We start from the raw sequence: 57671 nt of genomic DNA, 5'->3' as shown, positions 1-57671 counted from the left end.
ACACCATCGGCGCGGACGCGATCAAATCGCGGGCCTTGTCCAGCCCGTTGGCCTCGAAGTACGGCCGGACCATCGACCGGGAGTCGGCTTATGAACTGCTCGCCGCGAAAGTCGCCGCCGCGGCGCCGGAACCGGAGCCCGCTTCCGTGCCCGGCCGTGCCGCGACCCGCACGGAGGAGGAGTCCGCAGCCGAGCGGATCATGAAGAATCCGGCCGTGCGCAGCTTCCTGCGTTCGGCCGCCGGCGCGGCCGGTCGTCAGATCACCCGCAGTCTGTTCGGCACCAGGCGCCGCTGAACGGTCGAGGTCGGATGCGGGTCAGCGGCGATGTCGCGGGCGGCCCCGCGTACCGGTTTCTTGGAAGTGCCCATACCGGACGGCGATGAACGGAGGCCGACCGACTTGTCGGCTCAGCTGCCGAGCTTCTTGTAGAACGCGCCCGCGATGGGTGCGGTGACCGCGCGCGGGCCGTACTGGCCTGCCACGCTCATCCCCTTGCTGATCAGGCCGGGAACCACGCGCATCTTGTTGCGGGCGAGCGCGTCGATGGACACCTTGGCGGTGGCATCCGAGGAGACCCACATGAAGTCGGGCACCATCCGGTCGACGATGGAGGCTTCCGCCGGGTCCGGTGTCTCGGTGCGCACCGGTCCGGGCGCCAGCAGCGTGACGTGCACGCCGGAGCCCTTCAGCTCGCCGCGCAGCGACTCGGAGAAGGTGTTGGCGAACGCCTTGCTCGCGGCGTAGGTGGCGTTGTTCGGGATCGGCATGTTGCCCGCGGCCGAACCGCTGATCAGGATGCCGCCGCCCCCGCGGGCGAGCATGCCGGGCAGCACGGCCAGGGTCAGGTCGTGCACCGCGACGGCATTGAGCTCCATCTGCGCGCGCTCGTAGGCCGGATCGAGTTCGGCGACCGCGCCGAAGGTCGCGATGCCCGCGTTGTTGCACAGGATGGCGATGTCGCGGGCGGCCAGTTCCTCCACCAGCGCGCCACGTTGGTCGCGGTCGGCCAGGTCGACGGGGCGTACCTCGGCGGTGATGCCGTGGGCCAGGGTCAGCCGCTGCGCGAGCTCGGTGAGCAGTTCTTCGCGGCGGGCGACCAGGATCAGCGAGTAGCCGCGCGCGGCGAGTTCGGCGGCGAGCGCGGTGCCGATGCCGGAGGAGGCGCCGGTGACGACCGCGCGGTTCTCGGAGGTGGGGGAGGGCAGGCTCACCCGGTGCAGCCTAGGCGATGCGGTGGGCGGCCACGCCGACGGTGGCCGCCCGGCCCGGTCAGAGTCGCGCGGCCAGCCGGGTGCCCTGGTCGATGGCTCGTTTGGCGTCCAGTTCCGCGGCGATTTCGGCGCCGCCGATGAGATGCAGGCTGACACCGGCGGCGCGCAGCGGTGCCTCCAGATCGCGCACGGATTCCTGGCCCGCGCAGACGACGACGTTGTCGACCGGGATCACCTGCGGCCGTTGCCGTTTCTCCCCGAAGCTGATGTGCAGGCCGTGGTCGTCGATGCGTTCGTAGTTCACGCCGCCGATCTGCTCGACGCCCTTGGCTTTCAGTGCGGCGCGGTGGACCCATCCCGTGGTCTTGCCCAGATCCTTGCCGAACGGGGTCGTCTTACGTTGCAGCAGGACGACTTCGCGTGCCGCGGGAGCGGGCTTGGGCGCAGTGAGCTGTCCCCGGACCTGCTCGTCGTCGGAGGTGACGCCCCACTCCTCCTTCCACTCGTCGAGCTTGAGCGTGGGATGGCCCTCGACGGTGAGGAATTCGCTCACGTCGTACCCGATGCCGCCCGCGCCGATCACGGCGACGCGTTTGCCGACCGGCTTCTCCGCACGGACCAGTTCGGCGTACGACAACACCATGGGGTGGTCGATACCCGGGATGTCGGGGATGCGCGGCTGCACACCGGTGGCGAGCACCACCTCGTCATAACCTCCCGCGATGAGTTCGTCGGCGCCGACCCGCTTGTTCAGATGCACGGTGACGCCGGTGAGCTCGAGCATCCGGTTGTAGTAGCGGATCGATTCGGTGAACTCCTCCTTGCCGGGGATGCGGCGGGCGATGTCGAACTGGCCGCCGATCTTGTCGTCGGCCTCGAACAGCTCGACGCGGTGGCCGCGTTCGGCGAGGTTCACCGCGGCCGAGAGCCCGGCCGGTCCCGCGCCTACCACGGCGACGCGCTTGGTGCGGCGGGTCGGCAGCAGTTTCAGCTCGGTCTCATGGCCTGCGCGCGGGTTGAGCAGGCAGGACACGGTCTTGCGTACGAAAGCGTGGTCCAGGCAGGCTTGGTTGCACGCGATGCAGGTGTTGATCTCGTCGACGCGACTTTGCGCGGCCTTGTTCACCCATTCCGGGTCGGCGAGGAAGGGCCGGGCCAGCGAGACGAGCTGCGCGTCACCCCGGGTGAGGATCTCCTCGGCCACCTCGGGCATGTTGATCCGGTTGGACGCGCACACCGGAATGTTCACCTGCGCGGTGATCTTCGCGGTGAACTCGACGAAGGCAGCGCGGGGCACCGAGGTCACGATGGTGGGCACCCGCGCTTCGTGCCAGCCGATATCGGTGTTCAGGATGTTCACCCCGGCGGCTTCGAGTTCCTTTGCCAGCGCGACGATCTCGTCGAAGGTCTGGCCTTTCTCCACCAGCTCGGCCATGGATAGCCGGAACACGATGATGAAGTCCGGTCCGACCGCCGCGCGGGTGCGGCGCACGATCTCCACCGCGATCCGGCGCCGGTTCTCCGGCGAACCGCCCCACGCGTCGGTGCGCTTGTTGGTGCGCGGTGCGAGGAATTGGTTGATGAAATAGCCTTCACCGCCCATGATCTCGCAGCCGTCGTACCCGGCGAACTGGGCCAGCTTCGCGCAGCGAGCATAGTCATCGATGGTGCGCTCGATGCCCTTGACCGACAGTGCGCGCGGCCGGAACGGGTTGATCGGCGCCTTGATCGACGACGCCGACACACTGCCCGGCATGTAGGAGTAGCGGCCCGCGTGCAGGATCTGGATGGCGATCTTGCCGCCGTGTTCGTGCACGGCTCTGGTGATGGCCCGATGCCGGTACGCCTCGGTCTTGTTGGTCAGCTTGGCGCCGAAGGGCAGCAGCCAGCCCGCGCGGTTGGGGGCGTAGCCGCCGGTGATGATCAGGCCCGCGCCGCCGCGTGCGCGTTCGGCGAAGTAGGCGGCCAGCTTGTTGGTATCCCAGGCCCGGTCCTCCAGCCCGGTATGCATCGAACCCATCACCACGCGGTTGCGCAACGCGGTGAAGCCGAGGTCGAGCGGCTCGGACAAATGGGGGAAGGAACTCATCGGTGAGGTCGCCTTTCTCCGTCAATCCGCGCGCGGGGCTGACGCGCGCGGGTGCAGTGCTTGCAGAACTTCGTCGCACCATTCGACGAACCCCGACTCCACGCGGATGCCCGCGCGCAGGACGAGGTACTGGTGCAGGGCCGTCCCGGTGAGCTGTTCCGGGGCGGGGAAGTCGCGTTTCTCGATGTGGCGGTACAGCTCGAGCCGCTGGGCGTGCTGGTCACGATGGCGAGCCACCTCGGCGCGCAACGCGGTGACGTCGCCGTAGGCGGCGGCGCGGATCTTCACCGCGAGTTCGTTGCGCGGGGTGCCGGAGTCGCTCGGTGCGGCGATCCAGCGCGCGAGTTCGGCGCGCCCCGCCTCGCTGACCGAGTACACCTTCTTGTCCGGCCTGCCCTCCTGCGTCACCGACTCGCCGTCGACCCAGCCGGACTCCTCCATGCGCTTGAGGACGCGATAGATCTGCTGATGGGTCGCGCTCCAGAAGTAGCCGATGGACTTGTCGAAGCGGCGCGCGAGCTCGTATCCCGAGCCGGCGCGCTCGGTCAGCGATACCAGCAGCGCATGCTCGAGTGCCATGCGGTGAGGATAGTCGTGACACTCGGTACTATGCAACTAGGTGCATAGGGAACGTGTGTTCCAGGATCGCGGCGAGCCGGTCGCGAGGGGGCGGGCCGCTGATCATCTCCGCTCGGGTCGATGCGGTTTCGGCCGGACTCACGCGGTCGCGCGCATTAAGCTGCGCGGCATGACCGAGGTGAACGCTCAGGCGACGGTCGGACAGGCTGCCGGGCGCGGGCAAGTGGTGGCGTGGGGGCTGTGGGATTGGGGGTCTTCGGCATTCAACGCCGTGATCCTCACATTCGTGTTCTCGGTGTATCTCACCGACACGGTGGGCGACGACCTGCCCGGCGGTGTTTCCGCCAGTGCGTGGCTCGGGTGGTCGCTGGGAATCGCGGGCCTGATCGTGGCGTTGACGGCGCCGATCAGCGGACAGCGCTTCGACGCCTCGGCGAAACGCAAACGCTCCCTCGCCGCGCTGACCGCGCTCACCATCGCCGCGATGACCTTGATGTTCTTCGTACACGACGACTATCGCGACCTGTGGCTCGGACTGGTGCTGCTGGCGTTCGCGTCGACCTGCTTCGAGCTGTCGAACGTGCCGTACAACGCGATGCTGCGGCAGGTGTCCACGCCACAGACCGTCGGCCGCGTCTCCGGATTCGGCTGGGCGATGGGTTATTTCGGTGGCATCTTCTTGCTGTTGATCTGCTATTTCGGCTTCATCGCCGGTGACGGCGACAATCGCGGTTTGCTCGGTGTGCCCACCGACGACGGGCTCAACATCCGGCTGGTCGCCGTGCTCGCCGCCGTCTGGTTCGCCGCGTTCGCGCTGCCGGTCCTGTTCGCGGTGCCCGAAATGCCGCGGACAGACGCCGATCCCGGCGCGGCGGGCGCCGGATTCCTCGGCTCCTACCGGGTGCTGTGGCGTGATCTGCGTGAGCTGTGGCGCACCGACCGGCGCACGGTGGGTTTCCTGGTCGCCAGCGCGGTGTTCCGTGACGGTCTGGCCGGGGTGTTCACCTTCGGCGCGGTGCTCGCCGTACGGGTCTACGGCATCGCCGACTCGGACGTGCTGCTGTTCGGCATCGCCGCCAACGTCGTCGCGGCGCTGGGCGCCATCGTCGCGGGACGCTTCGACGACCGGGTCGGGCCGAAGGTCGTCATCGTGGTGTCGCTGGCCGCCATGCTGGTGTGGGGGCTGGCGCTGCTGGTGGTGTCCGGCCCGTTGATGTTCTGGATTTTCGGATTGCTGCTCACCGTTTTCGTCGGTCCCGCGCAGGCGTCGGCGCGCTCGTTCCTGGCCAGGCTCGCGCCGCCGGGCCGCGAGGGCCAGCTCTTCGGCTTGTACACGACAACGGGGCGCGCGGTGTCCTTCCTCGCGCCGACGCTGTTCGGCTTGTTCGTCTGGCTGTTCGGCTCCGACCGCGCGGGTATCGCGGGACTGCTGATCGTGCTCGCGGCGGGCCTGGCGGTGCTGCTGCCGGTGCGGTCGCCGGATCCGGTCGCGCCGGACCGTGGCGCCGCCGAAGAGCCCCGGTCAGCCGCGTGAGATCCGCGGCGAGCGGCCGAGCGCCGGATCAGCGCCGGTTCGGCGGCCGCCAGCTGCCCATGCCGAGTGCGATCAACCGCATCTGCTGCACGGTGCGGTCGATGATCGCCTGCTCCTGGCGCAGCGCCGCCGACCCGCCGTGGCGCTCCCTGGTCAGGAAACCGAACAGATCGCGCTTGGGGCCGACCTGCGCGAACACGAATCGCACCGTGTCCGACAGGCTCGCCTCGGCGTTGCGGCGGACTTCGCGCAACGCCAGCCGCAGTGCGGTGACGCCGTCATCGACCAGCGTGGCGCCGAGGTCCTCCAGCGACGCGAAATGCCGGTAGAAGGCTGTCGGCACGATCCCTGCCGAGCGGGCGATCTCCCGCAGGCTGAGCGCGGCGAATCCGCGCTCCGCGGCCAACGCGAGGGTGCCGTCCAGCAGTGCCTGCCTGGTCCGCTCCTTGCGCTCGCCTCGGGTCGCCGCCTGCTCGCTCATTCCGGTGAGCATACATCCGTTCACCATTCGACCTATCCATAGATGTAGTTCGAGTCACACGTTTCGCCGGTTGACACCTAACCCCGGGTATCCGTCACACTAGTTTAGTGTACAGACGTGCACTGAAAATTGATTGCACGTCGTCAGCCCGACAAGAGGCACGGAGAACAATGGTGGATCTCATCAACCTGGTGCAGACCCTGACCTCGCCACACCCGCTGGACCGGTATCTGGAGCTGGTCCGTCCCACTCTCACCGTGCGGGACATGCGGGCCGAAATCACCCATGTGCGCCGCTCGGCGCCGGGTTCGGTGACGCTCACGCTGCGCCCGACCCGGCAGTGGAAAGGCCACGTCGCAGGACAGTACGTCCAGATCGGCGTGGTGATCGATGGCGTGCGGCACACGCGGTGCTATTCGCCGGTCAATCCGGAAGGCGGTCGGGATCGCCACATCCAACTGACCGTGAAGGCGCATCCGGGCGGCTTGGTGTCGCAGTTCCTCTACCACCACGCCGCCCCCGGCATGGTGGTCGACCTGACGCCCGCCGAGGGCGTGTTCCGCCTGCCCGAGCCGCGTCCGAAGCGCATGCTGCTGATCAGCGGCGGCAGCGGCATCACGCCGGTGCTGTCCATGCTGCGCACGCTCGCCGAGGAGAACCATCCGGGCGAGGTCGTGTTCCTGCACTACGCGAAGTCGCCCGGGGTGCTGCCGCACCGAGCCGAACTGGACGCGATCACGCAGCGGCACCCGAACTTCCGCATCGAGCTGCGGTATCCGCATCGGGCGCAGGACGTGGCGCCACGGGTCGACCCCGGCGCGCCGTGGGTGGACCTGGCCCGTCCGAAGACCGGCGGATATTTCGACTACGACGAACTGGAGCGCGTCGCGCCTTGGTTCGCCGACGCGCAGACCTATGTCTGCGGCCCGCAGTCGCTGATGGACGCGGTGCGGACGATCTATCAGGCCGAGCAGCTGGAAGACCGGCTGCACACCGAGGAGTTCACGCTGTCGGTCGCACCGGCCGACACCGCGGACGCTCATGGCACGGTGAGCTTCTCGGCCAGCGGGTTGAGCGCGCAGAACAACGGCGCCAGCCTGCTCGAGCAGGCCGAATCCGCCGGACTGAGTCCCGAGTACGGCTGCCGCATGGGGATCTGCTTCTCCTGCACGGCGGTACGCCGCTCCGGCTGCACGCGCAATCTGCGCACCGGCGAAACCGACAGTGACCCCGACCAGCCGATCCAGCTGTGCATCAGCGCGCCGGTCGGCGACGTCGAGGTCGACATCTGATTACGAAGGGGAGCCAATCATGACCATACTGACCGAAACCGAGAACGGACCGCTGGTCCTGAGCCCGGACCAGATCGAGGAACTCGGCCGGGAACTCGATGAACTGCGCGCCGCGATCGTCGCCGACCTGGGCGAGCGCGACCGGGAATACCTGTACTCGATCATCAAGGCGCAGCGCGGGTTCGAGATCGCCGGGCGCGGCCTGATGTATCTCGGCTTCCTTCCGCCGGTCTGGCTGGCCGCGGTGGCGGCGCTGAGTGTGTCGAAAATCCTGGACAACATGGAGATCGGCCACAACGTCATGCACGGCCAGTACGACTGGATGCGCGAGCCCGGGCTGAACTCCCGGGTGTTCGAGTGGGACACGGTCTGCCCGGCCGACCAGTGGAAGCACTCGCACAACTACTTGCACCACACCTACACCAACATCCACAACAAGGACCGCGACATCGGCTACTCGATCCTTCGTATGGACGAGGCCCAGGAGTGGAACGTGCTGCGGCTCGGGCAGCCGGTGTACGCCTTCGTGCTCATGATGCTGTTCGAGTGGGGCGTGATGGGCCACGACCTCGAGGTCGAGAACATCCTGGCGGGCAAGAAGAAGTGGCCCGAGGTCAAGAAGCTGCTCTTGGGCCAGTGGCGCAAGGCGGGCAGGCAGGTGCTCAAGGACTACCTCGTGTTCCCCGCTCTGACCGGTCCGCTGTTCTTCCACACGCTGGCGGGCAACGCCACCGCCAACCTGGTGCGCAACGTGTGGGCCTTCGCCATCATCTTCTGCGGTCACTTCCCGACCGGCGTACAGACGTTCACCGAGGAGGAGACCGCGGACGAGACCCGCGGCGAGTGGTACATCCGGCAGATGCTCGGCTCGGCGAACATCACCGGAAGCAAGCTGTTCCACATCATGTCCGGCAATTTGTCGCACCAGATCGAACACCACCTGTTTCCGGACCTGCCCGCGAGCCGTTATCCGGAGATGGCGCCGACCGTGCGCGCATTGTGTGAAAAGTACGGTTTGCCGTACAACGCCGGCCCGCTCGGTAAGCAGATCGGCTCGGTGTGGAAGAAGATCTTCAAACTGGCACTGCCGCCTCGCTGGGTCGAGAGCGAGCCGTCTCCCGGTGTTATCGTGATGCGACAGCCGAAGGCGAGCGAAGCGGGCGTGTGAATGATCGGGAAATTCGAAAGCAACAAGGATCTCATTCAGGAATTGACGTCCTCCGGCGCCCGGCATGTCGGCAATATCGCCAACATCATCACGGGCACCGTCGCCGAGGTCACCCGGGAGATCGGTGAGTGGATCACCGACGCGATCGAGATGAACGAGGCGGCGGCCGCGGCTCGTCGGGACGCGGAGCAGCGGGATCCCGATCGCGACCTCGGTGACCAGACCGAGGCCACGGTCACGAAGCCGCCGGTCGGCGAGCCGGAGGGGTTCCTCGACGCCGAGGTCGTCGAGCCGGGGGTCGAAGAGCCGCGCTGATCACCACACCGGCAGCCTGCGCCGGTGTTCGATGACGTCGGTGATCAGATCCTGATAGCCGTCGATCAGTTCGGCCAGCCGGGTCCATCGCAGGTGGGCTTCCCCGCCCACCTGCGCGGCACCCGGCGCAGGCGTGACCTCGTCACCCAAATAGTGCCGAGCCGCAACCCATTTCGCCGCGATCCGATCGATGACCGCGCCGAGTGTCTCGGTGTGCAGGGATGCGCCCTGGCGGTGCGGCACGTTCGCGGCGACCCACGCGTCGATACGTCCGATCCATTCGGCGCGGCAGCCGTCGATGTCGTCCACCTGTTGGCTGCACGCCGCGACGAGGGTGTTGGACGCCCCCGGGACGTGTGCTCGTTCGAGCGCCCGCTGCCGTCGCTCGTGGCAGTCGACGAGTTCGCGCGCCGCGTGCAGCACGCTGTGCCGGTGCTGGTTCTCACCGGGTTCGCGAATCGCGCGAAGCACCGCCGCGGACGACGGCAGCTCTTCGGTGCCGAAACTGCGCTGAGCGTATTCGGTGTGCATGGCATACCTCTGCGACACGATGAATCCTGGGTACGCCAGGGCCGAGGGGGATTTCGGGAGGGGCGCCCCTCGGCTCCGGCGCAGTCCCGCACCCGGCTGCCATCCCACGTTCCACCGGCACGGCAGAGAAACCGGGAAATCCGCGACGATGCGAGAGAAGACGGTCCGAGAAAATCGGGACACTTTCAGGAAAGCGCGGTAGCCGAACCCGCGCAATACTCTGGTGTACGAATCCGGCAGCTGCCGGGAAATCGTTATGTTCCGTTACGGATCGGTCACCCGGACCCGCCCCCGTGGTGGTACGTCTTCGAATTCACCGAGCGCATGCGCGGCAACCGATTCGATGCGACCGCTGCGCGTCGCAGCCCGATCCGCTAGCCTCGGTGTTCGTGCCCGCCTACGTGTCATCGCCCGAGTTGACATTCGGCTTCATGTTCGCGCTGGAAGACCCCGAGCGAATCGCGGAGGTCGTGCGCAATCTGATCGTCCGCAAGACCGTCTCGGTCTTCCGTCTCGCCCGGCTGTCCGACGACGACGGCCCGCCGGAGCGCTACGTGGTCAACTGGGCGGTCATCCCGCAGATCTCGATCACCACCGCAGCGCCGGATCAAGAGGAATTGCGAGCCACCCGCACCATGCTGGTCAACGCCTTCCTCAGTGAAGAAGGCGAGGTCAGCCTGTATTCGGCGCAGTCGAGCGGGCCCGCCTGACCGGGCCGTCCGTCGTAGCTGGAGCGCGGCGAGGAGTGCCACCGATCCGGTACGCGCATCCTCGCTCTGCCATCGTCCGCCCCGGTGAACGGTTGTGCTGAACATCGTGCACCGCAGTGTAATTCGATATACGGATTGTTTGTGACAGCGCGTGTGAAGGCTGTCGGTACGCCGACCGTCATTGCGTCGCCTGGCGGAGTCGCACCACGCGGATCCCGGAGTGAACAGCGCATCCGCGCGGAAGAACATCGAAACATCATGGGCGAAGCCAACATCCGGACACAGCAGTGATCTGAGCGAGCCATCGGCCGGTACGCACCCCCATGACCACGCCGCCGCGCACCCCGATTCGTTGGCATGTCGGTATCGGATGGTGCCGTTCGAGAACGGTTGAATGCGAGAGAATCAGCTCACCTGTACTGGTTGTGACTTCAATCACAGCAACCGGAGGAGCGTTGATCATGGAACCAGAGAAGCCCGTCGTACCGACCGCGCCGATTCGCGTTCGAGGCGATCTGGACCCCGCGTTGTCGCGGTGGATGTGGCTGGTCAAGTGGCTACTGGCCATTCCGCACTACATCGTGTTGTTCTTCCTGCACATCGCGTACGCGGTGCTCACGATCGTCGCCTTCTTCGCGATCCTCGTCACCGGCAAGTACCCGCGGCGCCTGTTCGACTTCAATGTCGGCGTCATGCGCTGGGGATGGCGGGTGGTCTTCTACGCGCTCTCGGTGCTCGGCACCGACAAGTATCCGCCGTTCAGTCTGCGGCCGAACGCCGAATACCCGGCGGACCTGGAGATCGACTACCCGGAGTCGCTGCACCGCGGTCTGGTGCTGGTGAAGTGGTGGCTGCTGGCCATTCCGCACTATTTGATCGTCGCCGCGGCAGTGAGCGGGGGTATCGCGCTCGGGATGAGTGATGGCGACGACTGGAGCGGTGGCTCGATCTCGTTGCTGAGCGTCCTGCTGCTCGTCGCGCTGATCGCGCTGCTGTTCACGGCGCGGTACCCCCAGGGCGTCTACGACTTCGTCATGGGCATCAACCGCTGGGTCATTCGCGTCCAGGCGTACGCCAGCCTGATGCGGGACGAGTACCCGCCTTTCCGTCTCGACCAGGGAGCTCGCGAGTCCGAGTGAAGCCGATGCCGCTGTGCCACCCGATCCGCCCGCTGACTCGGCGGGCGGATTCGTTGCGACACCGCCGCCGGCCCGCACAGGCGGGTCATGGAGCCACCGGCTGGAATGCCCTGACCTCCTCGTGACCGGCACGAACGACACCGGCTGCCGATTCCGGCACTTCGTTCCACGCCCCCGGCAGGTCGCGCAGCGGCTCGGAGACCACGAAGCGGGCTTCCATGCTGAGCTCCCAGAGGACTTCGACCTCCGGATGCAGCAGCCGCAGTGTTCCGATATCTGTGGAGTAGAACAAGGACCGCGACTGCCGCTCGCTGGAGTACCGGAAGAACCACATCGACGTACCGTCGGTGGTCGTGACGGTCATCTGCACCGGATCGGCGACGCCGTGCTCCCGGCCGACCTCCTCGACGAACCCGACCGCCCGGGCGACCGCGCCGAACGGGTCGTCGAAGAGGCCGAAGGTGAGCGCGAGGAAGAACAGGACCTCCGAGTCGGTGGAGCCCTCGATATCGGGATACAGGACCGGGTCGATCGCCGTGACGAGATCGCGCTTGATCTCGTGGAAGCCGCGCAGCGCTCCGTTGTGCATCCACAACCACCGCTCGTGCCGGAACGGGTGGCAGTTGCTGCGCTGGACCGCGGTCCCGGTCGACGCGCGCACGTGCGCGAAGAACAGCGGCGTGCGCACCTGCGCGGCGATCTCGCGCAGGTTCCGGTCGTTCCATGCCGGTTCGATGTTCTTGAACACCGCCGGTCGTGTGCCTTCGCCGTACCAGCCGATCCCGAAGCCGTCGCCGTTCGTGGTCGTCGCGCCGAGCCGCGAGTGCAAACTCTGGTCGATCAACGAGTGCTTCGGCCGGAACAAGAGGTCCTCGGCCCGGATCGGCTCACCCGAATAAGCCATCCACCTGCACATCCATCGATTGAAGCAGATCGAGCGGGGATGGCGGGCGGATCTGCTCAGACCGTTCGCCCGGCACCCGGGCAGCCCGTTCGGCACGGGCGCGGCGGCGGGTCCACCCATCCCGCAACCAGCTCGCAAGTCGAGCGGTAGGGCGGTGGGAGCGCGGCTTCTTTCCTCGTACGCAGAGGGAGATTTCGAAGTGTTTGAGCTTCGCGCTCGGGGGGTAATAGCACTGGAGACCCGCATAGTTGCGGGTCTCCAGTGTGCTGCGCCCCCGGCAGGAATCGAACCTGCGACCTAGGGATTAGAAGGCCCTTGCTCTATCCAACTGAGCTACGGAGGCAGCGGGTTCCACGATGGCCGACATTGGCCGCGCTGTCCAGCGGGCCAATTATAGCGACCGTCCAGGTGGCCATATTCTTAGCGTTAGCAACGTTTCAGCCATCCCGAGACAGTAGGTGACGTGCCCGTGGTGATCCGCGGCCAACAATATCGGTACAAACCCGACCGGGCCACGCAATACTCGCCGAACTACGCTCAGTCGTATGTCCTCCGCCGCCACCTCGTCCGCCGCGCCTGAAGCCGCGGCCTCCCGGTCCGGGGCGACGTTCGCGACGGTCACCGCGCTGGCCGGCGCCCTCGCGGCCGTGGTCGCGGCGCTGGTGGTGGGGTTGTCGGCGGCGCAGGCGCTGAGCCTGCTCGGCATTCCCGACCCGGGCGTGGCGACCACCTACGGCTTGCCCGCGATCCGGGCGCTCGCGGACCTGTCGGCGGCGCTGACGGTCGGTTCCCTGCTCTTCGCGGCCTTCCTCGTACCACCGCAGCCGAACGGATTGCTGGACGTCGGGGGCTACCGCGCGGTGCGGCGAGCGTCGAACTTCGCATTGGTCTGGGCATGCTGCGCCGCGCTCCTGGTGCCCCTGACGGTTTCGGATACCACGGGTCAGCCGGTGGGTGAGGTTCTGCGGCCGGAGGGTCTCTGGCGAGCGATCGACCAGATCGAGCTGGCCGGAGCCTGGCGCACGACCGTGGTCTTCGCCCTGATCGTGGCGGTGGGCTGCCGACTGGCCTTGCGCTGGGGCTGGACCCCGGTACTGCTGGGCGCCGCGATCGCCGCCATGATGCCGTTGGCGTTGACCGGGCATTCCTCCTCGGGCGGGTCGCACGACGTGGCGACCAACAGCCTGATCCTGCATTTGATCTCGTCCGCCGTTTGGGTGGGCGGCCTGTTCGCGGTGCTGGCGCACGCCTTGCGGGGCGGCGCGTACACCGACGTGGCGACGCGGCGCTTCTCCCTGACCGCCACGGTCGCGTTCGGCGTGATCGCGGTCAGCGGTGTGATCAACGCGTTCGTCCGCGTGCCCCCGGGCGAGTTGTTCACCAGCACCTACGGCAGGCTGGTGCTGGCCAAGGCGGCCGCGTTGGCGCTGCTCGGTGTGTTCGGCTACTTGCAGCGCCGCGCCGCGTTGCCCGCGCTCGCGGCCGATCCCCGCGATCGCGCCGCGCTGGTCCGGTACGCGGGCGTGGAGGTGTTGATCTTCGCCGCGACCATCGGCCTCGCGGTCGGACTCGGACGCACGCCGCCGCCACCCCCGGATTCCGTCCCGACCCCCGTGGAAGTGGAACTGGGCTACGACCTGGCTGGGCCGCCGAGCGTCGCTCGTTTGCTGTTCGACTGGCGCTTCGATCTGATCTTCGGAACGCTGTCGCTCGTGCTGGCGCTGCTGTACCTGCTCGGCGTGCGGCGGCTACGAGCGCGGGGCGACGCGTGGCCGGCCGGGCGGACGCTCGCCTGGCTGTCCGGTTGCGTGGTGCTGCTGGTCGCGACCTGCTCCGGAGTCGGCCGGTACTCGCCTGCCATGTTCAGCGTGCACATGGGGGCGCATATGGCGCTGTCGATGCTCGCGCCGATCCTGTTCGCGCTGGGTGGTGCGGTGACGCTGGCGCTGCGCGCGCTGCCGCCCGCGGGGCGCGGTGGAGCGCCGGGACCGCGGGAATGGCTCCTGGCCGCGGTACACAACCCGGTGTCGCGTTTCCTGACCCATCCGATCGTGGCCTCGGCGATCTTCGTCGCCGGGTTCTACGCGCTGTATCTGGGCGGCATCTTCGACGCCTACGCCGACTCGCACGCGGCGCACCTGCTGATGAACCTGCACTTCCTGCTCAGCGGCTACCTGTTCTACTGGGTGGTGATCGGCATCGATCCCAAGCCGAGGCAAGTGGAGCCGCTGACCAAACTCGCCATGGTGTTCGGCTCGCTGCCGTTCCACGCGTTCTTCGGCATCGCGCTGATGAGCATGACCACGGTGCTCGGTGGCTGGTTCTACCGCGGCCTCGGTCTGGGCTGGAACGGCGATCTGCTCGGCGACCAGCGCACCGGCGGCAGTCTCGCCTGGGCGAGCGGTGAGGTTCCCCTGGTGGTGGTGATGCTGGCTTTGCTGATCCAATGGTCGCGCAGCGACCAGCGGCTCGCGCAACGAACCGATCGAGCCGCCGTACGCGACAACGACGCCGCACTCGCCGCACACAACGCCATGTTCGCCGAACTGGCCAAGCGAGATGGAGAAGTGCGTAAGTGAGTGAACGCGCCACCGCGGTCTCCCCACACAGACCGGTCGGGCGGGTGGAGCGGTCGCACGTGCGATCCGCACGCAAGCGGCTGGCCGGGCAGATCCGCAAGACGCCGGTCTTCCATACCTCCGTCGCGAGCCCGTCCGGCCCGGTGCCGGTGACGATGAAGCTGGAGCACCTCCAGCACGGCGGGACGTTCAAGGTGCGCGGCAGTCTGAACGCGCTGCTGGAGTCGGGCGACGGCGTCGATCAGGTGGTGATCGCATCCGGCGGCAACGCGGGCATCGCGGCCGCGCTGGCCGCCGCACGGCTGGGCAAGTCCTGCACGGTCGTCGTCCCGGAGACCGCGCCGCACACCAAGGTCGCCGCGATGTGGTCACACGGCGCCGAAGTGCTCTGGTGCGGCACCACCTACGCCGAGGCCATGCGGCACGCGGCCGAACTGGCCGCCGAACGCGGCGCGTTGCTGTTGCACGGCTACGACCTGCCCGCGGTGGTCGCGGGCGTGGGGGTGGTCGGGCTGGAACTCGAAGAGCAGGTACGTGGGCGGCCGCCGGTGCTGGCGGCGGTGGGCGGCGGCGGACTGATCGCCGGGATCGCGGCCGCGGTCGGGCGCCGTCAGCAGGTCATCGGGGTGGAGCCCGAGGGCGCAGCGATCCTGCGGGCGGCTTCGGAGGCGGACGGTCCCGTCGACATCGCCGGGACCGGTATCACCGTCGATTCGCTGGGTCCCACGCGGATCGGTGACATAGCCTTCGACCTCGCCCGCCGACACGGGGTGCGGTCGTTGCTGGTCAGCGATGACGCAATCAGCGCGGCGCGTGAGTATCTGTGGCGCGAATTCCGCATTCTGGTCGAACTGGGCGGCGCCGTCGCCCTGGCCGCCCTGCACAGCGGCGCCTATGTCCCCGCGCCGGACGAGCGACCGGTGGTCGTCGTCTGCGGCGCCAACACCGACGTGGCGGTGTTCTGATCACACTGGCGTGAAAGCGACGATTTTCACACTCCGGGGAGTTGTGCACATTTCCGGACGGGTCTGCTCGGCGCCCCGGAATTGGACGCACCCTGGAGGAGCCCTCCTGGAGGGGGAGGCACTCCGGGCAGGCCCGGAGCCGAGTGTGAAGGGGCGTAACCATGTACGAAGCCAACGCGACCGTGATCGGGACGATCGCCACCCATCCGGTCAAGCGGGACCTGACCAATGGCGAGCAGGTGGTCACCTTCCGTCTGGCGAGCAATTCTCGCCGGCTGGATCACGCGTCCGGGCAATGGGTGGACAACGGCACGTTGTATCTCACCGTCAGCTGCTGGCGTCGATTGGTGGCGGGAGTCGACGCGTCCCTGCGGCGCGGCGATCCGATCATCGCCTACGGTCAGCTGCGCTCGCACGAGTACCGCAGCAAGGACGGCGTGGAACGACGGGATCTGGAGATGCGCGCCTCCGTGGTCGGCCCGGACCTGTCCCGCTGTGCGGCGCAACTGACGCGGCTATCCGATATGCCCCCGTCGCGGAATACTTCCGGGGGGTCGAGCGCTGAAGGTCGGGTGCCGGTCGGCGACGCGCCGGGGGAGAATGTGGCAGCCGCCGGTTCGGCACCGCCTCGCGGCAGCGCACCCGAGCCTGTCGACGCGTGATCGCGCGACCGGTTTCGTTCTGGCGGCAGGGTAGCTCTGCTTCGTCCCTTCATCTCCCGCACCGATAGGCTTCTGACTTATGGCTGAGTTCATCTACCAAATGAAGAAGGTTCGCAAGGCGCACGGCGACAAAGTCGTGCTCGACGATGTCACCTTGGACTTCCTTCCCGGCGCCAAGATCGGCGTCGTCGGCCCGAACGGCGCTGGTAAATCCAGCGTGCTGAAGATCATGGCCGGACTGGACCAGCCGAACAACGGTGACGCGTTCCTCGCCGCCGGCGCTACCGTCGGCATCCTGCAGCAGGAACCTCCGCTCAACGAGGAGAAGACCGTCCGCGGCAACGTCGAGGAGGGCATGGGCGAGATCAAGGTGAAGCTGGATCGCTTCAACGAGATCGCCGAACTCATGGCCACCGACTACTCCGACGAGCTCATGGAGGAGATGGGCAAGCTCCAGGAAGATCTGGACCACGCCGACGCCTGGGACCTGGACTCCCAGCTCGAACAGGCGATGGACGCGCTGCGCTGCCCGCCGCCGGACGAGCCGGTCACCAACCTCTCCGGTGGTGAGCGCCGCCGGGTCGCGCTGTGCAAGCTGCTGCTGAGCAAGCCCGACCTGCTGCTGCTCGACGAGCCGACCAACCACCTCGACGCCGAGAGCGTGAACTGGCTCGAGCAGCACCTGGCGCAGTACCAGGGCGCCGTGCTCGCGGTCACCCACGACCGGTACTTCCTGGACAACGTCGCGCAGTGGATCCTCGAGCTGGACCGTGGCCGTGCCTACCCGTACGAGGGCAACTACTCCACCTACCTGGAGAAGAAGGCCGCGCGGCTCGAGGTGCAGGGCAAGAAGGACCAGAAGCTGCAGAAGCGGCTCAAGGAAGAACTCGCCTGGGTGCGTTCCGGCGCCAAGGCCAGGCAGGCCAAGAACAAGGCCCGCCTCGGCCGGTACGAGGAGATGGCGGCCGAAGCCGAGAAGATGCGGAAGCTGGATTTCGAGGAGATCCAGATTCCCGCGGGCCCGCGCCTGGGCAACGTGGTGGTGGAGGTGGAGCACCTGGACAAGGGCTTCGGTGACCGCCAGCTGATCAAGGATCTGTCGTTCACCTTGCCGCGCAACGGCATCGTCGGCGTGATCGGGCCCAATGGCGTCGGGAAGACCACGCTGTTCAAGACCATCGTCGGGCTCGAGCAGCCGGACAGCGGTGAGGTGAAGGTCGGCGAGACGGTCAAATTGAGCTACGTCGACCAGAACCGCGCGGGCATCGACCCGAAGAAGACGGTCTGGCAGGTGGTCTCCGACGGTCTGGACTACATCGAGGTCGGCCAGCAGGAAATGCCGTCGCGCGCCTACGTGAGCGCCTTCGGTTTCAAGGGCCCGGACCAGCAGAAGCCCGCGGGCGTCCTGTCCGGTGGCGAGCGCAACCGGCTGAACCTCGCGATGACTCTCAAGCAGGGCGGCAACTTGATCCTGCTGGATGAGCCGACCAACGACCTCGATGTGGAGACCCTGGGCTCGCTGGAGAACGCGCTGGAGAAGTTCCCCGGCTGCGCCGTGGTCATCTCCCACGACCGCTGGTTCCTCGACCGCACCTGTACCCACATCCTGGCGTGGGAGGGCGACTCGGACAACGAGGCCAAATGGTTCTGGTTCGAGGGCAACTTCGAGGCGTACGAGGCCAACAAGGTCCAGCGGCTCGGCCCGGAAGCGGCCCGCCCGCACCGGGTTACGCACCGCAAGCTGACCCGCGGCTGAGCCCGGCCCTCGGCGGGTGGGTGCGGGCACAGGCCGCACCCACCCGGCCCAGGACGCCTCGCCGCAGACCGGACTTCGCATTCGTCCGGGGTCAGGCGGGTGTCATGCGTCCGCCGGATCGCAGTTGGCAGCCTCATCGGGCTCGGAGCCGGCCACTGCCTGGCGTTTGCTGACGCATCGTGTGGGCGATGACGCCAGAAATCGACGGGGAAAACGGGGGGGGGGGAGCGCCTCGGTGGGGCAGCTCGATGAGTCTTTATCGGCAACGCGGAACAGGAGTGACACCTACCCGCGCGTAGCTCGCTAGGGTGGGAGTCGTGAATGCGCAGGCGCAGTTCGAGCAACCGGTGGCTTCGACCGCCGACGCGGTGGCCGAGCTGACCCGAGGTACCGGTGCGGCGCCGCTGCCGCCGCGGACACGACCTGTAGCGCTCACCTGAACGTTCGCGGGTCCGATTCCTGTGCTGTGCCCGAGGTCGTCCGTACGACCTCGGCACACGGGCGGCGAACTACGCGGTCGCGGTGAACACTCCGATCCAGGAAGGGAATTCACCCACGCGTCCTCGGCGCACAGTTACCCTCGGACCAGCGTCACTTTGTTACGGAACCGATATCCGAGGGAGTTGGCGAAAAATGACCGTCTCGTCCGAATTGTCCAGCGCGGCGTGGGCCGCGGGTTTGCCGCAGTCATTGCGCGGCGATCTCGCGACGCTCGAGGAAGCGTACTTCCGCCACGTCGACGCGGGCGATGTGGACTGTGCGATCACCGGCATCACCCAGATCTTCCGCAGGCATCTGGAGCTGGGGGTGACGCGCCGCCCCGGTCGCGCGCTGGTGCGGGTATACCACCCGGATGACGGCTCCGGAATCGGTGCGGCGGTGCAGATCGTCACCGACGACATGCCGCTGCTGGTCGAGTCGATCAGCTCGTCGCTGAGCAGGATCGGCGTCAGCGTCAGCGAGATCATCCATCCGATCTTCGAGGTCGAGCGGGACGCGGAGGGACGCCTGACGCACGCCGCCGCGCACGAGGTGGACGGCACCGGCGCGGCCGGGTTGCGCGAATCCTGGATGCACGTGCAATTGCACCCGTCGACCAGCGCGGCACTGCTGGCCAGGGTCGAGGCCGCGGTGCCGGACGTGGTGGACGATGTGCGTCAGGTGATCGGCGACACCGAAGCGATCAAGGACGTGCAGAGCAAGCTGGCCGACGACCTCGAGCTCGCCGCGGGGTCCGGCTCCGCGCCGTTCGACTCGGCCGAGCTGACCGACACCGCCAACCTGCTGCGCTGGCTGGCCGGAGGGAATTTCACCCTGCTCGGCTACGCGCGCTACCGACTGAACACCGACGAGGGCAGGGAGATGTCCACCGTCGTGCCCGCCACCTGCCTCGGCGTGCTGCGACCGGACGTGGGCACCGACTTCCACGTGCCGGTCAACAGCGGTGACCGTCCGCTGCTCACGCTGACCCAAGGACTTGTTCCCGCCACCGTGCACCGTGCGGTGTACCCGTACTTCGTCAGCGTCGCCGATTTCGACGCGCATGGAACCGTCGTCGGCGAGCACCTGTTCATCGGCGTCTTCACCGTCTCCGCCGTGCACGAGAACGTCCTGGACATCCCGGTGATCGAGCGCCGGGTCCGCTCGGCGATCGAGGACAGCGGATTCGACCTGGAATCGTTCTCCGGGCAGGCGATGCTCGAGGTCATCCAATCCTTCCCCCGCACCGAACTCTTCTCCGCCGACGCCGAGACGCTGCGCCGCACCGCCACCGCCGTGCTGAGTGTGGGCCTGCGCCGCCAGGTGCGCCTGTTCCTGCGCGCGGACACCTACGGCCGCTACGTCGCCTGCCTGGTCTATCTGCCGCGTGATCGGTACACCACCAGCTCGCGGCTGGAGATGCAGGAGATCCTGGTCCGCGAACTGGGTGGGGTGTCCATCGACTATTCCGCGCGGGTGGGCGAAAGCGAGCTGGCGCGAGTCTATTTCACGGTGCGCATGCCGGAAGCCGAGCTCGGTGCTCCGCATCGGACACCCCCGGTCGCCGACACCTCCGAGCCCAACCGGCTGCGTCTGCAGAACCTGCTCGCCGAGGCCAGCCGCACTTGGGACGACCGCCTGAACGACGAGGTGAGCACGTCGACGGTGCTCGATCCGGCCGTGGTGCAGCGGTACGCGGAGGCCTTCCCCGAGGGCTACAAACAGGATTTCGCCGCGGCACGGGCGCTGCGAGACATCGTGCGCCTGGAGCGGCTGAGTGCGGGCGGTATCGACCAATACCTCTACCGGAAGCCGGGTTCGGCGCCGGGTTCGTGGCGCTTCACCCTCTACATCGGTGGCAGCGGTATCTCGCTGAGCCAAGTACTTCCGGTGTTGCAAAGCCTCGGTGTCGAGGTGGTCGACGAGCGCCCGTACCAGATCGAGCTGGAGGACGCGGCGGGCGGCGCCGGTGGTGAACGGTGGATCTACGATTTCGGTCTGCTCGCCCGCCCGGAGTTGTTGCGCAGTTCGCTCGACCGGGATCTGGACGCGGAACTGCTCGAGTCCTCCAAACGCGCCGACGTGTTGGAGGCCGAGGTGCGCGGCCTGCGTGAGCGGTTCGTGGAAGCCTTCGAGGCCATGTGGTACGGCCGCGCGGAGGCGGACGGGCTGAACGAACTCGTGCTGCGTGCGCGGCTGCCGTGGCGGGCCGTCTCGATCCTGCGCACCTACGCGAAGTACTTGCAGCAGGCCAATTTCCCGTACAGCCAGGCCAACATCTGCCGTGTGCTGCTCACCTATCCGGATATCGCGCGCCTGTTCGTCGATCTGTTCGCTGCGCGTTTCGATCCCGACACCGTCTCCGCCGAACATGCCGCGGAGCTGGAGACCCAGGTGCGAGGGCGCATCGATGAGGTGGTCAGCCTGGACGCGGACCGCATCCTGCGGTCGATCCTCGGACTGATCAAGGCGACGCTGCGCACCAACTACTACGTGATCGACGCGGAAGGCAAACCACGCGAGTACGTTTCGGTGAAGGTCGAACCGCGGGAAATCGCCGAGTTGCCCAAGCCGCGGCCACAGTTCGAGATCTTCGTGTACTCGCCGCGGGTGGAGGGCGTGCATCTGCGCTTCGGGCCGGTGGCGCGTGGTGGGTTGCGGTGGTCGGACCGGTTGGAGGATTTCCGTACCGAGATCCTGGGTTTGGTGAAGGCTCAGGCGGTGAAGAACGCGGTGATCGTGCCGGTCGGCGCGAAGGGCGGTTTCGTGGTGAAGCAGCCGCCCGCGGCTACCGGTGATCCGGTGGCGGACCGGCAGGCGTTGGGCGCCGAAGGGGTTGCTTGCTACCGTACATTCATCTCCGGCTTGCTGGATATCACCGACAATGTGGATCGCGCGAGTGGGCAGGTGTTGCCTCCTGACCGAGTGGTGCGCCGCGATGGTGATGACACCTATCTCGTGGTCGCGGCGGACAAGGGCACCGCGTCGTTCTCCGATATCGCCAATGATGTGGCGCAGAGTTATGGGTTCTGGCTGGGTGATGCGTTCGCCTCGGGTGGGTCGGCGGGTTATGACCACAAGGCGATGGGTATCACGGCCAAGGGTGCTTGGGAGAGTGTCAAGCGGCATTTCCGTGAGATGGAGCTCGATACGCAGTCGCAGGATTTCACTGTGGTGGGTGTGGGTGACATGAGTGGTGATGTGTTCGGTAACGGTATGTTGTTGTCGGAGCACATTCGTTTGGTGGCCGCGTTCGACCATCGCCACATTTTCCTGGATCCGGATCCTGATGCGGCGCGTTCGTTCCGGGAGCGGCAGCGGATGTTCGCGTTGCCGAGGTCGTCGTGGGCCGACTACGACCCGTCACTTATCAGCCCCGGCGGAGGTGTGTGGGACCGCACCGTGAAGTCGGTGCCGATCAGCCCGCAGGCCAGGGCGGCTCTGGGGCTGGGCGATGACGTCGTATCGCTGTCGCCGCCGGATCTGGTCCGCGCGATCCTGCTCGCGCCGGTCGACCTGCTGTGGAACGGCGGTATCGGCACCTACATCAAGGCGAGCACCGAGACCAACGCCGAAGTGGGCGACAAGTCCAACGACGCGGTCCGCGTGAACGCAGACCGGCTGCGGGTCAAGGTGGTCGGCGAGGGCGGCAACCTCGGCGCGACGGCGTTGGGCCGCATCGAGTTCTGCCGCAAGGGCGGCAAGATCAATACCGACGCGCTGGACAACTCGGCGGGCGTGGACTGCTCCGACCACGAGGTCAACATCAAGATCTTGCTCGACGCCGTCGTGTCCGGGGGGCAGTTGCTGCCCGACGAGCGCAATCCACTGCTGGCCTCGATGACCGACGAGGTCGCGCAGATGGTCCTGCGGGACAACGTGGCGCAGAACTTCCTCATGGGTATTTCGCGCACCGAGGCGTCGCAGATGCTGCCCGTGCAGATGCGGTTGATCGAGGATCTCGAAGAGCGTCGCGGCTTGGACCGCGAACTCGAGGCGCTGCCCTCCGATCAGGAGATGAAGCGCAGGCTGGAAGAAGGCTCCGGTCTGACGTCGCCGGAGCTGGCGAATCTGATGGCGCATGTGAAGCTGTCGCTCAAGGCCGATCTGCTCGAATCCGACCTGCCCGACAGTCAGTACTTCGCCACGCGGCTGCCGGACTACTTCCCCACACCGCTGCGCGACCGCTTCGCGGCGGCGATCAAACGCCACCGGCTGCGCCGGGAGATCGTCACCACCATGATCGCCAACGAGATGGTGGACTACGGCGGCATCACCTACGCGCACCGGTTGAACGAGGAGGTCGGCGCCACCACCACCGATGCGGTGCGCGCCTTCGCCGCGGCCAGCGGAATCTTCGATCTGCACGACATGTGGAAGCGAATCCGTGCGTGCGACGCACCCACTTCGGTGCGCGACCTGCTCGAACTGGAGACGAAGCGGACGTTGGACCGGGCGTCCCGATGGCTGCTGAGCAACCGGCCGCAGCCTATCGCGGTGGGCTCGGAGATCAGTCGGTACCGCGCCGACGTGCGTGAACTGGCCCCCAAGGTGGCGGGATGGCTGCGCGGACACCATGTGTCCACCCTCACCGACCAGTCCGCCGAATTGATCGCCCGCGGCGCGCCGACCGATCTGGCCACCGAGGTCTTCGGTCTGCTCAACCTCTTCCCTCTGCTGGACATCGTGGACATCGCCGATATCACCGACCGGGACGGCGACGAGGTCGGGTCGCTGTACTACGCGCTCAACGATCACCTCAAGATCGACTGGCTGTTGCAGGCGGTCAGCCACCTCGAACGCGGCGACCGCTGGCATGCGCTGGCGCGGCTCGCGCTGCGCGACGACATGTACGCGTCGCTGCGCTCGCTCACCCTCGACGTGCTCTCCGGCGGTGACCCCGAAGAGACGGCGAACGAGAAGATTGCATACTGGGAGTCGAAGAATCAGTCCCGCCTCGGCCGAGCCAGGGCGGCGCTGTCGGAGTTGTTCGAATCCGGAACCCACGATCTCGCCACGCTTTCGGTTGCGGCGCGGCAAGTGCGGAGCATGGTGAGCGGGGTGGGCGCCCAATCGGAGGTACCACGTTGACGAGTTCGGTGAGCGGAAGCGGGAAGGCGGCGGGCAGCCTGGTGCTGCCCCGGCGTTTCCATGCCAAGGTGGACGTCAGGTGGTCGGACATGGACGTGTTCCAGCACGTCAACCATGCCCGGATGGTGACGCTGCTGGAGGAGGCGCGGATCCCGTGGCTGTTCGAGGACGGCCGCCCGACCGCCCCGTTGCGTGAGGGCTGCGTCCTCGCCGACCTGCACGTCCGCTACCGCGGCCAGCTGCGGCACGAGGACACGCCGCTGGATATCGCCATGTGGATCGAGCAGTTGCGCGCGGTCGACTTCACCATCGGTTACGAGGTGCGGGCGGCGGGCGCCGAGCCCGATTCGCCCGCGGCGGTGGTCGCGTCCACGCAGATCGCGGCATTCGACATGCGGGCGCAGCGATTGCGCAGGCTGACCGACGCCGAGCGTGATTACCTGTCCGAGTGGATGGAGTGAGCGACCGCGCATCGGTGATCGTCGAATGCTGACGGCGGGGCAGCCGTGATGACGGAACAACGAGTACTGCACGTACCGGATCCGGCGGAGCGGGAGAATCTCGCGACGTTCCTGACCAGGGCCGTGCGGCTGGACCCGGCGGTGGTGGTGCGCCTGCGCCGCCGCGGGGAGAATTACGTCTCCGCATGGGTCGCGACGGGTTTCGAGGCGCTGGCGGGACGCACAGTGATCGCCGAGCTCGGCGTCGACGACGTGACGGTCGGCGCCGATCTCGTGCTGGCCGGTATGGCGAGCGGCAGTCCGATCGACCTCGGATATCCGATGGACTCCGCGTGGCGTGGCGCGTTGCCGCCCACGGACGGTTTCGCGCACGTCGAGGACGTGCCCGCCCGTACCTTGGTCGAACTCGCCGAGCAGGGTGCGCAGCTGGCGAAGGAGCACGGCAGCAACCACGGTCCGCCCGCCTCGCTGCTCGACCAGACGGTGCTGACGGTGTCCGGCGCAGGCGCTCAGGTGCAGGTGCCGATGCGGGTGGTCTTCGCGCTCACGGCGATGGACTTCATCCCGCACTCGGGCGAGAAGGCCGATCCGCGCCGCATCCCGTCCGCCGAGATCGTGCGCGTACGCGCGACGAGGACATGGCTGCGCCTGGACGCCCGCTACGGTTCGGTGGCCCGCCGCCTGGGTGGAGCTATCCCCTTGATCGCAGGCTGAGCACGCGGCTCGTCACTCCGGACGCCATCGCTATCACGCGTGTGCACAACCGATTTCGCGAGCACCGGAAGATGCAAGGGCCATAGACCGATTTTCGGTAGCACAACAATGCCCGGGAGCGATCGATGAGGTAGGCGGCGCCGTCGGCAGGAGGGGACGGCGCCGCCTTTGTCGGCACGGAACGGTTGCGCGGGCTGGATTTTCGAGCCGCTCAAGAGATGCCGATCAGGCGAAGGAACGTGGTCGTCGCGGCGGCGGCCAGGATGACCACCAGTATGGGGCGTTGATGCCACGCCAGTACGCCGCCGACGAGAACGCCTACGGGCACGGCGAATCCGAGACCAGCGGTACCGAGCGGCAGGGTGGTCACGGCCACCAGTGCGGCCAGCAGCACCACGGCGCCGATTTCCAACAGCCGTATCACGCGTGCCGGAAGTCGCACCCGCTCGCGCAGCGCGGGGCCCGCCCACCGGAACGCGTAGGTTCCCGCGGCGAGCGCGACGATTCCGGCGGCCAGCATCATGCGGCTTCCGATGCGGTCGCTGGTCGCGGCTTCTCCCGCGCCGCCACCAGCAGTCCGGCCAGGGCGAGCAGGACCGGCAGTCCCGTAGGCAGGAAGGGGGCGGTTATCAGCGCGATCGCGGTGCCAACGCACACCGCCGCGAGGGTGGTCCGGTCGCGCAGGGCGGGCAGGACCAGCGCGAGCAGCACCGCGGGAAACACCGCGTCGAGTCCGAGCGCCGAGGTGTCGGTGACCACCGATCCGATCAGCGCTCCGATGGCCGCGCCACCGGGCCACGCCAGCAATATCCCGGCTCCGGTGATCCAGTAGGCTGCGCGCCTGCGACTCGCATCGGGTTGCGCGATGGTCAGAGCGACGGACTCGTCGTTCATCAGATGCACCCCGAGCGGCCGGCGCCAGCCCGTGCCGACCGCGTCGGGAACCGACAATCCGTACGGCACGTGCCTGGCGTTCACCAGCAGGCCGGCCAGCACCGCCGCTATCGGACTACCCCCTGCGGCGACGATTCCCAGGAACAGGAACTCCGAACTCCCGGCGAGCACCACGCACCCGAGCAGAATCGGTAGCCAGATCGGAAAGCCCGCGCTCACCGCCGTCGCGCCGTAGGAGATCCCGATCACGCCCACGGCCAGGCACACCGCCGCGATGCCCAGCAAAGTGTCCCGATCGAGTGTTCGCCATATCGAACGCATGTTGTTTATAGTGAACATGGTGAGGGGCTTCGTCAATCCGTTCGGCTCCGGAGGCTTCCCTCGGTGACCGCCGCGGCTACGAGCAAGGCGCAAGGGGCGGTCGCATAGCGAGGCGGCTCATCGATCTGGGTTCCTGTCGAGTAGTCAAGGTGCAGGACGCAGACACGGAGCGAGAATGACGCGGCAAGACGCGACGACGACACCTCAGGCGGTGATCGCCGCCGCGCTGCGCCGCGAGCGCACCCGGGCCGGGTTGTCGTTGAGTGAGGTCGCCCATCGGGCGGGCATCGCGAAATCGACGCTGTCGCAGTTGGAATCGGGAACCGGCAACCCGAGCCTGGAAACGTTGTGGGCATTGTGCGTCGCGCTGGATATGCCGTTCTCCCGATTGCTCGATCCACCGCGCCGGAGCGTCCATGTGATCCGGGCCGGTGAGGGCCCGGTGGTCGCGGCCGAGCGGTCGGAGTACCAAGCGACCCTGCTGGCGGCCGGGCCGGCCAATTCCCGCCGTGACCTGTTTCGTATCACCGCGGAGCCGGGGCATGCGCGCCGATCGGAGCCACATATCGCCGGTGTCGTCGAGCACGTGCTGCTCGCGCAGGGGCATGCGCTGGTCGGACCGGTCGAGGCCCCCGTCGAACTACATCCTGGTGATTACATCGCCTACCCAGGCGATCAGCCGCACGTGTTCGAGGCGCTAGCTCCCCGGACCTGGGCGACGTTGGTGGTCGAGTACACCTGATCCGCTCAGGCCGCGCCTTCGCCCAGATATTGCAACCAGACGGGGTCGAGTTCCGCGGTGGTGGACAGCAAACGCCAATGCGGGCCCTTCGGCGAGACCAGAGGCGATCGGAGCGTCCAGCCCAGCTCGCTGAGAAGTTTGTCGGCTTTGCGGTGGTTGCACGGCGCGCAACTGGCGACGCAGTTCTCCCACGAATGCTCCCCGCCGCGGCTGCGCGGGATGACGTGGTCGATGGTCTCGGCCTTGCCGCCGCAATAACCGCAGCGGTACCGATCCCGGTGCATGAGGGCGGCGCGGGTCATGGGGACCCGGGCCCGGTACGGGACGTGGACGTAGCTGCGCAGGCGGATCACCGAAGGAATGGCCACCGACGTCTCGGCGGAGTGCACTATCGGCCCTTCGTCGTTGTGGTGGACGGCGTCGGCCTTGTCGCAGATGAGCAGGACGATCGCGCGGCGCGCGGATAAAGCGGTGAGCGGCTCGTAGGTGGCGTTCAACAGCAGCACCCTGGTTTTGAGCCAGTTCGTGCCCTCGACGAGCGGGGCGGTGGGGCGGGGTCCGTGGTCGTGATGGCCACGATGTCCACCCGGATAATGTTCGGACAAGATGTGCAGCGGAGTAGCCCCCGACCCACGATTGTGGACGTCGGCGGGCTGGAGTTGTCGGTGCGCTCGCGCCTCGTGTGACCGGGCGCTGTGCCGCTGCTTCATCTCGACCTCGATTTCATGATTGGCAGGATCATGTGGTATCTGCAAAGCAGAGACTGTCACCCAGTTGACCATGGAATGTCGGGCATTGCACGGTGATTTTCAACAATGTCCGGTTAACTGTGGCTGAAGTGCCGTTGAGGTGCGATGTTCCAGCCGCTGAGCGGCAGCGTACGGGCAGTGCGGCGGCGTCGTCCGGGCGCGGGCACAATGGACAGCGGCGCATCCGGTGAATCGAGAGGGTTTATGACTTCGGGCGAGCAAACGGCGACGTCGTTCTACGAGGCGGTCGGCGGGGCGGAGACGTTCCGGCGGCTCGTCGCGACGTTCTATCGCGAGGTGGCCGCCGACGAGGTATTGCGCCCGCTCTATCCGGAGGAGGATCTCGGCCCGGCGGAGCGTCGTCTGCGGATGTTCCTCGAGCAGTATTGGGGCGGTCCGCGCACCTACTCCGACGAGCGCGGCCACCCGCGCCTGCGCATGCGGCACATGCCGTTCACCATCGGACCGATCGAGCGTGACGCGTGGCTGCGCTGCATGCGTATCGCGGTCGCCGAGATCGAGCCGGAAACCCTGGACGAGGAGCACCGCAAAGCGCTGCTCGACTATCTGGAGATGGCGGCCAACTCTTTGGTGAATGCCCCGTTCTGACAACGCGTTCACCTCTGGGCCGACCGCCTCTGTGAAAAATGTGTTTTCTACCGCGTTGAGGTGGCGGTGAATTCGCTGATGAACCACGGGTGACGGGAACCTTGCGCGTGAGAGACGATGTGGGGCGAGGTTTTTCGTCTCTATGGCTAAGGTGCTGAATGTTTGCCCGTCATCTGTGGCCGCGCGTCGCCTGAAGGCTTTCGCCGCAGAACTTTGGCACTATTGCGGGTGTGAGTGATGCACCAGCCGTAACGGCGCCGGTGGATCGCACCACGCAGTCGTGGTGGCGGTCGGCCGTGTTCTACCAGGTTTATCCCAGATCCTTCGCGGACTCGAGCGCAGACGGGGTCGGTGATCTCGGCGGAGTCAGGGACAAGCTCGGCTATCTCGAACTGCTCGGCGTCGACGCGCTGTGGATCTGCCCGGTGATGCGGTCGCCGATGGCCGACGGTGGCTACGACGTTGCGGACCCGCGCGACATCGATCAGCTCTTCGGCGGGCTCGCCGCGATGGACGCCCTGATCGCCGAGGCGCATGCCCGTCGGATCAGGGTGACCATGGACCTGGTGCCCAACCACACCAGCGACCAGCATCCGTGGTTCCGCGCGGCGCTGGCGGCGGCGCCCGGCAGTCCGGAACGTGACCGGTACATCTTCCGCGACGGCCGTGGGCCCGGTGGCGCCGAGCCGCCGAACAACTGGCCGAGCATCTTCGGCGGACCCGCCTGGACCAGGATCACCGAGCCCGACGGCACGCCCGGCCAGTGGTACCTGCACATCTTCGCCCGCGAGCAGCCCGACCTGAACTGGTCGAATCCCGAGGTCGCCGCCGATTTCGAGCAGACGCTGCGGTTCTGGCTCGAGCGCGGCGTGGACGGGTTCCGGATCGACGTCGCACACGGCATGGCCAAGCCGGACGGCTTGCCCGACATGCCCCAATTGAGCGTCTCGGCCTTGCTCGCGCACGACGACAGCGACCCGCGGTTCAACAATCCGGCCGTCCACGACATCCACCGCCGGATCCGCAAGGTCGTCGACGAGTATCCGGACGCGGTGCTCATCGGTGAAGTGTGGGTGAACGACAACACCCGCTTCGGCGAGTACGTGCGCGCCGACGAACTGCACTTGGCCTTCAACTTCCGTCTCGCCGAATCGGCGTTCGAAGCCGAGGCGGTGCGCGACGCGATCGACAACTCGCTCGCCGCCGTCGCACCGGTCTTCGCCGTGCCCACCTGGACGCTGTCCAATCACGACATCGAGCGCGAGGTCACCCGGTACGGCGGCGGCGCGCTCGGCGTCGCGCGGGCGCGGGCGATGATCCTGCTGGAGCTCGCGCTGCCCGGCGCGGTGTTCATCTACAACGGCTCCGAGCTGGGGCTGCCCAACGTCGACGACCTCCCCGACCACGTGTTGCAGGACCCGGTGTGGGAGCGCTCCGGGCACACGCAGCGCGGCCGCGACGGTTGCCGGGTGCCGCTGCCCTGGGAAGGCGCCGCGCCGCCGTTCGGGTTCACCACCGCGACGCCGTGGCTGCCGATCCCGCCCGAATGGGCGCCGCTGACCGTCGAGGCGCAACTCGAGGAGCTGGGGTCGACGCTGTCGCTGTATCGACTGGCGATCGAACTGCGGGCACAGCGGCCGGAGTTCGCGGGGGACCGGATCGAGTGGTACGGCAGCCCCCAGGGGTGTCTGGCGTTCCGCAGGCCGGGTGGGCTGGTCTGCGTGCTCAACGCCTCCGACGCTCCCATCCAGCTACCGCCGGGAGACGTGCTGCTGGCCAGTGCGCCGACCGAGGGCGGGCAGCTGCCGCCGAACGCGTCGGCCTGGTTGGTCTGAGGCGCTCGGTGAAGTCCCAGCTCGGGCCGGGTGCAGCCGACACGGACGGCGGCCCGGCGCTACCGGACGGAGAACTACTACAGAGGATCGTCTACCTTTGATCCGTGAGCATTCTCGAGACAGTGCTGATCTTCGTCGGCATTCCACTGGTGATCTACGGCGTAATCGCCGGATTGTCGTTTCTCGGTAAGCCACTGCCTGGCGAGAAGCCGGTCCACTTCGCCCTCGGTCAGGAGTGGACCCAGCCGCCGGTGCTGTGGAGTGCCACCGAAGAGGTGATCGGCTCGGGTCACCACTTTCCGGAAACGCCGCATGGACAGCATGCGGCCATCGAGTCCACCGAGGTGGATCTGATCGGAGGACGGGCAAGTGGCAGGTTCTAAGTGGCCCGCGGTGGTCGAAGCCGAGTTGCCGCACGGATACGCGATCACCAGCAGCGGGCGCGTCTCCGGCGTGCACGAGGCGGGCGATGTGTTCAAGGAAGCGCCGTTCAACGATGAAGAGCGGCTCACCATGGACAACGTGCTCACCGAGGCGACCCGCGCGACCAAGGTGCGCTTCAACGTCTACATCGGCGATCTGGGTGCCGATCCGGCCGCAGGCGCGGACGCGATCTTCCCCGGCACGCCCGAGGCGGAGCATTCGGTGCTCATCGCCGTCTCGCCGAACGAGAAGGCGATCGAGGTTCGCTCGGGCCGGGACGTCGCCGACCGGGCGAACGATCGCGTCTGCCAGCTCGGCGTCACCGCCGCGCTGAGCTCGTTCCGGCAGGGCCAGCTGATCGACGGCGTGGTCTCCGCCGTCCGCGTGATGGCCGCCGCCATCGGGCGGTAATCTCCGCCGGCGCCTGCGGCGCTGGATGTTCCCGGCGCGTCCACCCGATCACCGGGTGGACGCGCCGGTTTCGTTCTTACGGCTGTGCGTCGAAGGCGCGGGCGCGCAGCGAGCGCTCGATGCCCGCCTTGCCTTCGCTGACCAGGCGGCGCAGCGCCGGAGGGTGGTCGCCGGCGAGGAACTTGTCCGCGACGGCCACCGCGTCCTCGCTGATCGCCCAGTGCGGGTAGAGGCCGACCACCACGGTCTGGGCGACCTCGCTGGAGCGACGCTCCCAGACGCCGGGGACCTCGGCGAAGTACCGTTCCACGTACGAGGTGAGCAGCTCATCTTGCCCAGCGGGCGCGAAGCCGCCGACGATCGAGCGGGCCGTGACGTTGGGCACCGAGTCGTCGCCCATCACCGTCGCCCACGCCTGCTCCTTCACCTCGGCGATCGGACGCGCCGTCGCCGCGGCGGCCGCCTGCCGCTTGCCCGCCGCGGTGGGATCGTTGGACAACTCCTGGTCGATGACCGGCGTATCGAGCCCCTCGGCATCGATCTCGCCCGCCGCCGCGAGCGCGGCCAGGATCCGCCAGCGCAGGTCGGTGTCGACCACCAGGCCTGGCAGCCCGACCTTCGCCGGATCACCGTCGAGCAGTTCGCGCAGCACCTCGGTGTGCCAGGCCGACAGCTTCGCGCCGGTCAGCGCGTTGACGAAGGCCAACTGGTGGTCGGAGCCCGGCTCGGCTTCGCGCGCCAGCTCGAGCAGCCGGTTCGCGTACTCCGGCCAGCCGGTGGTGGCGGCCCACTCCGGATCGGCGTAGCTGCCCAAGGTGGTGTTGGCCTGCATGAGAAGCCGCTGCACCACGCCGATCTCGGTCTCGGCGCCGACGCCCCGCCCGACCAGCGCGACGAAATCGCGGGCGCGGAACTCGGCCTGACGGGTCATCTCCCAGGCCGCCGACCAGGCCAGCGTGCGCGGCAGCGGCTGCGCGATGTCGGCGATGCGGTTGACCAGCACGTCGAGCGAATCGGCGTCCAACCGGATCGAGCAGTAGGTCAGGTCGTCGTCGTTGACCAGCACGAACTGGCCGCGGGGAACGCCGATCAGTTCGGGCACCTCGGTGCGTTCGGCGGCATCGAGATCGAGTTCGACCCGCTTGATGCGAACCAGCTTCCCGTCCTGGTCGTCGTACACGCCGACGGCGAGGCGGTGCACGCGCCGCTCGCCCGCGCCCGGCTGGGCACCCTCCTGCACCACCGCGAACGAGCTGAACCTGCCTTCGGCGTCCACCTCGAAGTCCGGGCGCAAAATGTTCAAGCCGGTGGTCTTGAGCCACTGCGCGCCCCAGGTGGACAGATCGCGTCCGGACGACTTCTCCAACGCCGACAGCAGATCGTCGAAGGTGGCGTTTCCGTAGGCGTGGTCGGCGAAGTACGCGCGCAGGCCGGCCAGGAACGGCTCCAGACCGACGTAGGCGACGAGCTGCTTCAGCACACTGGCGCCCTTGGCGTAGGTGATGCCGTCGAAGTTCACCTCGACCGCGGCGAGATCGGGAATGTCGGCCGCGATCGGGTGGGTGGACGGCAGCTGGTCCTGCCGATAGGCCCAGGACTTCTCCACGTTCGCGAACGTGGTCCAGGCGTTGGTGTACTCGGTCGCCTCGGACTGGCACAGCACCGACGCGAAGGTGGCGAACGACTCGTTCAGCCACAGGTCGTCCCACCACTTCATGGTGACCAGGTCGCCGAACCACATGTGCGCCATCTCGTGCAGCACGGTCTCGGCGCGGCGCTCGTAGGAGGCCCGGGTGACCTTGGACCGGAAGACGTAATCCTCCAGGAAGGTCACCGCGCCGGCGTTCTCCATCGCGCCCGCGTTGAACTCTGGGACGAACAGCTGGTCGTACTTGCCGAACGCGTACGGGACGCCGAAGTTGCGGTGGTAGAAGCCGAAACCCTGCTTGGTCTCGGTGAACAGTCGTTCGGCGTCCATGTGCTCGGCCAGCGAGGCGCGGCAGTAGATGCCCAGCGGGATGCTGCCGTGCTCGTCGGTGTAGACGTCGGTCCACTGCGCGTACGGGCCGGCGATGAGCGCGACCAGGTAGGTACTCATCTTCGGGGTGGTGCGGAAGACGTGCTTGCCCGGCTCCGGCGCGAGCGTTTCCACGACGGCGGCGTTGGAGACGACCTGCCAGTCGGCCGGGGCGGTGACGGCGAGGTCGAAGGTGGCCTTCAGGTCCGGCTGGTCGAAGCAGGCGAACATCCGCTTGGCGTCGGCGGTCTCGAACTGCGAGTACAGGTAGACGGCGTCGTCGGCCGGATCGACGAACCGGTGCAGGCCCTCTCCGGTGTGCGAGTACTCGCAGTCGGCCTCCACCACCAGCTCGTTGCGCTCGGCCAGGTCGGTCAGCGTGATCCCGGTCGACTCGTCGTATCCGGAAACGTCCAGGGCGGTGCCGTTGAGCACCGCCGAGCGCACGCCACGGGCCACGATGTCGATGAACGTGTTCGCGCCCGGCGTAGCGGTGAAGGTCACGGTGCTGCGGGAGAAGAAGGTCTGCTCGCCCGGTTTGCCCGCTCCGTCGGTCAGATCCAGCTCGACGCGGTAGTTCTCGACCGCTACCGTGGCGGCGCGTTCGATCGCCTGGTCGCGAGTGAGGTTGGGTGCGGACATAAGGCTCCTTCGTGGTCGAAGAACTGGCACGGGCGACACCCACAATGCCACCTCGGTGTGGCAGGTCGCGCGGGACTTTCCCGACCAACCCTAGTGATGCGGACGGCGCGACGGCCACGGCCGGACAGCGGCGGTATTGTGCCTGGTGCAGCGCAGGTTCACCACCACGGATTCGGAGGCTCGACGTTGAAGCATGTGCACGCCGGGAAGGTGCGTGACCTGTACGAGGACGGCGACTCGCTGCTGCTGGTCGCTTCCGACCGGGTGTCGGTGTACGACGTGGTGCTGCCGACGCCGATCCCCGAGAAAGGCGCCCTGCTGACCCAGCTGTCGAACTGGTGGTTCGAGTTCTTCACCGACGTGCCCAACCACGTCGTCTCCGCCACCGACGTGCCCGCCGAGTTCGCGGGCCGCGGCATCCGGGTCAAACCGCTGAAGATGGTCGGGGTGGAATGCATCGCGCGCGGCTACCTGACCGGTTCCGGGCTGGTGGAATACCGGCGGACGGGCTCGGTGTCCGGGGTCGCGCTGCCGCCCGGGCTGCGCGAGGGCGACAAGCTGCCGGAACCGATCTTCACCCCGACCACCAAAGCGTCCGAGGGGCACGACGAGTCGATCACCTTCGCGGACGTGGTGCACCAAGAGGGGCGCGAGGTCGCCGAACGACTGCGCGAACTGACCCTGCACATCTATGCCCGCGGTGCTGCGCACGCCGCAGAACGCGGCGTCATCGTCGCCGACACCAAAGTCGAGTTCGGTTGGGACGGTGACGTTCTCACCCTCGGTGACGAAGTGCTCACTTCGGATTCCTCGCGTTTCTGGCCCGCCGACGAGTGGGAGCCGGGCCGGCCGCAGCGCTCGTTCGACAAGCAGTTCGTCCGCGACTGGTCCACCTCCACCGGCTGGGACAAGGAGCCGCCCGGCCCGCAGATCCCGGCCGATGTGGTCGAGGCGACGCGCCAGAAGTACGTGGAAGCCTACGAACTCCTCACCGGCCGGACCTGGGCGGACGTGTCGAGGTAGCGGTCAGTCCGCCAGTCGCTCGGCCAGCCGCTCCAAACAGGGCCGCTGGCCCGCGACCAGCTTGTCGCGTGCGGTGGCCGGGTCGAACCACTCGGCGCGATCGATCTCGGGGAACTGCGTGAACCGTCCGGAGCGCGGCGGCCACTCCAGCTGAAAGGTTCCCGGCACCACGGCGGCGGGATCGAGATCGCCTTCGACGGCCCAGACGGTGAGGACCTTCTTGCCCGCGCCGCTTCCGTATCGCACCTCGCCCAGCGGCAGCCACGTACCGTCCGGGACCAGCAGTCCCAGTTCCTCGGTGAACTCGCGGCTCGCCGCGGACCGTGCGTCCTCCGCGTCCGGCTCGTACTCGCCTTTCGGAATCGACCACGCGCCCGCGTCTTTTCGCGCCCAGAAGGGGCCGCCCATGTGCCCGAGCAGCACCTCGACGGCGCCGTCCGAGTCGCGGCGGAAGAGCAGGACTCCGGCGCTGTGTTTGTCTGCCACACGCGTAGTCTGCCTGGTCGCCGCCGTTCAGGGGCACGTCTCGTCCACTGCTGCGCGGCGCGTGCTCGTACGAACGCGCCGCCATCGCCCCGCGTCCTGTCGCGCGCGAGGCGCGCTCGCCGCATGGACTGGCGAACATCGCCGCATGGACTGGCGACATCGCCTCCCGAGGCGAGAGGTCGAGCGTAGAGGCGCGAGGCCGGAGCAGCCTTTCCGGAACTACCGGACGAGATCCGTACGAGCGTGTCGCAGCCGTGCGGCGCGGATGGTGAGGTAGTCGCGTTCTGGGGTGCTCGTCGTGCGGGCCGCGGCCTTGGCATAACAGGCGGCGGCCGCATCGATGTCGCCCGCCATCTCGTGCAGATGGCCGCGCACGGCGTCGAGCCGATGCGTGCCCGCCAGCCGGTCGTCGAGCGTGGCGGCCAGCGCGAGACCGGCTTCCGGTCCCGACACCATCGCCGTCGCCACCGCCCGGTTGAGCGTCACCATCGGACTGTCCGAGAGTCGCTCGAGCCGGTCGTACAGCGCCAGGATCTTGGTCCACTCGGTGTCCTCGGCGCGGGTGGCCTGGGCGTGCAGGACCGCTATGGCGGCTTGGATCTGATACTGCCCGCGCAGGCCCTGCGCCAGCGTGCCGGTGATGAGGGCCGTCCCTTCGGTGATCAGCCCGCGATCCCACAGCGCGCGGTTCTGTTCGGCCAGCGGGATCAGCTCGCCGTGCGCTCCGGTGCGTGCCGCGCGCCGGGCATCGGTGAGCAGCATCAGCGCGAGCAACCCGGTGACTTCGGGGTCCGCGGGCAACAGCCGGTGCACCGCCCTGGTGAGCCGGATCGCCTCGTCGGACAGATCGGTGCGCTGCAAGTCGGGCCCCGAACTGCTGGTATGTCCTTCGCTGAAGATCAGGTACAGCACGTGCAGCACCGCGCCGAGCCGCTCGCGCCACCGCTCGTCACCCGGTTGCGCGAAGGGGCGCTCCACCGTGGCCAGCTTCTTCTTCGCCCGCGTGATCCGTTGCGCCATCGTCGCTTCCGGCAGCAGGAAGGCGCGGGCGATCTGTTCGGTGCCGAGCCCGCCCACCGCGCGCAGCGTCAGCGCTATGGCCGCGGCAGGCGACAGCGCCGGGTGGCAGCACAGGAACAGCATGGTGAGCGTGTCGTCGTGGTCCACAGGGACGGCGTCGGTCACCTCGCGATCGAAGGCGGTGGTCTCCCTGCGCCGCCGCGCGACTTCCGCGCGCACGGCGTCGGCCATGCGCCGCTGCGCGACCTGGATCAGCCAGGCCCGCGGATTGTCCGGCATGCCTTGCCGCGGCCATTGCGTCGCGGCCGCGAGCAGCGCCTCCTGCAGTGCGTCTTCGGCGGTGTCGAAGTCGCCGAAGCGGCGGACGAGCGTTCCGAGGACCTGCGGCGCCAGCGCGCGCAGCAGGTCCTCGGTGCTCGCCGGGAGCGGTGTGTCGTCGGGCACCGCACGCCGGTCGCTCATTGCTCGGTGGCGGGGGCGCCCATCACCGCGCGAACTTCGATGTACTCGCCTATCGGTGCACCGCCGGGGCCGGGGGCGGCGGAGGCCTGCGCGGCGATCTCGTAGGCCCGTTCGGGGCTGTCCACGTCGACGATCCAGTACCCCGCCAAGAACTCCTTGGTCTCCGGGAAAGGCCCGTCGGTGACCACCGGGGCCGACCGGCCGTCCGAACTGACGATCCGCGCGTCCTCCGGCCCGGCGAGCCCCTGTGCCTCCACCAACTCGCCCGCCTCGGCCAGTTGCGCACCCAGTGCGCGCTGGAAGTCTATGTGCGCCTGGATCTCTTCCGGGGACCATTCGTTGATCGGTGTGTCGCAGTACGCGGTGCGCCCGTAGGTCTTCAGCAGCATGTACTTCACGATTCGTTTCCTCTCCTGCGGCATTGGGCCGTATCGAGCGCCTCGGTGGCGCTCGCGAAGAGGGTCGGAGCCCAGCGCGTGGATCCGACATGTCTTTCCGGTGATCCACATCACAGTTGCGTCGTGGTGTCGGCCAGCTGATCCGGGTCGACCGGTTCGCCCGCGAGGATCAATTCCTTGATCCGGTCGGTCACGTCCCAGACGTTGACGTTCATCCCGGCGCGCACGCGGTTGTCCGAGTCCAGCCAGAACGCCACGAATTCGCGAGCCGCCGTGTCGCCGCGCACGACGACCCTGGCGTAGTCGCCCGGCGTGGCGAAGCCGGTGTACTCCATGCCCAGGTCGTACTGGTCGGTGAAGAAGTAGGGCAGCCGGTCGTAAGCGGCCTGCTCACCGAGCATGGTCGCGGCCGCGACCGCTGGTTGATTGAGCGCGTTCGCCCAGTGCTCCACCCGGATGCGCCTGCCGAGGACCGGGTGCTGTTGCGCGGCGATGTCGCCGACCGCGACGATGTCCGGATCGCTGGTGAGCAGGCGCTCGTCGACGAGCACGCCGTCTTCCACGCCGAGCCCGGCATCGGCGGCCAGCTCCACGTTCGGCCGCGCGCCGACGGCGACCAGCACCGCGTCGGCTTCGATCGTGCTGCCGTCGGCGAGCCGGACACCGTTGGCCACCTCGGTCGCGATGGCATCTTCGGTGGTGATCGCCTCGACCTGGGCCTCGAACCGGAAGTCGACACCGTTGGCCCGGTGCAGGTCGGCGAACACCCGGCCCATCTCCGGGCCGAGCACCGCCCGCAGTGGCAAGTCGGCGCGTTCGACGATGGTCACCTCGACGCCCGCCGCCCGAGCCGCCGCGGTGACCTCCAAGCCGATCCAGCCCGCTCCGATGACGACGATCCGGCGCGCGCTGCCGAACAACTCGATCAACGTGTCGGAGTCCTCGATGGTCCGCAGCGTGTACACGTTCGGCGCGTCGGCGCCGGGAACGGACAGTGTGCGCGGCGTCGAACCGGTGGCGAGCGCGAGCTTGTCGTAGGGCAGTGTGGAGCCGTCGGGCAGGGTGATCGTCTTCGCTCCGGGGTCGAGGCCGGTGACGGTGGTGCCGAGGCGGACTTCGACGTGGTGGTCGCGGTACCACTGCGGGGGAGCGACAAGGAATTCGGTGAACGACTTCTTGCCCGCGAGGTGGTCCTTCGACAGCGGCGGCCGATCGTAGGGCAAGTGCTCCTCGGCGCTGATCAGCGTCACGCTTCCGGGGAAGTCCTTGGCTCGCAACGTTTCCGCGATCTTGGCCGCGCCCAGTCCGCCGCCGACGATGACGAAACGCTGGTCAGAACTCATAGCGGACTCCTTACTCCGAAGGGAACCAGACTCCTGCCGCCCAACCCTACTGGCAGCCGTGGCGGCGGCTCGGGAAAACGGCGCGCCGGGTGGGAACGAATCGCCGGCCGCCGTGGTTGCTCGGTAGGGCGGCGAGCGTGTGCGCGCCGTCCGTCCGCGTGCGATCGAGAGGAAGCCGCTTGTGACCGAGAAAGCCGCCAAGGACGTCGCCGATTTCTGGTTCGACCCGTTGTGTCCCTGGTGCTGGATCACGTCCCGCTGGATCCTCGAGGTTCAGCAGGTGCGCGACATCGAAGCCCGCTTCCACGTGATGAGCCTGGCGGTGCTGAACGAGGGCAAGGACATGCCCGAGCAGTACCAGGAACTGCTCGACACGGGCTGGGGACCGGTCCGCGTCGCGATCGCGGCGGCGCGGGAGCACGGCGACAAGGTGCTGTTGCCCTTGTACACCGCGATGGGCACCCGCATCCACAACCGGCGCGCCGAGTACGAACGCGACAGCAGCAAGGAGTCCCTCGCCGCGGTGATCGCCGACTCGCTGGCGGAGGTAGGCCTGCCCGCCGAACTGGCCGCGGCCGCGGAGAGCGCCGACTACGACGAGGCGCTGCGCGAGAGTCACCACGCGGGCATGGACAAGGTGGGCCCGGACGTGGGCACCCCGACCATCCACATCAACGGCACCGCGTTCTTCGGTCCGGTCCTGTCCCGGATTCCGCGTGGCGAGGAGGCGGGCAAGGTCTGGGACGGCGCGGTGGCGCTGGCCTCTTATCCGCACTTCTTCGAGCTGAAGCGCACGCGGACCGAAGACCCGTCGTTCGACTGAGCGCCGGACGGCGACCGCCCCAGTCAGAGCACGGACTTCGGCGGGCTCGCCGGCGCCTGACCGTAGGAAGAGGGATAACCACCCGCGGGCGCGCCTGCGCCCGCGGGCGGTTCCGGGCGCAGGAACATTTTTCCGTGCCTGCTGCGATCGCGCAGCGCCCACATCCGCCAGGTGAGTACCGGGTGGCTGGACAGGGCGTTCACCATCCAGACGAAGAAGCCCTTCTCGAGAGCTGCCCGATCGGCCATCTCGTCGAAGCCGACCAGCCGATTCATGTACTTGCCCGCGGCGAGGGTGCCCATGGCGGCGGGCGCTCCGGTGTGCCGGTTGCAGTAGCCGTGGTTGTCGGCGGTGTACTCCTGCGCGCGGATCAGGCTGCTGCCGATGATCGGCAGGAACGGCACCAGGAACATGCCCAGTTGCCGCCAATACGAGGTGTGTCCGGCCGCGATGTGGCCCACCTCGTGGCCGATGATGAACGCCAACGCGTCGGGTTCGCGGGCGGCGCCGCCGACCTCGAACAGGTCGCTGTAGACCACCACATAGCGGCGGAAGCCGTGTCCGCTGGCGAACGCGTTGATCTGGCCGTTGCCGAGCACCACGTACGCGTCCGGCACCTTCGCCATGCCGAAGCGAGCGGCGGCGTCCACCACCAACTGGTAGCCCTCGGGAAACTGGGTCGGCGACATCTTCACGCCGTTCACCCGCTGACTGGCGTAATTGACGCCGCGGCCGAACCACAGCAGCAGCGGGGCGGCCGCGAAGGCCACGACGTACTGGTCGAAGTTGCCGGTCGCCAACAGCACCAGCGCGATCACATACGCGAACACCGTGAGCACCACCACGATGACGAGCATGGGGATCTCCCAGCTGTGCCGGGCGGGCATGCCGAACGGTGACAGCCCCCGCGGCTGCCGCTGCGGCGGCATCGCGGGCGGCACCGGAGCGCCGGGGTGGGAGCCGTACGGAGCCGGAGACGAGGGTGCGGCCGGATACGAGCCCGAGGTGTACGGCTGGCCGTAGGGCGCGGCAGGTGTCTGCGGAGCCGGGGCCCACCCACCGTGCGGGGCATACGGATCGGTCTGTGGGCCCGCCTGGTCGGGTGGCTGGGGTTCGAACGGCTGCATGGGATGAACTCTATTCAGTTGCCGGGAACGGGGTCGGTGCGTCGGCCGTGTCGCCGGGCCCATGGCGCGAACACAACTGGCGTATCAGCCGATTCGCGCAGGCAGACCGCAGTGTCAATCGCCGGGGATGCCCTCTTGGCCGTCCCCTCCCGGCCGCCTGACACAATGCCTGCCATGCGCGTTTACCTGGGTGCCGACCATGCCGGTTTCGAACTGAAGAATCACGTCAAAGCCCACTTGGAGCAGGCGGGCCACGAGGTCGTCGACTGCGGCGCGCTCGAATACGACGCTCTCGACGACTACCCCGCGTTCTGCATCGAGGCGGCCCGCCGCACCGTCGCCGACCCGGGCAGCCTCGGCCTGGTGTTCGGCGGCAGCGGCAACGGCGAGCAGATCGCCGCGAACAAGGTGCCCGGCGCCCGCTGCGCGCTGGCCTGGAGCGTCGAGACCGCCAAGCTGGCCCGCGAGCACAACAACGCGCAGCTGATCGGCATCGGCGGCCGGATGCACTCCACCGAGGAGGCGCTGGCCATCGTGGACGCGTTCGTGACCACCGCGTGGTCGGACGAGGAGCGCCACCAGCGTCGCATCGACATCCTCGCCGAGTACGAGAAGACCGGCGTCGCCCCGGAAGTCCCCGCGTACTGAGCCGACCGGGGTCGTAACCGGCTGTGCCGGAAGGACATACGCTGCACCGCCTCGCGCGGCTGCATCAGCGTCGCCTCGCGGGCGGTGTGGTGCGCGTATCGAGCCCGCAGGGCAAGTTCGCCGCGGGCGCGGCCCGGGTGGACGGCCAGGTGCTGACCAGGTCCGAGGCGTGGGGCAAACACTTGCTGCACCACTACGAGTCGGGACTGGTCGTGCACGTGCATCTCGGCCTCTACGGCACGTTCACCGAATCCGGGCTGCCGATGGGGGAGCCGGTCGGGCAGGTTCGGATGCGCATGTTCGGGGAACCGGACGGCCAGCCGGGTTTCGGCGCCGACCTGCGCGGGCCCACCGCGTGCGAGATCCTGCTCCCGCCGGAGGTCGCCGCGCTCACCGCCCGGCTCGGCCCGGATCCCCTGCGGCGCGGCGCCGATACCGACCGGGCATGGCAGCGCATCCATCGCTCCCGCAGACCGATCGGCGCGCTCCTGATGGACCAGCAGGTGGTCGCCGGGGTCGGGAACGTCTACCGCGCGGAACTGTTGTTCCGCCATGGGATTTCGCCGCATCGCCCCGGCGCGGATCTGTCCGCGGGCGAATGGGCGCAGATGTGGACCGATCTCGTCGCGCTGATGCGGGTGGGGGTACGCGTCGGAAAGATGGTCGTGGTGCGCCCCGAACACGATCACGGCGAGCCCTCCTACGCCCCGGACCGTCCGCGCACCTATGTCTACCGCCGTCAAGGCGAGCCCTGCCGGCTGTGCGGAACGCCGATCGCCCATCAGGTGATGCAGGCCCGGAATCTCTTCTGGTGCCCCACCTGTCAACCCGGGTGAGCTCGCCGGATCGCCGTGCCTGTCAGCCCGCGACAGCGGTGTCGATGTCCGGCTCGTCCGCGAGGGCGAAGCGGCGACCACCGGCCGTCTTCGCGGAATACATCGCGCGGTCGGCGCGGCGGAGCAGATCGGTGAAATCGAACGGGCTGCCCGGCGGGTTGTAGGCGGTGCCGACGCTGGCCGACACCGGAACCGGCCCCGCCGAGGACCAGACCGGGTCGCGCAGTGCGGCCACGATCCGGTGTGCGAGGTCACCGAGGTTGTTGCGGTGCGGATTGGTCGCGAGCACGAACTCGTCGCCGCCGTACCGGCAGATCACCGTGTCCGGCGGGCAGGCTTCGCGCAGCCTGCCCGCCAGTTCGACCAGCACCTCGTCACCGATCGCGTGCCCGTATCCGTCGTTGATCTGCTTGAACCGGTCCAGGTCGATCAGCAGCAGTCCGACGCCGCGGGTCGGGTCGGTGGCCATCATGCGCACCTTGTCCTGCAGCAGCGTCCGGTTGGCCAGGTCGGTGAGCGCGTCATGAGTGGCCTCGTGGCGCAGCCGGTGCTGCAACGCGGCGATCTCCTGCACCCGCAGCGACACCTTCGCCGACAGGTTCTGTTCTTGTTGCGCGAGGGCTCGCTCCTGCAGTGCCTGGGCGTAGCTGTCGATGGCCTGACTGGCGATGAACGGCCAGCGCGTGGCCACCAGGGAGCCGGGCGGGCCGGACGGAAAACCGAGCAGCCAGCGCGTGGCCTGCGCCAGCATCCGGATCCGGTCGAAGGGAGCCTCGGCGAGCCGGGCGCCGAGCATTCGCGCTTCGAGCACGGGGAACGGCTCGGACGCGGCGAGGGTGAGCAGGCGCTGGACGATCTCGATCAGTACCGGTTCCAGCTGATGGGGCGCCGCGCCCGACCCGGGCTCGGCGCAGACCGCCCGTGCCCAGGCGCGGGCCATGGTGGCTACCGGGGGCTCGATGCCGGTCGACATCGGACTCACCCGGTGTGAGCGACGTCGGTACCCAGATGCGCTGTACTCACACAGGCGCCGGCGTCACCCTGATCGTTCCCACTGCTACGCGGTTGTGTCCACCTGGTTCGGCGCACGCTCACCGCCCCCTTTCCAGATACCCCCGTCCGGCAAAAAGGATCCTAGCAAGCCGCTCGGCATCGAAAAGCGACGATTTGCAACGTGTTCTCGATGCCTCGCGAAAAGCGATCGGGTACGTGTTCGTTCCCGTCGCGTAGGTGTTACACCCGATTGTCGTTCGCTGCAAAATCGCGCCGCGACGCGCTGACGACACGCTGTAGGAGGTGTGCGGACAGTGATGCGCGCGCCACGGGGGTGGTCCGGGCAGGCCCCGTGGCGCCGGTGTCACGAGAATCTGTTCTCGCACGCGACGTCCTCGTCTTCCGTTCGGAGTTCCGAGCCGATGTCCTGGGCGTTCCAGGGTAGATGGTCGTCTACTCGCGGTCTTCCCTGCCGTGGGGCTCGGGTGGCTGCGTGCGCTGGGGCGAGCCGAGACGCCGCAGCTCGCATCGGTCGACCGCGTGGTGTACGGCCGGGTAGTGTGCGCGCCGGCCGGTCGCGGCGGCGTCGCGGCCGGAGCCGGGGTTGCCGTGTCGTGAGCCGACGATTCGAGGGGTGGACTCGTTCTCGGCGCGCATCGCACCGGTTCGCTCCCGGTGTCGTGGCCGTGGCTCCCCGGCACGCCGAGCGTGTCGGCAGTGACGGCGAGTCGTGCGGTCCTCATCGGAATTCCCTCGAGCGAAGTTTCCTGGCGTGAACAGGTGGCGGGTGAGCCACGTTTCCCGGCCGGGGCCAGCGTGTCATTCGAGTTTCGCCCACGGCAATCCGACACGCCAGAGTTTCAATGAAAAATAGCCTCTAAAATTTTTCTCCAGCGTGCCGTCGCGTCCGGTCGGGCGAGCCGTGCGACACTGGGTGCGGCAACCTCGGAGCGCTCCGACGGGCAACCTGCGAGATCTCGCTGCGCGGGGGCCTGATTGGCGTTTCGGAAGCCGGGTTCGGTACAGTCGGATCGCACACGACATCGTGGCGATCCCATCGGTGTCGTATGCCTGCGGGTGTAGTTCAATGGTAGAACCTCAGCCTTCCAAGCTGATGGTGCGGGTTCGATTCCCGTCACCCGCTCCACGGAGCATTCATCCTCGTCGGCGGCCGCCCCGCCGCCGCGAGGGCCACGGGGTGTAGCGCAGCTTGGTAGCGCATCCGCTTTGGGAGCGGAGGGTCGCAGGTTCAAATCCTGTCACCCCGACCATCGTTCGGGGGTGGGGTTCGCGCTCGGCTTTCGTCCGGCGTCGTCAGTAGTGCCGAACGCTTCGGCCGCTTCGATGCTCGGAGCGGTAGGCGTAGGTGTGCCAGCGCGTTTCGCGGGCGGGAAGGCGGAACGGGTGCACGGAGTCGACGCGGCGGTGTCGCCTCCGGCTGAGCCTGTGGGGCCTGCCGCTGGGCATCTCATGGCAACTCTTCGGCACAGGCCATGCGTAGGTGGGTTCGGCCATTCGCCGGGCGCGTTGTGTTCGACGAACCGAGCCGGGCTACCGCACATTCCTCGCCGCGCTGCCGGAATGACGTGAACAGGATTGTCTACGTAAGTATTCGACAGGGCGGTAGGGAAATACGAGAACGGTCGAAGGTATCCGAAGTTCGTGGCCGCGGCGTCACTGCTCGACTTGGGCCTGCGGGCTGGAGGCCACCGAGGGCGGCGGCAGCTCGGAGTGCCGGGCGAAAGCCTGATCGATGAGCTCGGAAGCGGCGCGGGTGACGATCAAGCGAGCGATCGCCAGGTCGGTCTCCAGCTTGGTGCGATCCCGGGGAGTCCGGGCGGACTCCTCGTAGGTCTGCCCGGCCAGCCGGAAGAACAACTCGGTGGCGAAGCGGTCGGCGATGCGATCGCAGTCGGCGCGCAGACGCTCGACCAACTGGAACGTGTCCTGCATCGGCAGCCCGGTGTCGGTGAGCCGGGTGGCAAGATCGCAGCAGCGCGGGTTCGTCACGCGGTAGGCCTCGAGCGGATCCTCGCTGGAGGCCAGCGCCTGCTTGGCGTAGTCGGGCAGCTCGGCGTAGCTGTCCTGTGGCTCGGTGGTGGCATCCGGGTCCGCTTCGGCCGCGTTCGCGTTCGCGTTCTTCACGCCGAGTACGTCGGCGAGCCCGTCGCCGCGATCCCAGGCCTCCAGCAACTCCCTGATGCCGTTGAGCTTCATGCCCCGCCCCAGCAGGCGGCTGATCGTTTGCAGCCGGTTGAGGTGGTCGGACCCGTAATACCCGATCCGCCCGCGCACCTCCGGCGAGGGCAGGAGACCTCGCTCGTGGTACACGCGGACGCTGCGCACGGTGGTCTCGGCTGCCCGCGCCAGTTCGTCGATCGTGAATTCAGAGTCTGCAGCCATGTTTAAAAGGAAACCATAGTCGGGCCCGCCTGGAAAATGGTCCGTTTCATAACGTGCCGTTAAAGACAGTAGCCAGGTGTTGCTCGGAGGTCAACGAGCCGTTACACAGCGGTACAAGATCTTGTGTGCTGGGCAACAGTGGGCTACCGTGGCGTAGACCAGCTTATCGCGGCTGGCTACCGGGGACTGTTGAGCAGCCCTGATGACCGTCCGATTCATGGGCCACGCACCTGCCACAGGTGTGTGCAAGGCATCCCCGGAGATGGCTATGAGCATTACGCGAACCCTTCCGATGGACACGAGATCCATTGCCCCAGCAAATATCTCGTCGATTCCGGCAAAGTCGAACCAGCGACCCCCGTGCGCAGACGTCCCTGACAACTGGGACATGGACACCGGGAATCCGGATGCCTGGCGAGCGGCAGTGCGCACCTGTCAGAGTTGCCCCTTGCTCGTGCAGTGCCGTCAGTTGGCGCAGACGCTCACCACCCGCGGTGACGGTCCCCGCGCGATGATCTGGGCGGGCGTCGCCTACGACAACTCGGGCAGCGTCATCGAGAATCTCGACCGGCACCGTGCCGCTCCGATCGACCACAAGCGCCCGATGCGCATCATCCGCAACGGCTCACGGCCGCTGCGCACCGTGTCCACGCTTCCCGCGCCCCGCAGGCACATCGTGCTCGGGCAACCCCTGAAGCCGACCGGTACCGACGGTCTGTGACTATGCTGCGTGAACCTTTGCCGCCTAGTCCCTCGAACGGTGCGTAAGTCATGACACTGCTGGCCCTGGAGATCGGGTCCTCCACGTTCGCGGCGTGCCGAGTCGCCGACGACGTCGAGAAGGATGAGATCCGGAGGATCCCGATCCCCAGCTCCGGCGCGTGGGACCGTTGCCGGGACATCCTGCTCGAAGCCGCGGGTGGGGGCGAGGTCACCGCCCTCGGCATCGCCTCGGCGGGACCGATCGATATGGCGGCGGGTGTTGTCGCACCCGCGGACGTGCCCGAGTGGCGTGCGGGTTTCGCGATCGTGGACGCTGCGCGAAAGTTGTTTCCAACCGCAAAAATTCAGCTGGCGCTGGACGGAGTCTGCCTGGCGCTGGCCGAGCGGAGCCTCGGCGTCCTGAACACGGTGATGGACGCCATGGTGATCACCGTGTCCGACCGCATCAGTGGCGGAGTCGTCGTCGGCGGATTCACGGTGGTCGGGCGGACCGGCAACGCGGGACATGTCGGCCATGTTCTCGTTCCCGGCTTCGACGAACGCTGCGTATGCGGCGGGCGCGGCTGCCTGGAGGCCGTTTCCAGTGGGGCGTCGGCGGTGCGCTGGGCTCGGGAGCAGGGATGGACCGGCACCTCGGTGTCCGACCTCGTAGAGGCCGGCCGTGCTGGTGACGCCATTCCCGCCGCTGCGCTCGGCCGAGCGGGTACGGCGCTCGGCCGAGCTGTCGCATCGGTAGCGGCGTTGCTCGACATGGACCTCGTCGTCATCGGCGGCTCGATGGCCGAAGGCGGTCCCACCCTGTGGAAACCGCTGGGCGAGGCGGTCGCCACGCACGCCAGACTGAGCTATCTGCCGGGGTTGCGAGTCATTCCTTCCGAACTCGGCGATATCGCAGTGCTCGCGGGCGCCGGCGTGTTGGCGGCAAGCATCGGAGCGTGACGCCGTTCGTACTTCAGGGTATCCCGCTGCGAGAGAGGGATATAGCTAGCTGCAGGATTAGCTACGTGAATGCCATCTACCTCGTTTTCAGCCGCTGTTCGAGTCACTGCCGCCGGTTTGCGCTCGGTGTGCCGTCAGGTCGCGGGCCGGTCTCGGCCAGGTGGGCACTGAACTTAACGTGAACAAAATGAACATCCCCATGGTGTTCGATGAACGTGCTGCACACTTCATAGCAATGCGGCGTGTTCCTTAGGAGTTGATTGAGCCGCTGAACAACGGTACATTGCCTAACGTCACATGTTGTCTCATCCGGGTTGGAGCGGATCCGGAGGAACGGCTGGGTACGGGCAAGTGCGAAGCGAAGTGGCGCAGTGATTCCATGGGTGACTATCGAGACGTTGGCGCCGGACGGCATGTCCGTGGCGTCGGTGGGGGATGCGCCGCGTGAGTTCGCGAGCTGGCAGCGGGTATTGCAGCGAACGCTGTCGAAAGCGCCCGCCCTGTACGACAAGCTAACGACCGCGGGATTGACGGAGGCGATTCACACCGCGCATGATCAAGCCAAGGATGTCGACCTGGTCATTCAAACGCGCGCTGGCAAGCACCAACTGCTCATCCGTCCGATCTTCGGACCGGCCGGTGACGTGCACGCTGTGCGGCTGTGGCTCGGCCCGGCGTCCGAACGGGTGCCCACCTTGCGCCCGGCGGTGGGCGCCATCTGGGACTTGAGTAGTCAGACAATCCAGCAACCGAGCGGTATCACGCGGTTGTCCGGCAGCGCCGCGGAACAGTACGTCCCGAGGCTGTCGATCGCGGAACTGTTCCACCGGGTGTCGAGCTTCGATCGGCATGCGGAGGTTCTCGATCTCCTCTACGACCCCAAGCCGGGTGACCGGATGCAGTTCGACACCACCGTGGTGCACGGGTTCGGCCGCCCGGCGCAGTGGCGGATCACGATTCGCGCCCGTGACGACGAGCGCACCCGCGGCGCCTGGTGGTTGATCGAGGACGTCACCTCGGAGAACGCACCGCCGGCGTGGCCAACCTTGGAGCGAATCGGGTTGCGCGAGGCGCATCGCCGGGCAGGAACGCACCTGGCCGTGGTGCAACTCGAGCGCACCAGCATCTCGCACTGGCTCACCGATCCCGCACCGTGGGTCAGGTGGGACTATCTCTTCCGGCCCGTCGACGTGTTCCATCCCGACGACCGTCCCCGGCTCGCGGAACTCGGCGAGCGGCTGCGGTCCGGTGAAAGCGCGGGCGTGACTCTGCGGGTGCTCAACTACGGGGGTGGTTACACGCCCACATCGCTCCTGCTCTACCCCTATCCCGGGTACTCGAGCAGACAGCTGGCTATCGCGCAGCTGGTTCGCGCCGCTGACGACGTCCCGCTGCTGGAAACCCATCGCCAGGTGCTGGAGTCGCGGCAGCGCAGCGCGCCGATCGGCTATGACGAACAATTGCGGCATTGGCTCGCGGGGAGGATGAAAAGCAACCCCGCCTGCTGACGTTTGATTCCCATCGCTGGGAACTACCGGCCGGTTAAATAACGACTGTGCTCTCTACCATTTCGGGAGTGAGGACAGTGGTTCGTAGTCCGGCAGATTCTGGTGAGGCACTGCTTCGCCGGATGGCCGCACGCCGCCGTCGCGACAACATTGTGGTGGCCGTACTGGCAGTACTCGCCGTGCTCGGCGGCGGCCACGCTGTTCTCAGCGTCTTCGACACCCCCCCGCCTCCGCCGTCGGACGCTTCGACGACGGCAATTGTCGGGCGTGCCCAATTGGCGGGCTCTTTCGCCGAGCAGTTCGTCGTCACCTATCTGACCGCCGTTGCGGGGCAACAGGATCGGATCGGCGAATTCGTAGGCTCCAACCAGCAGATCACCTTGCCTTCGTCCGCGCGTCAAGTGTCCGACCCGTCGGTCGCCTATGTGTCGCGCGTGATGTCGACCGGCGCGGTCGATGTCTGGTCGGTGACGGTCTCGGTGCGAGTCGGCAAAGCCGGCGCCGCCGCCGCGCCGGATCATCGGCAGTTCTATCGCGTCGCGGTGTCGGTGTCGGATGGACGGCTCCGTGCGCTATCGATGCCCGCGGTGGTGCAGCCTCCCGCGAAGGGCGTCGACCTCAAGCTTGCCTACGGCTCGCCCTGCGCACCGGACACACCACTCGGTCAGGTCGCCGCAGGTTTCCTGAGCGCCATGCTGGCAGGCAGCGGCGACGTGGCGCGATACACCACACCGGATGCCGGGCTGGCCGCACTCAAACCCGCTCCCTACACCGCCGTCGAGTTGACCTCGCTCACCACGGATGATTCGAGCTGCGGCTCCGGTGGCGCGAAGGCCCAAGTGCTGGCCACCGTCAACCCCAAAGCCGACACCGGCGCCGCCGCGACACTGGCCTACCCGCTCACCATGATCCGCAACGGAGGCCAGTGGCAGGTGGTGTCGATAGATCCGATTCCCGCCTTGTCGAGTCCGCTGGCGGTGGTGGTCGGCCAGGATTCCCGCGGTGGAGCACCGCCCACTTCGACCTCGTCTTCCTCGCCGTCGGTGACGATTCCGCCGGCGACGCAGAACTGATCCGAGAGGCAGCCCGATGGGTAATCTCAGCAACATCCTCTATGGCGTCCTTATCTTTGTCCGGTGGGGCGGGATGATCATCATCGCCATCGTCACGATCGGCGTGGTTATCTCCGAGGCAGCGAAATCCAGACTGTCGCCGGCGCGGATCATCGTCGTCTTCGGCTCGGGGTTGATGGCCGGGGTGGTGATCTGGATTCTGCCCACGACCATCAACTACGCGCGAACGGACGCCAACCTCATAGTCCCCGATCACCCTATCGGCGGGTATCGATGACCCAAGTGATCAAGGTGTTCACGCCGATCAAACGTGTGCCCACGATGATCGGCAAGGCGCAGAACGGGCAGAAACTCCCGTTCGGCCCCTACACCCTGCCCCAGGTCGCCGCCGCCGTGGTGATGATGTCGGTGACCTCGGTGTGCGCGATGGCCTTCCCGGTCAATCCCGCCGTCACCTTCATCGCGGGTCTGGCGATGACCATACTGGCGGTCTTCGTCCTAGGACTCGTGCCGTACACCGGGGTTCGGATGACCTCCCGCGCTTTATGGCTGGGCAGGCTCGTCGTCTACCGCAAGCCCGTGTCGGCCTCCGGCATGCCGATCACCGGTGACTCGGCCCGCCACACCATGTTCATCGAGGAGACGGTGGTTCTCTTGCTGCCCGACCGCGTCGACGCGGCGGAGACCCCGGAGCCGAAATCCGGTATCCGGCTGCTCGAGGTGATGAGCGGGGGCGGCAAGGCGACCGACTTGTGGCGGCGACTGAATGGAAACGACGGCAACGGCAGCGATCCAGCCCCCGGAGGAAGCCCCTGATGGCACTCGGACGAGATCTACAGCCCACGGCCGCGATCCGCGGCAATCTCCAGTTCACCCATTCCGGCCTGGTCACCGCCACTTACTTCATCAATCCGCTCGGCTACGGATTGCGCAAGGCGAGCGACAAATACGACGTGAAGATGGCGCACCACTCGCTGATCACGAACTTGCCGAGTGGGTCGCTGCTTTTGGGCATCCAGGCGCGGCTGAACACGATCGACGTGCTCACCAAAATGGTGGAGGGCGTCGACCTGGACGAGTGCGAGGACTACGCCGACGAGGTGGTGGCCTCCTATGAGCGCGTGCATGCGATCATGCCGCAGACCCGCGTCTTCCTGCTCTCGATCCCGGTAGGGACCAGCAACTCCAGCATGTCCGCGTTGTCGCGCCTGTGGCGTGGCAGCACCACCACCATCGATGCGACAGCGATCTCCCGTGCCGACCTGGATGAGTACGACGAGAAGGCGAACCAGATCCTGTCCAGGATCGGCGGAGACTTCGATCCGGTCCCGGTACCCGCGGCGTTGTTCCAATGGTTGTGGGAGCATTATCTTTCCCGCGGCGCGGCCGGAGATCCGGTGGCGCCCACCCGTGCGGGCGCGCTGGACGACGCGACGGCCGCGGTGTTCCGCTCCGCCGCGCTCGACGAGGGGGCCCAGGCCGATAGCAACCGGCGTATCCGGCCGTCGTTCGTCCCTGTGATCAAGGTGGTACAGCCGGATTTCGAGTACCGCCCGTCCTATCAGGCGATGCTGACGCCCCACTCCTTCCCCTACTCGGGCATGACGTTTCCCGGCGGCAGTGAGTTCTTGAACGTGCTCGAAGGTCTCGGCGACGTCACCGTGGACTGGGGAATGCGGATCTCGACCAAGCCCGCCGAACTGGTGCTCAAGAACAACGAACTCAACCTGCGCAGGCTGGGCGAGCAAATGGATCAGCGCGATCAGGAGGTCTCGTTCGCGCAGAACACGCTTGCTTCGAAAGCGCAGATGCTCGGTGAGTACAACCATCATTTCGAAGTAAACGGCGGCGAATCGGAAGTCTCGTTCACCACTGTGATCGCCATCGGCGGCCCCTCGCGCGACGCCACGATGGACGCGGTCAACACCCTCAAGCGTCGGTACAAGCGATTCCAGGTCGACATGACGGCTCCGGTCGGCGCGCAAGTGGACCTCTGGTCGATGCTGATCCCCGGTAGCCCGCCGCGCCGAGCTTTCGACGACTTCGCGCACATCGTCCCCTCGGACATGTGGGCCGCTTTCGTGCCGTTCACCACCAGTCAGATCGGTGACGACAGCGGCCCGGTGATCGGGGTCAACCTGCTGTCGGGGCATTTCGAGCCGATCCACTTCGGCATCATGGAGGCCGCGCTGCACGACCTGTCCGCCTCGTTCGCGGTGACCGGCGAACTCGGCTCGGGGAAGTCGTATTTTCTCAAGCTGATGGCTGTGCTCGTGCACGACATGGGCGGGCAGTTCCTCGCTATCGACCGCAGTCAGGTCGGCGAATGGGAGCATTTCGCGCGGTCGATCGATGACGCGGTCATCATCGACCTGGCCAATCCCACGGTGTCGCTGGACCCGCTACGGTTGTTCAACCCACGGATCGCGGGTGAGCGTGCGCTGGACTCGATCCTTCCGCTGCTGGATCTTTCACCGACCTCGGGCGCGGGCGCAGCGGTGAGCAATCTGTTGTCCGCCAGGGGCATGGCCGAGCACAAGATCAAGAGCCTGCTCGATCTGTTCAACGTCGTACGCCGGTTACGGGAGCACCCCGAACGGGGGGAGGAGTACGCCGATCTCGCCGCACGGCTGAGCACCGTGGTGGAGCGGGTGCCGGTGCTGTTCGACCCCACGCTGCGACCGCTGCGCCTCGACGCCGCCGCGACCGTCGTGCGCAGCCACCACCTGCAACTGCCCACCGCCGAGGAACTGACCACTCCGCACCTGTACAACCGGCTGCCGTTGACCAAGCGGCTCGGTACCGCGCTCTACGAGTTGGTCGGTGTCGCGGCGCGGGAGGCATTCCTCTCCGACAACGGCAGATTCGGCCTGCTGGTCGGCGACGAAGCGCACCATTTCACGCAGACGCAGGTCGGCTCGGCAGTTACGTCGGATTTCAGTCGCGACGGCCGTAAGCATTTGGCCGCGATCGGGCTCGCTTCGCACGACCCGGCCACCGACTTCCAGGGCGCGGCGCACAACCTCATCCCGAACCGGTTCGTCTTCCGTCAGCGCGACGAGACACTGGCGCGCAACAGCTTGGAGTGGCTGGGCGTCGACCTGGACGAAGCTCCCTTCTTGTTGCAGATCCTACGGGAAGAGACCTCGCCTCCGGTCGGACCCGGTCGCCAGATTCCCGAGGAGCGACGAGGCGAGATGTTCATGCGTGACGCACTCAACCGCATCGGTCGGGGCAAAGTTCTCGGTCCGGCGCGTCCGGACCGCGCCGCGGCCATCACCAGCACCCCCACCAGCGTCAGCGGCATGCGATCGGCGCTACCGGAGCGGTCGGTACGTTCATGAGATCGTTGCGTGCCTCGAGCGTTCGAAGAGATCAGCCTTCCTTCGGGATGCCTTGGGAACCACAGTTCTTAGACACCGAGCGTTGGCGGCCGCAGGTAATATTCCGACGGTTCCGGACCTGGGTCGCCGCGTCCCGTCGTCGTCGCCGAATCGCGTGGATCCTCATCGCGCTCTTCCTGCTGTTCGTTTTCCCCGGCTTCATTCACGCGGTGTCCATCGCGCAAAACGGCACACTGGTCCAGACGTCGGCGCCCAACAGTGCGACCAGCTGGATGAACATCAAAGACTCCCAGGGAGTCAATGTTTCGAGCTATACGTTCGTGACCGATCGCGGCGGAGTGCTCAATCCGGGGAATATGCTGCTGTGGGGCCTGTTGATTCTCGTCTTCGTTCCGTGGCTGACGTTGGTGACGGCCGGGCTCTGGCTTCCCGATCAGACGCTCGATTTCCGGTGGATGAACATGTTCAGCGCACCGTTGCGAGGGATGGCCACGAACGTCACGGCCCAGATCGCGACGCCTTTGATGGCGGCGACGGCCGTGTCGATCGGCGCGTTCTTCGTCGGGTATTTCATTGTGCGCGGTAACCATGCCAAGGCCGCGTGGCAAGTCCTCATGATGGTGATGGTCGCGATCTTCGGGACGGTCTTCCTGTCCGATCCGCTGTCCAAAGCTCTCTCCGACCACGGAGTGCTGGTTCAGGGCCGAGACCTCGGGCTGTCTGTGGCCGCGGGTTTGAACGGGAACAGCAACCCGAACCCGAATCAGTTGCTCAGCACCATGCAGGCGAGCAGGGCGGACAACTTCGCCCGTCTTCCATTGCAGGTGTGGAATTTCGGGCACGTCGTGGACAAGAACCCATCCTGTCGGGCGATGTGGACGGCCGGCATGAGGTCCGGTGACGAAGACCGGGTCAAGAACGGGATGAGGTCGTGCGGCGACAGCACCGCGTATGCCGCGACCCAGAATCCGAGCGTCGGTCAAATCGGAGCCGGGTTGCTGTTGCTGCTGTGCTCGATCATTCTCCTGGCCTTCGCCGCGTACCTGTCCATCAAGATCATGTGGGCGGTCCTCGATCTCGTCTACTACGGATTCATGACGATCTTCGGATTCGCCGCGGGCGGGTACATCTACGGCCCGACGCAGACATTCACCGTCCGTTGCGTGGTGCACGGCTTCATGTCCGCCGGGAAGATGGCTTTCTTCGTGATCTTCCTCGGGTTCTATGAGCTGTTCTTGGGCAGTCTGTTCCGATCGGCGGGCGACTCGATCATGGTGGTCTTCGTCATCGGCGCGGGCGTGGAGGTCATCGCCATCGTTCAGTTGCGCCGCATCAGCAGGAACATCGACGATGCGAACGACTGGGTGGTCAACCGCATCGGGGCGGCGATACAGTCCGGTAATGCCGGACAGGGGGTAGGCGCTGCCGGTGGCAGCCCACTCGGTATGGGTTTGGGAATGGGCAACGCGGGTGCGGCCAACTCGTTGGCCCCGCTCGCGATGCTCGGCGCGCTGAGCACGATCAACAGCTCGCCGCTCACCGCATGGATCGCAGGCGGCCGCCTCAACCCGTTGAATCCCTTCTCGCGGGTGGAACACCTCGACAAGCGGAACAAGGCGAAGAGCATGAGTACGCGAGACATGAGAGAGGCTGGGCTCGGTAACCTGTACGATCGCGTATCCGCCGGTGATGTCGCGCGGTCCGGCATCGCCAGGTCTCGATCTCGCCGCGGTAGCGAACGAGCCGCCGCTTTCGCCGCGGAGAACGTCGCGCACGTCACAGGCATGATGGGCGGCGTGCAGTCCGCCCTGCGGATGGCCGGTTTCAGCTGGGGCCGAGGGCAGAAGGCGACCATCGCGCGAGCGGATATCATCCGGCACGCCGATGACGAGCCGCTGGCATCCAAGCACCTCGGACGAGTGCTTGCCGCGCACAAGCATTTCGAGCGCGACTACCTGAATCCGGAATGGGCCAGGCCCAGGTTGTACGGGTTGGAAGCCAGCGTCGCGCGGTACCGAGGCGACTACCCCGGCGGTGTCCGCATCTCGGACGACCTGCGCGCGCTCGGCGAGGACTACATCGATAATCCGACCAAGCAATGGATCCAAACGCTGCAAAACCATGTGGACGGGCCGATCACCGAGGCAGGAGCCGCGAGAATCCGGATGGGCGGTACGGACTTGACTCAGGTGGACGCGGATCGATTGAGGAGCTGGATCGCCAACGAGCACGCGCTGCGGGTGCAAGCGGCCACAGCGTGGGTGGCTGAGGATCCGACCGACTTCGAGCGGATTCGTGTGCTCCGCTCGGAGATCGACAAGGCCACCCAGACCGATCAGTGGCAGGCGCAACGGCATACGACGGGTGTGGTCTCGCTCCCGCAGCCGAACCCGGCGCAGCCGCTTCAACCGATTCCGAACCACCTGCTGGAGCAGTTCAGGAATGCCCGGAGCCGCTGACCCGCCTCGACATTTCGAATTCCGGACGAGGACTCGGACTACACAGAAAGGTACGCGATGATCGGACGTCTCTGGACGCTCGTGGTGATGCCGTTCTGGATATGGGCAATGCTGGGAGCCGCGAGTATCGTGTCGACCGTCCTGGTGGCCTTGGTGGTGATCATCGGCAACACGGCCTCCGCGATCGCCTCCGACCTGCATTATCAGTGCGACAGTGCGGTAGGGCCCGACCCCTCCGTGACCGTGACGCCCACTCGCGCCGCGGCGGCGGTACGGCCGACCGCGCCGAGGACACCGGCGGCGGGGGTGACCACCGCTCCCACCACGAATCCGTACGCCGAACTGACCATCGCACCCGACGACACCAACGCCTCCGATTGGCTGCGTTCCTGCTCCACAGCGATGAGACTCGCGCCGCGCCAGAATGTCCCCCTACTGACCGGCAATTCGGGCATCGGCGCGGAGTGTGCGCGTCAGCTCGCGCTGGCACAGCTGGCGGCGAGTGGGGCCCGCAGCGGCTCCGGTGGCCGTGAGACCGCCGCGGAGTTCACCAGATCGGTGATCTACCACGCCTCGGCCGCGCAAACGACAGGTCGATGCGCGACTACCGAGGGCACGGCGGCGCAGCCGCCGGCCGGAGGTGGTGCGGGGCAATCGAGCGGTGCGGCGCGGCGGGCATGTGGGGAGATCGGCGATGCGTCGGTAATCGTGCTGCCGAACACCCTGGCGGCACAAGGCGCGTGTGGTCATCGGGTGGATCTCGCCGCGGTATCTCCGGGCGACCTGGTCTTCTGGAATTTTCGGAACAACGCGCCGACCCAGGTAGGCATCGCCGTCAGTGACACACGGCTCGTCACCACCGATGCGCCGACCGGTGAACTCGTCGAGCTGGCCATCCCGAACGCGAACGACGTGCGGGTGAAGCGAGTACTCGGCAGTGGAATGTGATGAGTAAGCGATGCCCCCGACAGACGTAGAGCCCCAGGTAGAGACCGGTGAGGATCCCGAGACGCCGCCGGGACCCGTGACACCGTGGACGCACCGGCCGGATCAGCAGCGGCCGCGACCGGGTGGGATGCCGGGTCAGCCTGGCAGTCCCTCCCCTGGAGCGGGGCAACCCGGATCTCCCGGGCCGGAGCAAACGAGGTCTGGTCAGCCGAATGGTGGCGGGGAGGCCGGGGTTCCGGTTCAGGCTGGTGTGGCTCCTCCGGTTGCTGGTCAGCCTCAATCTGCTCCTGCTCCTGCTCCTGGTCCGGGTGTTCCGGGTCAGTCGCTGCCGGGTCCGGGTGATGTGGTGCCGGGTGGTGTGGTGGCGCCGGGGGTGGGGCAGGCGCCGCCGGTGGGGGAGGGTGGGCCGGAGCCGGGGCCGTTGGTGGATCCGGCGTTGGTGGCGGGTGTGTTGCCGATGGCGGGGATGATGGCGATGGGGATGTTGCCGTTGATCGCGTCGGCGTTGTCTGGGTTGGGTAGTGGTGGTGGGAGTGGTGGGGGTGGGGCTGCGCCGGTGGCGGCGAACGCGGGAGTCGACGGGTCGGGTGTGGCCGGTGGTGGGTTGTCGCCGGAGGCGGTGCGGGCGTTGGAGGTGTTGAAGCAGTTGGAGGGGGTGTATGGGGAGGGGGATCCGTCGGATCCGCGGGTGCGGGAGTTGCAGCAGCAGTTGGGGATTTCGCCGGGTGGTGGGAGTGGTGAGACGGCGCGGGCGGTGCGGGCGAAGCGGTTGTTTCAGCGGAATGCGGCGAAGGCGTTCAATAATGTGGATAACCAGTTGGTGTCGTATATGCGGGGGTTGGCGGGGTCGAACAAGGTCGATAAGAAGGCGATCGTGGGGTTGGTGCGTGAGGTGAATGTGGCGTTGGCGGAGTTGGGGCCGCAGGCGTATACGAAGGCTGGGCAGCAGAAAGTGCATCAGATTTTGACTGCTGCGTTGCGGAAGGCGCATGCGATCGTGTCGGGTGGGCAGGCGAAGTCGGATGATATTGCCGGTGCGATCAATCGGTTGACCAAGCAGTATCTGTACAACATCGCGGGTAGGAATTACACACCACCCAAAACCGGCACCCCCGGAACGGACAACCTCCCAGGAGGCTCGAATCCCCAGCCCGCGGACATCTACCGGTACCTCGTCTCCAAATACGGGCTCACACCCGCGCAGGCGGCGGGGATCGTGGGCAACATGAAGGTCGAGTCGGGCTTCAACACCGGCGCGTACAACGCGCGCGAGGGCGCGATCGGTCTGTGCCAGTGGCTGGGCGGCCGACGGAAGAACCTCGAGCGTTACGCCGCCGCGCAGGGTAAGCCGGTCAGCGACTGGAAGGTCCAGGTCGATTTCATGATGTACGAACTGCGGACCAATGAATCCTCCGCCTACGGACATCTCCGGGGTGCGCAAACGCCCGCTGCCGCGGCGGCGGTGTTCGATCGATATTACGAAAGAAGCGACGGAGCGGCGCGAGGGCAACGTATCGCCTATGCCAACAGTGTCGCGGCGGCCATGCGCAATGTAGCCGTCTAGCTGTTGCGGGTCGTGACGTTGGTGACGCGGTGCAGGGGTGGTGTGCTGAGGGGCGGTTCTTTCGGCGGCAGGATGTGAAGCGCCAACTCCCACGTCCGCCGTAAGCCGAAAGAACCGCCGTGAATCTCCTATGTCAAGCTGCGGCCTCGTGGCAAGTGGTGTGGGGCTTGGTTTGCTGGAGCCGGTGGTAGACGACGTCGGCGAGATGACGTTTGAGTACTCGCAGTGCTTCGGTTTTGGAGTTG

51 protein-coding genes and 3 tRNA genes (1 of these 54 running past the window's edge) are annotated in these 57671 nt (G+C 67.2%); 36 read left to right on the top strand and 18 right to left on the bottom strand.

Translation table 11 applies throughout. The features are described from left to right. Window positions 1-296, top strand: partial view of a helicase HerA-like domain-containing protein gene (locus GVY39_RS13460; protein WP_159924162.1) — the end only. 1402 nt of this gene lie to the left of the window's left edge; 296 of the gene's 1698 nt are visible here — the last part of the coding sequence; the start codon falls outside the window, past its left edge; the stop codon is at window positions 294-296. A 113-nt stretch (window positions 297-409) separates the two neighbouring features. Here GVY39_RS13460 and cmrA read toward each other — a convergent pair whose 3' ends face one another. From cmrA to GVY39_RS13445, 3 genes are read right to left on the bottom strand one after another with little or no spacing between them, the layout of a single operon-like run. Next, window positions 410-1213 (bottom strand): mycolate reductase, encoded by an 804-nt coding sequence (gene cmrA / locus GVY39_RS13455; protein WP_159924160.1) that lies wholly within the window; start codon window positions 1211-1213, stop codon window positions 410-412. Between the two features lie 58 nt (window positions 1214-1271). Beyond that, on the bottom strand, window positions 1272-3302 hold the full coding sequence (locus GVY39_RS13450) for an NADPH-dependent 2,4-dienoyl-CoA reductase (protein WP_159924158.1): 2031 nt from the start codon (window positions 3300-3302) through the stop codon (window positions 1272-1274). 21 nt (window positions 3303-3323) lie between these two features. Next, the gene (locus GVY39_RS13445; RefSeq protein WP_159924156.1) at window positions 3324-3881 is read right to left on the bottom strand and encodes a PadR family transcriptional regulator; all 558 of its coding nucleotides are present in this window, start codon (window positions 3879-3881) and stop codon (window positions 3324-3326) included. 169 nt (window positions 3882-4050) lie between these two features. Between GVY39_RS13445 and GVY39_RS13440 the strand changes: the two genes are divergently transcribed. Continuing rightward, window positions 4051-5415, top strand: a complete 1365-nt coding sequence (locus GVY39_RS13440) for an MFS transporter (protein WP_159924154.1) — start codon at window positions 4051-4053, stop codon at window positions 5413-5415. 28 nt (window positions 5416-5443) lie between these two features. Here the strand turns inward: GVY39_RS13440 and GVY39_RS13435 are convergent, their stop codons facing one another. Then, window positions 5444-5896 (bottom strand): TetR family transcriptional regulator, encoded by a 453-nt coding sequence (locus GVY39_RS13435; protein WP_236565442.1) that lies wholly within the window; start codon window positions 5894-5896, stop codon window positions 5444-5446. A 170-nt stretch (window positions 5897-6066) separates the two neighbouring features. Between GVY39_RS13435 and GVY39_RS13430 the strand changes: the two genes are divergently transcribed. Genes GVY39_RS13430 through GVY39_RS13420 form a run of 3 tightly spaced genes read left to right on the top strand, consistent with a single transcriptional unit; the run spans window position 6067 to window position 8671 of the window. Beyond that, window positions 6067-7188: a ferredoxin reductase gene (locus GVY39_RS13430; protein WP_159924150.1), complete on the top strand. Its 1122-nt coding sequence runs from the start codon at window positions 6067-6069 to the stop codon at window positions 7186-7188. 19 nt (window positions 7189-7207) lie between these two features. Further along, window positions 7208-8356 (top strand): acyl-CoA desaturase, encoded by a 1149-nt coding sequence (locus GVY39_RS13425; protein ID WP_159924148.1) that lies wholly within the window; start codon window positions 7208-7210, stop codon window positions 8354-8356. Next, complete coding sequence (locus GVY39_RS13420) at window positions 8357-8671, top strand: hypothetical protein (RefSeq protein WP_159924146.1); 315 nt, start codon at window positions 8357-8359, stop codon at window positions 8669-8671. Here GVY39_RS13420 and GVY39_RS13415 read toward each other — a convergent pair whose 3' ends face one another. Next, window positions 8672-9220, bottom strand: coding sequence for a DUF4254 domain-containing protein (locus tag GVY39_RS13415; RefSeq protein WP_236565441.1), 549 nt, complete (start codon window positions 9218-9220; stop codon window positions 8672-8674). It lies immediately after the preceding gene. 371 nt (window positions 9221-9591) lie between these two features. Between GVY39_RS13415 and GVY39_RS13410 the strand changes: the two genes are divergently transcribed. Both GVY39_RS13410 and GVY39_RS13405 read left to right on the top strand, forming a co-directional pair. After that, the gene (locus GVY39_RS13410) at window positions 9592-9912 is read left to right on the top strand and encodes a hypothetical protein (RefSeq protein ID WP_159924144.1); all 321 of its coding nucleotides are present in this window, start codon (window positions 9592-9594) and stop codon (window positions 9910-9912) included. Window positions 9913-10373: 461 nt separating this feature from the next. Then, entirely contained in the window at window positions 10374-11051 is a 678-nt protein-coding gene (locus GVY39_RS13405) for a DUF4389 domain-containing protein (RefSeq protein ID WP_159924142.1), read from the top strand. 85 nt (window positions 11052-11136) lie between these two features. Here the strand turns inward: GVY39_RS13405 and GVY39_RS13400 are convergent, their stop codons facing one another. Both GVY39_RS13400 and GVY39_RS13395 read right to left on the bottom strand, forming a co-directional pair. Beyond that, a complete protein-coding gene (locus GVY39_RS13400; protein ID WP_159924140.1) occupies window positions 11137-11955 on the bottom strand; it encodes a class II glutamine amidotransferase in 819 nt (272 codons plus the stop codon). A 269-nt stretch (window positions 11956-12224) separates the two neighbouring features. Then, window positions 12225-12298, bottom strand: a tRNA-Arg gene (locus GVY39_RS13395). A gap of 202 nt (window positions 12299-12500) precedes the next feature. On the opposite strand from GVY39_RS13395, the gene GVY39_RS13390 reads away from it, so the two are divergent. The 8 genes from GVY39_RS13390 (at window position 12501) to GVY39_RS13360 (ending at window position 24663) form a co-directional block, all read left to right on the top strand. Beyond that, the gene (locus tag GVY39_RS13390; RefSeq protein ID WP_159924138.1) at window positions 12501-14534 is read left to right on the top strand and encodes a cytochrome c oxidase assembly protein; all 2034 of its coding nucleotides are present in this window, start codon (window positions 12501-12503) and stop codon (window positions 14532-14534) included. Further along, window positions 14531-15499: a serine/threonine dehydratase gene (locus tag GVY39_RS13385; protein ID WP_236565440.1), complete on the top strand. Its 969-nt coding sequence runs from the start codon at window positions 14531-14533 to the stop codon at window positions 15497-15499. Before GVY39_RS13390 ends, GVY39_RS13385 begins: the two co-directional genes overlap by 4 nt. A 161-nt stretch (window positions 15500-15660) precedes the next feature. Further along, on the top strand, window positions 15661-16161 hold the full coding sequence (locus tag GVY39_RS13380; protein WP_159924136.1) for a single-stranded DNA-binding protein: 501 nt from the start codon (window positions 15661-15663) through the stop codon (window positions 16159-16161). Window positions 16162-16240: 79 nt separating this feature from the next. Beyond that, window positions 16241-17917: an energy-dependent translational throttle protein EttA gene (gene ettA, locus GVY39_RS13375; RefSeq protein ID WP_159924134.1), complete on the top strand. Its 1677-nt coding sequence runs from the start codon at window positions 16241-16243 to the stop codon at window positions 17915-17917. A gap of 317 nt (window positions 17918-18234) precedes the next feature. Then, window positions 18235-18357 (top strand): hypothetical protein, encoded by a 123-nt coding sequence (locus tag GVY39_RS34965; protein ID WP_255466153.1) that lies wholly within the window; start codon window positions 18235-18237, stop codon window positions 18355-18357. 193 nt (window positions 18358-18550) lie between these two features. Next, window positions 18551-23488 (top strand): NAD-glutamate dehydrogenase, encoded by a 4938-nt coding sequence (locus GVY39_RS13370; protein ID WP_159924132.1) that lies wholly within the window; start codon window positions 18551-18553, stop codon window positions 23486-23488. Next, window positions 23485-23949 carry a thioesterase family protein gene (locus GVY39_RS13365; protein WP_321210349.1) on the top strand — a complete coding sequence of 155 codons (465 nt, stop codon included), beginning with the start codon at window positions 23485-23487 and terminating at the stop codon, window positions 23947-23949. Before GVY39_RS13370 ends, GVY39_RS13365 begins: the two co-directional genes overlap by 4 nt. A gap of 48 nt (window positions 23950-23997) precedes the next feature. Beyond that, window positions 23998-24663 carry a hypothetical protein gene (locus tag GVY39_RS13360; RefSeq protein ID WP_159924130.1) on the top strand — a complete coding sequence of 222 codons (666 nt, stop codon included), beginning with the start codon at window positions 23998-24000 and terminating at the stop codon, window positions 24661-24663. A 211-nt stretch (window positions 24664-24874) separates the two neighbouring features. On the opposite strand, the gene GVY39_RS13355 is transcribed toward GVY39_RS13360, so the two are convergent. Further along, window positions 24875-25186, bottom strand: coding sequence for an AzlD domain-containing protein (locus GVY39_RS13355; protein ID WP_159924128.1), 312 nt, complete (start codon window positions 25184-25186; stop codon window positions 24875-24877). Beyond that, on the bottom strand, window positions 25183-25878 hold the full coding sequence (locus GVY39_RS13350) for an AzlC family ABC transporter permease (RefSeq protein ID WP_159924126.1): 696 nt from the start codon (window positions 25876-25878) through the stop codon (window positions 25183-25185). Before GVY39_RS13350 ends, GVY39_RS13355 begins: the two co-directional genes overlap by 4 nt. A 175-nt stretch (window positions 25879-26053) precedes the next feature. On the opposite strand from GVY39_RS13350, the gene GVY39_RS13345 reads away from it, so the two are divergent. Continuing rightward, window positions 26054-26620: a helix-turn-helix domain-containing protein gene (locus GVY39_RS13345; RefSeq protein WP_159924124.1), complete on the top strand. Its 567-nt coding sequence runs from the start codon at window positions 26054-26056 to the stop codon at window positions 26618-26620. Window positions 26621-26625: 5 nt separating this feature from the next. Here GVY39_RS13345 and GVY39_RS13340 read toward each other — a convergent pair whose 3' ends face one another. Next, window positions 26626-27330 carry an HNH endonuclease gene (locus GVY39_RS13340; protein ID WP_195071513.1) on the bottom strand — a complete coding sequence of 235 codons (705 nt, stop codon included), beginning with the start codon at window positions 27328-27330 and terminating at the stop codon, window positions 26626-26628. Window positions 27331-27573: 243 nt separating this feature from the next. On the opposite strand from GVY39_RS13340, the gene GVY39_RS13335 reads away from it, so the two are divergent. The 4 genes from GVY39_RS13335 (at window position 27574) to GVY39_RS13320 (ending at window position 30647) form a co-directional block, all read left to right on the top strand. After that, entirely contained in the window at window positions 27574-27978 is a 405-nt protein-coding gene (locus GVY39_RS13335) for a globin (RefSeq protein ID WP_159924122.1), read from the top strand. A 221-nt stretch (window positions 27979-28199) separates the two neighbouring features. Continuing rightward, window positions 28200-29813, top strand: coding sequence for an alpha-amylase family glycosyl hydrolase (locus GVY39_RS13330; protein ID WP_370523790.1), 1614 nt, complete (start codon window positions 28200-28202; stop codon window positions 29811-29813). Window positions 29814-29917: 104 nt separating this feature from the next. Further along, complete coding sequence (locus tag GVY39_RS13325) at window positions 29918-30196, top strand: hypothetical protein (protein WP_159924120.1); 279 nt, start codon at window positions 29918-29920, stop codon at window positions 30194-30196. Continuing rightward, complete coding sequence (locus GVY39_RS13320; RefSeq protein WP_159924118.1) at window positions 30183-30647, top strand: DUF5130 domain-containing protein; 465 nt, start codon at window positions 30183-30185, stop codon at window positions 30645-30647. Before GVY39_RS13325 ends, GVY39_RS13320 begins: the two co-directional genes overlap by 14 nt. 76 nt (window positions 30648-30723) lie before the next feature. Here GVY39_RS13320 and pepN read toward each other — a convergent pair whose 3' ends face one another. After that, window positions 30724-33306: an aminopeptidase N gene (gene pepN, locus GVY39_RS13315; protein ID WP_159924116.1), complete on the bottom strand. Its 2583-nt coding sequence runs from the start codon at window positions 33304-33306 to the stop codon at window positions 30724-30726. Window positions 33307-33492: 186 nt separating this feature from the next. On the opposite strand from pepN, the gene GVY39_RS13310 reads away from it, so the two are divergent. Further along, complete coding sequence (locus tag GVY39_RS13310) at window positions 33493-34329, top strand: phosphoribosylaminoimidazolesuccinocarboxamide synthase (protein ID WP_236565439.1); 837 nt, start codon at window positions 33493-33495, stop codon at window positions 34327-34329. Window positions 34330-34332: 3 nt separating this feature from the next. On the opposite strand, the gene GVY39_RS13305 is transcribed toward GVY39_RS13310, so the two are convergent. From GVY39_RS13305 to GVY39_RS13290, 4 genes are all read right to left on the bottom strand, one after another. Then, complete coding sequence (locus tag GVY39_RS13305) at window positions 34333-34815, bottom strand: NUDIX domain-containing protein (protein ID WP_159924112.1); 483 nt, start codon at window positions 34813-34815, stop codon at window positions 34333-34335. 219 nt (window positions 34816-35034) lie between these two features. Then, the gene (locus tag GVY39_RS13300) at window positions 35035-36297 is read right to left on the bottom strand and encodes an RNA polymerase sigma factor (RefSeq protein ID WP_159924110.1); all 1263 of its coding nucleotides are present in this window, start codon (window positions 36295-36297) and stop codon (window positions 35035-35037) included. Then, complete coding sequence (locus GVY39_RS13295) at window positions 36294-36695, bottom strand: YciI family protein (protein WP_195141292.1); 402 nt, start codon at window positions 36693-36695, stop codon at window positions 36294-36296. The genes GVY39_RS13300 and GVY39_RS13295 overlap by 4 nt, the downstream gene beginning before the upstream one ends. Before the next feature lie 110 nt (window positions 36696-36805). Next, the gene (locus GVY39_RS13290) at window positions 36806-38038 is read right to left on the bottom strand and encodes an NAD(P)/FAD-dependent oxidoreductase (protein ID WP_159924108.1); all 1233 of its coding nucleotides are present in this window, start codon (window positions 38036-38038) and stop codon (window positions 36806-36808) included. A gap of 181 nt (window positions 38039-38219) precedes the next feature. On the opposite strand from GVY39_RS13290, the gene GVY39_RS13285 reads away from it, so the two are divergent. Next, window positions 38220-38861 (top strand): disulfide bond formation protein DsbA, encoded by a 642-nt coding sequence (locus GVY39_RS13285; protein WP_159924106.1) that lies wholly within the window; start codon window positions 38220-38222, stop codon window positions 38859-38861. Between the two features lie 23 nt (window positions 38862-38884). On the opposite strand, the gene GVY39_RS13280 is transcribed toward GVY39_RS13285, so the two are convergent. Further along, window positions 38885-39988 (bottom strand): M48 family metallopeptidase, encoded by a 1104-nt coding sequence (locus tag GVY39_RS13280; protein ID WP_321210346.1) that lies wholly within the window; start codon window positions 39986-39988, stop codon window positions 38885-38887. 174 nt (window positions 39989-40162) lie between these two features. On the opposite strand from GVY39_RS13280, the gene GVY39_RS13275 reads away from it, so the two are divergent. Both GVY39_RS13275 and GVY39_RS13270 read left to right on the top strand, forming a co-directional pair. Continuing rightward, window positions 40163-40636 (top strand): ribose-5-phosphate isomerase, encoded by a 474-nt coding sequence (locus tag GVY39_RS13275; RefSeq protein WP_159924104.1) that lies wholly within the window; start codon window positions 40163-40165, stop codon window positions 40634-40636. 23 nt (window positions 40637-40659) lie between these two features. Continuing rightward, window positions 40660-41472, top strand: coding sequence for an Fpg/Nei family DNA glycosylase (locus tag GVY39_RS13270; protein ID WP_159924102.1), 813 nt, complete (start codon window positions 40660-40662; stop codon window positions 41470-41472). Window positions 41473-41494: 22 nt separating this feature from the next. Here the strand turns inward: GVY39_RS13270 and GVY39_RS13265 are convergent, their stop codons facing one another. Next, a complete protein-coding gene (locus tag GVY39_RS13265; RefSeq protein WP_159924100.1) occupies window positions 41495-42445 on the bottom strand; it encodes a GGDEF domain-containing protein in 951 nt (316 codons plus the stop codon). 1093 nt (window positions 42446-43538) lie between these two features. Between GVY39_RS13265 and GVY39_RS13260 the strand changes: the two genes are divergently transcribed. Next, window positions 43539-43612: transfer RNA gene (locus tag GVY39_RS13260), tRNA-Gly, on the top strand. A gap of 47 nt (window positions 43613-43659) precedes the next feature. After that, window positions 43660-43736 (top strand) — tRNA-Pro (locus GVY39_RS13255). 403 nt (window positions 43737-44139) lie between these two features. On the opposite strand, the gene GVY39_RS13250 is transcribed toward GVY39_RS13255, so the two are convergent. Then, window positions 44140-44868, bottom strand: a complete 729-nt coding sequence (locus tag GVY39_RS13250; RefSeq protein ID WP_159924091.1) for a MerR family transcriptional regulator — start codon at window positions 44866-44868, stop codon at window positions 44140-44142. A 448-nt stretch (window positions 44869-45316) separates the two neighbouring features. Here GVY39_RS13250 and GVY39_RS13245 point away from each other — a divergent pair, with 448 nt between their 5' ends. From GVY39_RS13245 to GVY39_RS13200, 10 genes are all read left to right on the top strand, one after another. Further along, on the top strand, window positions 45317-45589 hold the full coding sequence (locus GVY39_RS13245; RefSeq protein WP_159924089.1) for a hypothetical protein: 273 nt from the start codon (window positions 45317-45319) through the stop codon (window positions 45587-45589). Window positions 45590-45639: 50 nt separating this feature from the next. After that, window positions 45640-46530, top strand: a complete 891-nt coding sequence (locus GVY39_RS13240; protein ID WP_159924087.1) for an ROK family protein — start codon at window positions 45640-45642, stop codon at window positions 46528-46530. Between the two features lie 383 nt (window positions 46531-46913). Continuing rightward, the gene (locus tag GVY39_RS13235; RefSeq protein WP_159924085.1) at window positions 46914-48038 is read left to right on the top strand and encodes a GAF domain-containing protein; all 1125 of its coding nucleotides are present in this window, start codon (window positions 46914-46916) and stop codon (window positions 48036-48038) included. Window positions 48039-48160: 122 nt separating this feature from the next. Continuing rightward, a complete protein-coding gene (locus tag GVY39_RS13230) occupies window positions 48161-49111 on the top strand; it encodes a conjugal transfer protein (protein ID WP_159924083.1) in 951 nt (316 codons plus the stop codon). A 16-nt stretch (window positions 49112-49127) separates the two neighbouring features. Further along, complete coding sequence (locus GVY39_RS13225; RefSeq protein ID WP_040865441.1) at window positions 49128-49388, top strand: hypothetical protein; 261 nt, start codon at window positions 49128-49130, stop codon at window positions 49386-49388. After that, a complete protein-coding gene (locus GVY39_RS13220; protein ID WP_236565438.1) occupies window positions 49385-49927 on the top strand; it encodes a hypothetical protein in 543 nt (180 codons plus the stop codon). The genes GVY39_RS13225 and GVY39_RS13220 overlap by 4 nt, the downstream gene beginning before the upstream one ends. Continuing rightward, on the top strand, window positions 49927-52455 hold the full coding sequence (locus GVY39_RS13215) for an ATP-binding protein (protein ID WP_159924081.1): 2529 nt from the start codon (window positions 49927-49929) through the stop codon (window positions 52453-52455). The genes GVY39_RS13220 and GVY39_RS13215 overlap by 1 nt, the downstream gene beginning before the upstream one ends. Before the next feature lie 209 nt (window positions 52456-52664). Beyond that, window positions 52665-54914 (top strand): hypothetical protein, encoded by a 2250-nt coding sequence (locus GVY39_RS13210; protein ID WP_159924079.1) that lies wholly within the window; start codon window positions 52665-52667, stop codon window positions 54912-54914. A 57-nt stretch (window positions 54915-54971) separates the two neighbouring features. Next, entirely contained in the window at window positions 54972-55862 is an 891-nt protein-coding gene (locus GVY39_RS13205; RefSeq protein ID WP_159924077.1) for a hypothetical protein, read from the top strand. 424 nt (window positions 55863-56286) lie between these two features. Continuing rightward, on the top strand, window positions 56287-57426 hold the full coding sequence (locus tag GVY39_RS13200) for a phage tail tip lysozyme (protein WP_240679460.1): 1140 nt from the start codon (window positions 56287-56289) through the stop codon (window positions 57424-57426). Window positions 57427-57671: the final 245 nt, after the last annotated feature.

The organism is Nocardia sp. CY15, from assembly GCF_009829295.1.
Taxonomy (GTDB): domain Bacteria; phylum Actinomycetota; class Actinomycetes; order Mycobacteriales; family Mycobacteriaceae; genus Nocardia; species Nocardia sputi.
This window is presented reverse-complemented; position numbering and strand designations above follow the sequence as displayed.

Bases quoted from the DNA above. Each gene is read 5' to 3' on its own strand.
- GVY39_RS13450 (WP_159924158.1), bottom strand. From the start codon at position 3,302: ATGAGTTCCTTCCCCCATTTGTCCGAGCCGCTCGACCTCGGCTTCACC.
- GVY39_RS13445 (WP_159924156.1), bottom strand. From the start codon at position 3,881: ATGGCACTCGAGCATGCGCTGCTGGTATCGCTGACCGAGCGCGCCGGC.
- GVY39_RS13440 (WP_159924154.1), top strand. From the start codon at position 4,051: ATGACCGAGGTGAACGCTCAGGCGACGGTCGGACAGGCTGCCGGGCGC.
- GVY39_RS13435 (WP_236565442.1), bottom strand. From the start codon at position 5,896: ATGAGCGAGCAGGCGGCGACCCGAGGCGAGCGCAAGGAGCGGACCAGG.
- GVY39_RS13430 (WP_159924150.1), top strand. From the start codon at position 6,067: ATGGTGGATCTCATCAACCTGGTGCAGACCCTGACCTCGCCACACCCG.
- GVY39_RS13425 (WP_159924148.1), top strand. From the start codon at position 7,208: ATGACCATACTGACCGAAACCGAGAACGGACCGCTGGTCCTGAGCCCG.
- GVY39_RS13420 (WP_159924146.1), top strand. From the start codon at position 8,357: ATGATCGGGAAATTCGAAAGCAACAAGGATCTCATTCAGGAATTGACG.
- GVY39_RS13405 (WP_159924142.1), top strand. From the start codon at position 10,374: ATGGAACCAGAGAAGCCCGTCGTACCGACCGCGCCGATTCGCGTTCGA.
- GVY39_RS13400 (WP_159924140.1), bottom strand. From the start codon at position 11,955: ATGGCTTATTCGGGTGAGCCGATCCGGGCCGAGGACCTCTTGTTCCGG.
- GVY39_RS13390 (WP_159924138.1), top strand. From the start codon at position 12,501: ATGTCCTCCGCCGCCACCTCGTCCGCCGCGCCTGAAGCCGCGGCCTCC.
- GVY39_RS13380 (WP_159924136.1), top strand. From the start codon at position 15,661: ATGTACGAAGCCAACGCGACCGTGATCGGGACGATCGCCACCCATCCG.
- ettA (WP_159924134.1), top strand. From the start codon at position 16,241: ATGGCTGAGTTCATCTACCAAATGAAGAAGGTTCGCAAGGCGCACGGC.
- GVY39_RS13370 (WP_159924132.1), top strand. From the start codon at position 18,551: ATGACCGTCTCGTCCGAATTGTCCAGCGCGGCGTGGGCCGCGGGTTTG.
- GVY39_RS13360 (WP_159924130.1), top strand. From the start codon at position 23,998: ATGACGGAACAACGAGTACTGCACGTACCGGATCCGGCGGAGCGGGAG.
- GVY39_RS13355 (WP_159924128.1), bottom strand. From the start codon at position 25,186: ATGATGCTGGCCGCCGGAATCGTCGCGCTCGCCGCGGGAACCTACGCG.
- GVY39_RS13350 (WP_159924126.1), bottom strand. From the start codon at position 25,878: ATGCGTTCGATATGGCGAACACTCGATCGGGACACTTTGCTGGGCATC.
- GVY39_RS13345 (WP_159924124.1), top strand. From the start codon at position 26,054: ATGACGCGGCAAGACGCGACGACGACACCTCAGGCGGTGATCGCCGCC.
- GVY39_RS13340 (WP_195071513.1), bottom strand. From the start codon at position 27,330: ATGAAGCAGCGGCACAGCGCCCGGTCACACGAGGCGCGAGCGCACCGA.
- GVY39_RS13335 (WP_159924122.1), top strand. From the start codon at position 27,574: ATGACTTCGGGCGAGCAAACGGCGACGTCGTTCTACGAGGCGGTCGGC.
- pepN (WP_159924116.1), bottom strand. From the start codon at position 33,306: ATGTCCGCACCCAACCTCACTCGCGACCAGGCGATCGAACGCGCCGCC.
- GVY39_RS13300 (WP_159924110.1), bottom strand. From the start codon at position 36,297: ATGAGCGACCGGCGTGCGGTGCCCGACGACACACCGCTCCCGGCGAGC.
- GVY39_RS13290 (WP_159924108.1), bottom strand. From the start codon at position 38,038: ATGAGTTCTGACCAGCGTTTCGTCATCGTCGGCGGCGGACTGGGCGCG.
- GVY39_RS13280 (WP_321210346.1), bottom strand. From the start codon at position 39,988: ATGCAGCCGTTCGAACCCCAGCCACCCGACCAGGCGGGCCCACAGACC.
- GVY39_RS13275 (WP_159924104.1), top strand. From the start codon at position 40,163: ATGCGCGTTTACCTGGGTGCCGACCATGCCGGTTTCGAACTGAAGAAT.
- GVY39_RS13265 (WP_159924100.1), bottom strand. From the start codon at position 42,445: ATGTCGACCGGCATCGAGCCCCCGGTAGCCACCATGGCCCGCGCCTGG.
- GVY39_RS13250 (WP_159924091.1), bottom strand. From the start codon at position 44,868: ATGGCTGCAGACTCTGAATTCACGATCGACGAACTGGCGCGGGCAGCC.
- GVY39_RS13240 (WP_159924087.1), top strand. From the start codon at position 45,640: ATGACACTGCTGGCCCTGGAGATCGGGTCCTCCACGTTCGCGGCGTGC.
- GVY39_RS13230 (WP_159924083.1), top strand. From the start codon at position 48,161: ATGGCCGCACGCCGCCGTCGCGACAACATTGTGGTGGCCGTACTGGCA.
- GVY39_RS13225 (WP_040865441.1), top strand. From the start codon at position 49,128: ATGGGTAATCTCAGCAACATCCTCTATGGCGTCCTTATCTTTGTCCGG.
- GVY39_RS13220 (WP_236565438.1), top strand. From the start codon at position 49,385: ATGACCCAAGTGATCAAGGTGTTCACGCCGATCAAACGTGTGCCCACG.
- GVY39_RS13215 (WP_159924081.1), top strand. From the start codon at position 49,927: ATGGCACTCGGACGAGATCTACAGCCCACGGCCGCGATCCGCGGCAAT.
- GVY39_RS13205 (WP_159924077.1), top strand. From the start codon at position 54,972: ATGATCGGACGTCTCTGGACGCTCGTGGTGATGCCGTTCTGGATATGG.